Annotated in this window: 58 protein-coding genes and 1 tRNA gene (2 of these 59 running past the window's edge); 32 read left to right on the top strand and 27 right to left on the bottom strand. The window is 61.0% G+C overall.

Annotated elements, in window-relative coordinates:
• Positions 1 to 48: the 5' end (the start) of an EAL domain-containing protein gene (locus AC1D3C_RS11340; protein WP_477482938.1), read on the bottom strand. Its footprint begins 903 nt before the window's first position; 48 of the gene's 951 nt are visible here — the first part of the coding sequence; its start codon is at positions 46 to 48; its stop codon lies off the left edge, out of view.
• Positions 49 to 265: 217 nt separating this feature from the next.
• On the opposite strand from AC1D3C_RS11340, the gene AC1D3C_RS11335 reads away from it, so the two are divergent.
• The 3 genes from AC1D3C_RS11335 to AC1D3C_RS11325 all read left to right on the top strand — a co-directional run bounded on the left by AC1D3C_RS11335 (position 266) and on the right by AC1D3C_RS11325 (position 2,234).
• A complete protein-coding gene (locus AC1D3C_RS11335; protein ID WP_247138082.1) occupies positions 266 to 1,468 on the top strand; it encodes a pyridoxal phosphate-dependent aminotransferase in 1,203 nt (400 codons plus the stop codon).
• Positions 1,469 to 1,566: 98 nt separating this feature from the next.
• On the top strand, positions 1,567 to 1,845 hold the full coding sequence (locus tag AC1D3C_RS11330) for a type II toxin-antitoxin system Phd/YefM family antitoxin (RefSeq protein WP_038544178.1): 279 nt from the start codon (positions 1,567 to 1,569) through the stop codon (positions 1,843 to 1,845).
• A 2-nt stretch (positions 1,846 to 1,847) separates the two neighbouring features.
• Entirely contained in the window at positions 1,848 to 2,234 is a 387-nt protein-coding gene (locus AC1D3C_RS11325; RefSeq protein WP_477483017.1) for a type II toxin-antitoxin system VapC family toxin, read from the top strand.
• A 39-nt stretch (positions 2,235 to 2,273) separates the two neighbouring features.
• On the opposite strand, the gene AC1D3C_RS11320 is transcribed toward AC1D3C_RS11325, so the two are convergent.
• The 4 genes from AC1D3C_RS11320 to AC1D3C_RS11305 form a co-directional block, all read right to left on the bottom strand.
• Positions 2,274 to 3,500: a PQQ-dependent sugar dehydrogenase gene (locus AC1D3C_RS11320; RefSeq protein ID WP_477483016.1), complete on the bottom strand. Its 1,227-nt coding sequence runs from the start codon at positions 3,498 to 3,500 to the stop codon at positions 2,274 to 2,276.
• A 206-nt stretch (positions 3,501 to 3,706) separates the two neighbouring features.
• Positions 3,707 to 4,141, bottom strand: a complete 435-nt coding sequence (locus tag AC1D3C_RS11315) for a DUF3597 domain-containing protein (RefSeq protein ID WP_038544173.1) — start codon at positions 4,139 to 4,141, stop codon at positions 3,707 to 3,709.
• Between the two features lie 105 nt (positions 4,142 to 4,246).
• Complete coding sequence (locus tag AC1D3C_RS11310; protein ID WP_247036399.1) at positions 4,247 to 5,365, bottom strand: 5-methyltetrahydropteroyltriglutamate--homocysteine S-methyltransferase; 1,119 nt, start codon at positions 5,363 to 5,365, stop codon at positions 4,247 to 4,249.
• Positions 5,366 to 5,534: 169 nt separating this feature from the next.
• Positions 5,535 to 6,641, bottom strand: coding sequence for a calcium:cation antiporter (locus tag AC1D3C_RS11305; RefSeq protein ID WP_247036401.1), 1,107 nt, complete (start codon positions 6,639 to 6,641; stop codon positions 5,535 to 5,537).
• 232 nt (positions 6,642 to 6,873) lie between these two features.
• Here AC1D3C_RS11305 and AC1D3C_RS11300 point away from each other — a divergent pair, with 232 nt between their 5' ends.
• On the top strand, positions 6,874 to 7,137 hold the full coding sequence (locus AC1D3C_RS11300; RefSeq protein ID WP_038544166.1) for a DUF2188 domain-containing protein: 264 nt from the start codon (positions 6,874 to 6,876) through the stop codon (positions 7,135 to 7,137).
• Positions 7,138 to 7,142: 5 nt separating this feature from the next.
• Here the strand turns inward: AC1D3C_RS11300 and AC1D3C_RS11295 are convergent, their stop codons facing one another.
• Positions 7,143 to 8,051 (bottom strand): LysR family transcriptional regulator, encoded by a 909-nt coding sequence (locus AC1D3C_RS11295; protein WP_477482937.1) that lies wholly within the window; start codon positions 8,049 to 8,051, stop codon positions 7,143 to 7,145.
• A 99-nt stretch (positions 8,052 to 8,150) separates the two neighbouring features.
• On the opposite strand from AC1D3C_RS11295, the gene AC1D3C_RS11290 reads away from it, so the two are divergent.
• Positions 8,151 to 9,170 (top strand): NAD-dependent epimerase/dehydratase family protein, encoded by a 1,020-nt coding sequence (locus AC1D3C_RS11290; RefSeq protein ID WP_477482936.1) that lies wholly within the window; start codon positions 8,151 to 8,153, stop codon positions 9,168 to 9,170.
• 54 nt (positions 9,171 to 9,224) lie between these two features.
• Here the strand turns inward: AC1D3C_RS11290 and AC1D3C_RS11285 are convergent, their stop codons facing one another.
• From AC1D3C_RS11285 to trxB, 4 genes are all read right to left on the bottom strand, one after another.
• Positions 9,225 to 10,346, bottom strand: coding sequence for an alkene reductase (locus AC1D3C_RS11285; RefSeq protein WP_477482935.1), 1,122 nt, complete (start codon positions 10,344 to 10,346; stop codon positions 9,225 to 9,227).
• A 39-nt stretch (positions 10,347 to 10,385) separates the two neighbouring features.
• The gene (locus AC1D3C_RS11280; RefSeq protein ID WP_038588257.1) at positions 10,386 to 10,682 is read right to left on the bottom strand and encodes an ArsR/SmtB family transcription factor; all 297 of its coding nucleotides are present in this window, start codon (positions 10,680 to 10,682) and stop codon (positions 10,386 to 10,388) included.
• A 617-nt stretch (positions 10,683 to 11,299) separates the two neighbouring features.
• Entirely contained in the window at positions 11,300 to 12,196 is an 897-nt protein-coding gene (locus tag AC1D3C_RS11275; RefSeq protein ID WP_038549439.1) for a LysR family transcriptional regulator VtlR, read from the bottom strand.
• Between the two features lie 15 nt (positions 12,197 to 12,211).
• Positions 12,212 to 13,186, bottom strand: coding sequence for a thioredoxin-disulfide reductase (gene trxB / locus AC1D3C_RS11270; RefSeq protein ID WP_477482934.1), 975 nt, complete (start codon positions 13,184 to 13,186; stop codon positions 12,212 to 12,214).
• A 235-nt stretch (positions 13,187 to 13,421) separates the two neighbouring features.
• On the opposite strand from trxB, the gene AC1D3C_RS11265 reads away from it, so the two are divergent.
• Positions 13,422 to 13,889, top strand: a complete 468-nt coding sequence (locus tag AC1D3C_RS11265) for an Lrp/AsnC family transcriptional regulator (RefSeq protein ID WP_038544156.1) — start codon at positions 13,422 to 13,424, stop codon at positions 13,887 to 13,889.
• Positions 13,890 to 13,916: 27 nt separating this feature from the next.
• Here the strand turns inward: AC1D3C_RS11265 and AC1D3C_RS11260 are convergent, their stop codons facing one another.
• The gene (locus AC1D3C_RS11260; protein ID WP_477482933.1) at positions 13,917 to 14,696 is read right to left on the bottom strand and encodes a glycosyltransferase family 25 protein; all 780 of its coding nucleotides are present in this window, start codon (positions 14,694 to 14,696) and stop codon (positions 13,917 to 13,919) included.
• Positions 14,697 to 15,041: 345 nt separating this feature from the next.
• Between AC1D3C_RS11260 and AC1D3C_RS11255 the strand changes: the two genes are divergently transcribed.
• A complete protein-coding gene (locus AC1D3C_RS11255) occupies positions 15,042 to 16,067 on the top strand; it encodes a glycosyltransferase (RefSeq protein ID WP_477482932.1) in 1,026 nt (341 codons plus the stop codon).
• On the opposite strand, the gene AC1D3C_RS11250 is transcribed toward AC1D3C_RS11255, so the two are convergent.
• Positions 16,051 to 17,109 carry a glycosyltransferase family 4 protein gene (locus AC1D3C_RS11250; RefSeq protein ID WP_477483015.1) on the bottom strand — a complete coding sequence of 353 codons (1,059 nt, stop codon included), beginning with the start codon at positions 17,107 to 17,109 and terminating at the stop codon, positions 16,051 to 16,053. The two genes, AC1D3C_RS11255 and AC1D3C_RS11250, sit on opposite strands and share 17 nt — an antisense overlap.
• Positions 17,110 to 17,140: 31 nt before the next feature.
• Positions 17,141 to 17,617: a transcription elongation factor GreA gene (gene greA / locus AC1D3C_RS11245; protein ID WP_038544152.1), complete on the bottom strand. Its 477-nt coding sequence runs from the start codon at positions 17,615 to 17,617 to the stop codon at positions 17,141 to 17,143.
• A 318-nt stretch (positions 17,618 to 17,935) separates the two neighbouring features.
• Between greA and AC1D3C_RS11240 the strand changes: the two genes are divergently transcribed.
• Together AC1D3C_RS11240 and AC1D3C_RS11235 are read left to right on the top strand one after the other, a co-directional pair.
• A complete protein-coding gene (locus AC1D3C_RS11240; RefSeq protein ID WP_275452109.1) occupies positions 17,936 to 18,061 on the top strand; it encodes a hypothetical protein in 126 nt (41 codons plus the stop codon).
• A 148-nt stretch (positions 18,062 to 18,209) separates the two neighbouring features.
• Positions 18,210 to 19,244, top strand: coding sequence for an alpha/beta hydrolase (locus AC1D3C_RS11235; protein ID WP_477482931.1), 1,035 nt, complete (start codon positions 18,210 to 18,212; stop codon positions 19,242 to 19,244).
• A gap of 6 nt (positions 19,245 to 19,250) precedes the next feature.
• Here AC1D3C_RS11235 and carB read toward each other — a convergent pair whose 3' ends face one another.
• A complete protein-coding gene (gene carB / locus AC1D3C_RS11230; protein ID WP_477482930.1) occupies positions 19,251 to 22,736 on the bottom strand; it encodes a carbamoyl-phosphate synthase large subunit in 3,486 nt (1,161 codons plus the stop codon).
• A gap of 280 nt (positions 22,737 to 23,016) precedes the next feature.
• Between carB and AC1D3C_RS11225 the strand changes: the two genes are divergently transcribed.
• Positions 23,017 to 24,090: a phosphatase PAP2 family protein gene (locus AC1D3C_RS11225; RefSeq protein WP_477482929.1), complete on the top strand. Its 1,074-nt coding sequence runs from the start codon at positions 23,017 to 23,019 to the stop codon at positions 24,088 to 24,090.
• A 15-nt stretch (positions 24,091 to 24,105) separates the two neighbouring features.
• Here AC1D3C_RS11225 and AC1D3C_RS11220 read toward each other — a convergent pair whose 3' ends face one another.
• The gene (locus tag AC1D3C_RS11220; protein WP_477482928.1) at positions 24,106 to 24,906 is read right to left on the bottom strand and encodes a LytTR family transcriptional regulator DNA-binding domain-containing protein; all 801 of its coding nucleotides are present in this window, start codon (positions 24,904 to 24,906) and stop codon (positions 24,106 to 24,108) included.
• 111 nt (positions 24,907 to 25,017) lie between these two features.
• On the opposite strand from AC1D3C_RS11220, the gene AC1D3C_RS11215 reads away from it, so the two are divergent.
• The 3 genes from AC1D3C_RS11215 to ypfJ all read left to right on the top strand — a co-directional run bounded on the left by AC1D3C_RS11215 (position 25,018) and on the right by ypfJ (position 27,860).
• A complete protein-coding gene (locus tag AC1D3C_RS11215) occupies positions 25,018 to 25,500 on the top strand; it encodes a DUF2306 domain-containing protein (protein WP_477482927.1) in 483 nt (160 codons plus the stop codon).
• 145 nt (positions 25,501 to 25,645) lie between these two features.
• Positions 25,646 to 26,857 (top strand): MFS transporter, encoded by a 1,212-nt coding sequence (locus AC1D3C_RS11210; RefSeq protein WP_477482926.1) that lies wholly within the window; start codon positions 25,646 to 25,648, stop codon positions 26,855 to 26,857.
• Between the two features lie 94 nt (positions 26,858 to 26,951).
• Entirely contained in the window at positions 26,952 to 27,860 is a 909-nt protein-coding gene (gene ypfJ, locus AC1D3C_RS11205; RefSeq protein ID WP_247137123.1) for a KPN_02809 family neutral zinc metallopeptidase, read from the top strand.
• A gap of 131 nt (positions 27,861 to 27,991) precedes the next feature.
• Here the strand turns inward: ypfJ and AC1D3C_RS11200 are convergent, their stop codons facing one another.
• A complete protein-coding gene (locus tag AC1D3C_RS11200) occupies positions 27,992 to 28,474 on the bottom strand; it encodes an SRPBCC domain-containing protein (RefSeq protein ID WP_477482925.1) in 483 nt (160 codons plus the stop codon).
• A gap of 47 nt (positions 28,475 to 28,521) precedes the next feature.
• Here AC1D3C_RS11200 and AC1D3C_RS11195 point away from each other — a divergent pair, with 47 nt between their 5' ends.
• Entirely contained in the window at positions 28,522 to 28,845 is a 324-nt protein-coding gene (locus AC1D3C_RS11195) for an ArsR/SmtB family transcription factor (RefSeq protein ID WP_477482924.1), read from the top strand.
• Here AC1D3C_RS11195 and AC1D3C_RS11190 read toward each other — a convergent pair.
• Both AC1D3C_RS11190 and AC1D3C_RS11185 read right to left on the bottom strand, forming a co-directional pair.
• Positions 28,842 to 29,321, bottom strand: coding sequence for a DUF2938 domain-containing protein (locus tag AC1D3C_RS11190; protein WP_247036428.1), 480 nt, complete (start codon positions 29,319 to 29,321; stop codon positions 28,842 to 28,844). The genes AC1D3C_RS11195 and AC1D3C_RS11190 overlap by 4 nt on opposite strands.
• Positions 29,322 to 29,404: 83 nt before the next feature.
• The gene (locus AC1D3C_RS11185) at positions 29,405 to 29,776 is read right to left on the bottom strand and encodes a YbhB/YbcL family Raf kinase inhibitor-like protein (RefSeq protein ID WP_477482923.1); all 372 of its coding nucleotides are present in this window, start codon (positions 29,774 to 29,776) and stop codon (positions 29,405 to 29,407) included.
• Between the two features lie 281 nt (positions 29,777 to 30,057).
• On the opposite strand from AC1D3C_RS11185, the gene AC1D3C_RS11180 reads away from it, so the two are divergent.
• Positions 30,058 to 31,317, top strand: a complete 1,260-nt coding sequence (locus AC1D3C_RS11180) for a TCR/Tet family MFS transporter (protein ID WP_477482922.1) — start codon at positions 30,058 to 30,060, stop codon at positions 31,315 to 31,317.
• A gap of 128 nt (positions 31,318 to 31,445) precedes the next feature.
• On the top strand, positions 31,446 to 32,843 hold the full coding sequence (locus AC1D3C_RS11175; protein ID WP_477482921.1) for an MATE family efflux transporter: 1,398 nt from the start codon (positions 31,446 to 31,448) through the stop codon (positions 32,841 to 32,843).
• A 25-nt stretch (positions 32,844 to 32,868) separates the two neighbouring features.
• On the opposite strand, the gene AC1D3C_RS11170 is transcribed toward AC1D3C_RS11175, so the two are convergent.
• Both AC1D3C_RS11170 and carA read right to left on the bottom strand, forming a co-directional pair.
• Positions 32,869 to 33,219 carry an antibiotic biosynthesis monooxygenase gene (locus AC1D3C_RS11170; protein WP_247137129.1) on the bottom strand — a complete coding sequence of 117 codons (351 nt, stop codon included), beginning with the start codon at positions 33,217 to 33,219 and terminating at the stop codon, positions 32,869 to 32,871.
• A gap of 99 nt (positions 33,220 to 33,318) precedes the next feature.
• Complete coding sequence (carA, locus tag AC1D3C_RS11165) at positions 33,319 to 34,524, bottom strand: glutamine-hydrolyzing carbamoyl-phosphate synthase small subunit (RefSeq protein WP_038544128.1); 1,206 nt, start codon at positions 34,522 to 34,524, stop codon at positions 33,319 to 33,321.
• 324 nt (positions 34,525 to 34,848) lie between these two features.
• Here carA and AC1D3C_RS11160 point away from each other — a divergent pair, with 324 nt between their 5' ends.
• Positions 34,849 to 35,301 carry a GatB/YqeY domain-containing protein gene (locus AC1D3C_RS11160; protein ID WP_038544126.1) on the top strand — a complete coding sequence of 151 codons (453 nt, stop codon included), beginning with the start codon at positions 34,849 to 34,851 and terminating at the stop codon, positions 35,299 to 35,301.
• 331 nt (positions 35,302 to 35,632) lie between these two features.
• Here the strand turns inward: AC1D3C_RS11160 and AC1D3C_RS11155 are convergent, their stop codons facing one another.
• Together AC1D3C_RS11155 and AC1D3C_RS11150 are read right to left on the bottom strand one after the other, a co-directional pair.
• Positions 35,633 to 35,965, bottom strand: coding sequence for a BrnA antitoxin family protein (locus AC1D3C_RS11155; protein WP_477482920.1), 333 nt, complete (start codon positions 35,963 to 35,965; stop codon positions 35,633 to 35,635).
• A complete protein-coding gene (locus AC1D3C_RS11150) occupies positions 35,928 to 36,221 on the bottom strand; it encodes a BrnT family toxin (protein WP_477482919.1) in 294 nt (97 codons plus the stop codon). Before AC1D3C_RS11150 ends, AC1D3C_RS11155 begins: the two co-directional genes overlap by 38 nt.
• Before the next feature lie 188 nt (positions 36,222 to 36,409).
• Between AC1D3C_RS11150 and dnaG the strand changes: the two genes are divergently transcribed.
• From dnaG to rpoD, 3 genes are all read left to right on the top strand, one after another.
• Positions 36,410 to 38,416, top strand: coding sequence for a DNA primase (gene dnaG, locus AC1D3C_RS11145; RefSeq protein ID WP_477482918.1), 2,007 nt, complete (start codon positions 36,410 to 36,412; stop codon positions 38,414 to 38,416).
• Between the two features lie 89 nt (positions 38,417 to 38,505).
• Positions 38,506 to 38,853, top strand: coding sequence for a GFA family protein (locus tag AC1D3C_RS11140; RefSeq protein WP_038544123.1), 348 nt, complete (start codon positions 38,506 to 38,508; stop codon positions 38,851 to 38,853).
• A 415-nt stretch (positions 38,854 to 39,268) separates the two neighbouring features.
• On the top strand, positions 39,269 to 41,332 hold the full coding sequence (gene rpoD, locus AC1D3C_RS11135) for an RNA polymerase sigma factor RpoD (protein ID WP_038544121.1): 2,064 nt from the start codon (positions 39,269 to 39,271) through the stop codon (positions 41,330 to 41,332).
• Between the two features lie 60 nt (positions 41,333 to 41,392).
• Here the strand turns inward: rpoD and AC1D3C_RS11130 are convergent, their stop codons facing one another.
• From AC1D3C_RS11130 to AC1D3C_RS11115, 4 genes are read right to left on the bottom strand one after another with little or no spacing between them, the layout of a single operon-like run.
• Positions 41,393 to 41,815: a type II toxin-antitoxin system VapC family toxin gene (locus AC1D3C_RS11130; protein ID WP_477482917.1), complete on the bottom strand. Its 423-nt coding sequence runs from the start codon at positions 41,813 to 41,815 to the stop codon at positions 41,393 to 41,395.
• On the bottom strand, positions 41,815 to 42,057 hold the full coding sequence (locus tag AC1D3C_RS11125) for a type II toxin-antitoxin system Phd/YefM family antitoxin (RefSeq protein WP_477482916.1): 243 nt from the start codon (positions 42,055 to 42,057) through the stop codon (positions 41,815 to 41,817). Before AC1D3C_RS11125 ends, AC1D3C_RS11130 begins: the two co-directional genes overlap by 1 nt.
• A gap of 54 nt (positions 42,058 to 42,111) precedes the next feature.
• The gene (locus AC1D3C_RS11120) at positions 42,112 to 42,444 is read right to left on the bottom strand and encodes a DMT family transporter (RefSeq protein WP_408962431.1); all 333 of its coding nucleotides are present in this window, start codon (positions 42,442 to 42,444) and stop codon (positions 42,112 to 42,114) included.
• Between the two features lie 17 nt (positions 42,445 to 42,461).
• Entirely contained in the window at positions 42,462 to 42,947 is a 486-nt protein-coding gene (locus tag AC1D3C_RS11115) for a TetR/AcrR family transcriptional regulator (RefSeq protein ID WP_477482915.1), read from the bottom strand.
• A 243-nt stretch (positions 42,948 to 43,190) separates the two neighbouring features.
• Between AC1D3C_RS11115 and AC1D3C_RS11110 the strand changes: the two genes are divergently transcribed.
• The 6 genes from AC1D3C_RS11110 (at position 43,191) to AC1D3C_RS11085 (ending at position 47,533) form a co-directional block, all read left to right on the top strand.
• Positions 43,191 to 44,336 carry a DUF930 domain-containing protein gene (locus tag AC1D3C_RS11110; RefSeq protein WP_477482914.1) on the top strand — a complete coding sequence of 382 codons (1,146 nt, stop codon included), beginning with the start codon at positions 43,191 to 43,193 and terminating at the stop codon, positions 44,334 to 44,336.
• Positions 44,337 to 44,461: 125 nt separating this feature from the next.
• Entirely contained in the window at positions 44,462 to 45,502 is a 1,041-nt protein-coding gene (locus AC1D3C_RS11105; RefSeq protein WP_105400562.1) for a zinc-dependent alcohol dehydrogenase family protein, read from the top strand.
• Between the two features lie 116 nt (positions 45,503 to 45,618).
• Complete coding sequence (locus AC1D3C_RS11100) at positions 45,619 to 46,017, top strand: DUF427 domain-containing protein (protein ID WP_477482913.1); 399 nt, start codon at positions 45,619 to 45,621, stop codon at positions 46,015 to 46,017.
• Between the two features lie 148 nt (positions 46,018 to 46,165).
• Positions 46,166 to 46,519, top strand: a complete 354-nt coding sequence (locus AC1D3C_RS11095; protein ID WP_038544106.1) for a DUF1428 domain-containing protein — start codon at positions 46,166 to 46,168, stop codon at positions 46,517 to 46,519.
• An 81-nt stretch (positions 46,520 to 46,600) separates the two neighbouring features.
• The gene (locus AC1D3C_RS11090) at positions 46,601 to 47,023 is read left to right on the top strand and encodes a secondary thiamine-phosphate synthase enzyme YjbQ (protein ID WP_477482912.1); all 423 of its coding nucleotides are present in this window, start codon (positions 46,601 to 46,603) and stop codon (positions 47,021 to 47,023) included.
• A 153-nt stretch (positions 47,024 to 47,176) separates the two neighbouring features.
• A complete protein-coding gene (locus tag AC1D3C_RS11085; protein ID WP_477482911.1) occupies positions 47,177 to 47,533 on the top strand; it encodes a hypothetical protein in 357 nt (118 codons plus the stop codon).
• Positions 47,534 to 47,697: 164 nt separating this feature from the next.
• Here AC1D3C_RS11085 and AC1D3C_RS11080 read toward each other — a convergent pair whose 3' ends face one another.
• Positions 47,698 to 48,447: an SIMPL domain-containing protein gene (locus tag AC1D3C_RS11080; RefSeq protein WP_477482910.1), complete on the bottom strand. Its 750-nt coding sequence runs from the start codon at positions 48,445 to 48,447 to the stop codon at positions 47,698 to 47,700.
• Between the two features lie 242 nt (positions 48,448 to 48,689).
• Between AC1D3C_RS11080 and AC1D3C_RS11075 the strand changes: the two genes are divergently transcribed.
• The 6 genes from AC1D3C_RS11075 to AC1D3C_RS11050 form a co-directional block, all read left to right on the top strand.
• A tRNA-Ile gene (locus AC1D3C_RS11075) sits at positions 48,690 to 48,765 on the top strand.
• Positions 48,766 to 49,037: 272 nt separating this feature from the next.
• Positions 49,038 to 49,352, top strand: a complete 315-nt coding sequence (locus tag AC1D3C_RS11070) for a helix-turn-helix domain-containing protein (protein ID WP_477482909.1) — start codon at positions 49,038 to 49,040, stop codon at positions 49,350 to 49,352.
• Positions 49,349 to 51,364, top strand: a complete 2,016-nt coding sequence (gene hyfB, locus AC1D3C_RS11065) for a hydrogenase 4 subunit B (protein WP_477482908.1) — start codon at positions 49,349 to 49,351, stop codon at positions 51,362 to 51,364. Before AC1D3C_RS11070 ends, hyfB begins: the two co-directional genes overlap by 4 nt.
• On the top strand, positions 51,355 to 52,311 hold the full coding sequence (locus AC1D3C_RS11060; protein ID WP_477482907.1) for a respiratory chain complex I subunit 1 family protein: 957 nt from the start codon (positions 51,355 to 51,357) through the stop codon (positions 52,309 to 52,311). The genes hyfB and AC1D3C_RS11060 overlap by 10 nt, the downstream gene beginning before the upstream one ends.
• Positions 52,311 to 52,979, top strand: a complete 669-nt coding sequence (locus AC1D3C_RS11055) for a hydrogenase-4 component E (protein ID WP_038543976.1) — start codon at positions 52,311 to 52,313, stop codon at positions 52,977 to 52,979. Before AC1D3C_RS11060 ends, AC1D3C_RS11055 begins: the two co-directional genes overlap by 1 nt.
• On the top strand, positions 52,976 to 54,039 hold the 5' portion of the coding sequence (locus AC1D3C_RS11050; protein ID WP_247138223.1) for a hydrogenase 4 subunit F. It continues 397 nt past the right edge of the window; only the first 1,064 of its 1,461 coding nucleotides appear in the window; the start codon lies at positions 52,976 to 52,978; its stop codon lies beyond the right edge, outside the window. Before AC1D3C_RS11055 ends, AC1D3C_RS11050 begins: the two co-directional genes overlap by 4 nt.

The following is a 54,039-nucleotide window of genomic DNA, read 5'->3' as shown; positions in this document are numbered from 1 at the left end:
CCCGTTGTCGCTGCGAACCAGATTGGCGAAGATGCTTCTCGGCGTCATGCCCGTGCCCGTCGATTTCCGTTATCCATCCCTTCTGGTTGTAGCAGCCAAGGGTTACGCGGCTGTAAACAAGGTTTCGAAGGTTTTAATCAGCTTCTTTCATGGTTCTCATTCAAGCTTTGTGCTTGAAACGGCGTCATAGTTTAGACATAGAGCGTACGGGCGGTTTTCGGCGCGCGATGCCGCCTTGTTCCAACAGCTCTTCAGGACGAAGATTATGGCCTTTCTTGCCGACGCACTTTCCCGCGTAAAGCCCTCTGCCACCATCGCCGTTTCCCAGAAAGCCCGCGACCTGAAAGCAAAGGGCCGCGACGTAATCGGGCTCGGCGCAGGCGAGCCGGATTTCGATACGCCGGAAAACATCAAGAAAGCCGCCATCGACGCGATCAATCGCGGCGAGACCAAATATCCGCCGGTCTCCGGCATTCCGCAGCTTCGCGAGGCGATCGCCAAGAAGTTCAAGCGCGAAAACAATCTCGACTACACGCCGGCCCAGACGATCGTCGGCACTGGCGGAAAGCAGATTCTTTTCAACGCCTTCATGGCGACCTTGAACCCTGGCGATGAAGTCATCATCACCGCACCCTACTGGGTTTCCTATCCGGAGATGGTTGCCATCTGCGGTGGTACCTCGGTGATCATCAAGGCGAGCCAGGAAAACAACTTCAAGGTGACAGCCGCCGATCTTGAAAAGGCGATCACGCCGAAGACCAAGTGGTTCCTGTTCAATTCGCCGTCCAACCCGTCGGGCGCGGCCTACAGCCATGACGAACTCAAGGCGTTGACCGATGTGCTCCTCAAGCACGAGCATGTCTGGGTGCTGACCGACGACATGTACGAGCACCTGACCTACGGCGACTTCAAGTTCGTCTCGCCGGCGGAAGTGGAGCCGAAGCTCTACAACCGCACGCTGACGATGAACGGCGTTTCCAAGGCCTATGCGATGACCGGCTGGCGTATCGGTTATGCGGCCGGCCCGCTCGAACTGATCAAGGCGATGGATATGATCCAAGGCCAGCAGACGTCAGGCGCCTGCACGATCGCCCAGTGGGCTTCCGTCGAGGCGCTCAACGGTCCGCAGGATTTCATCCCGCAGAACAAGAAGATCTTCGAAGGCCGCCGCGACCTGGTGGTATCGATGCTGAACCAGGCGAAGGGCATCGTCTGCCCGTCTCCGGAAGGCGCCTTCTACGTCTACCCGTCCTGCGCCGGTCTGATCGGCAAGACTTCGCCGTCGGGCAAGGTCATGGAGACCGACGAGGATTTCGTCACCGAGCTTCTGGAAACCGAAGGCGTGGCCGTCGTCCACGGTTCGGCCTTCGGCCTCGGCCCCAATTTCCGCATTTCCTATGCGGCTTCGGAAGAACAGCTCGAAGAAGCCTGCAAGCGGATCCAGCGCTTCTGCGCAAACTGCAAGTAAGCTCTGGCGATTTCTGCACGAAGCCCGCCGGCGACGGCGGGCTTCGTTGCTTTCAGGCGTCCGTTGACCACGGGGGCGACCGGACATACATTTCGGTTATGAAAACCGTTTCTCTTCGCGAAGCTCAGGACCGTCTCGACGAACTTGCCCAGGATGTGGAGCAGGGCGAGACCGTGACGGTGACACGGGACGGCAAGCCGGTGTTCGATATCGTGCCGCATATCGAGGCAGTGGAACCGGAAAAGAAGGGCGGCATCAATCTTGAGGCGGCGCAAGCCTATCTGCGCGCCAGGGGTATTACCAATCCCTTCCCGTATATCGCCGACGACTTCGACGATCCGCTGCCGGAAGATTTCCTGCTGAGGCCGCTGCCTTAGTGATGCGATGTCTGCTCGACACACATATGGTCATTGCCGTTCTGCGGAACGACATCCATCAACGTTTTCCTGAAGCGGGCAGTCTGGTTATTTCGCAAGGCTTTTCTGGATTCGTCAGCGTCGCCAGCCTTTGGGAAATCGCAATTAAATCCCGATTGGGAAAGCTGGATCCCGGAATGGAGTTGGATGCCATGCCGGGAGCCGCGAATGATACGGGCCTCACCATCCTGCCCATCGACATCCCGCATGTTATCACCGCCGCCGAGCCGGAACCTGATACGCGCGATCCCTTCGACCGGCTTCTGTTGGCGCAATGCCAGGTCGAAGGGCTGCAGCTCGTGACGATCGACCGGGCGCTTGTCGGGCATCGTCTGGCATTCAAATTCTAGGTGAGGCGGCATCCGAGGGCGCCGCCTGCCGAATGCTCATCAGCTCTTGGTCAACTTCACGATCGTCGATTCCCCGCCGCCGCGCTGTTCGGTCACCGCATAAACGGCGCCGTCGGGGCCGACCTTGACGTCGCGGATGCGGGCGCCGAGCGGTACGCGTTCCTCATAGGCCACCTTGTCGCCGTCCATGTGGACCACTACGATGCCCTGGGCGACGAGGCCGCCGATCAGGAAGGAATTTTTCCATTCCGGGATGGCGTCGCCGTCATAATAGGCCATGCCGGACGGAGCGATCACCGGGTCCCAGAAATAGACCGGCTGTTCCGTCTCCTTCATGGCGGTGATGCCCTTGCCGATCGGCCTGCCGCTATAGTCGATGCCGTAGGTGACTTCCGGCCAGCCGTAATTCTTGCCGGCTTCCGGGCGGTTCAGTTCGTCGCCGCCGCGTGGACCGTGTTCTACTGTCCAGAGACGGCCCTGGCCGTCGAGGGTGGCGGACTGCAGGTTGCGGTGCCCGAGCGACCAGATTTCCGGCCGGGCGCCCTGGCGGTCGACGAACGGATTGTCGGGCAGCGCCTTGCCGTTCATGTCGATGCGAAAGATCTTGCCGAGGCCGCTCGCGATATCCTGGGCCTGTACGCGCGGTTGCGGATCGGAACGCTCGCCGACCGTCACGTAGAGCTCGTTCTTGGGCCCGAAGACGAGGCGTGAGCCGAAATGCTTGTTGCCGTCGTAGCTCGGCATCTGGCGGAAGATGACTTTGAGATTTTCCAGCCTGCCGCCGCCGCGATCGTCAGGAACGAGCTTGGCCGAGGCGACCGACGTGCCGTTGCCGTCGTCGCGCTGTTCGGAGAAGGAGAAGAAGATCATGCCCGAGGTCGCAAAATCCGGGACAAGCGCCACGTCGAGCAGGCCGCCCTGGCCGCCGGAAAGCACTTTCGGCACACCTTCGATCTTCGGTCCCGCTTCGCCTTCCTCCGAGATGATGTGCATGGCACCCTGCTTGGCGGTTACCAGCATGCGGCCGTCGGGCAGGAATTCCATCGCCCAGAGATGCGGCAGGCCGTCGGCGATCACTTCCTGGGTGATCTTCGGCATCCGGGCCGGCTGCGGAGCACGCGTCTGGTTGGCGAAGGCGGGTTTCTGGTCGCGAGCGTTTGGCGCTTTGGTTTCCGCGGGCTGGCCGGCGTTTTGGGCAAAAACGGGGCCGGCGACCAAGGCAAGCGAGAGGGCCGAACCGGTCAGGAGAAGACTGAGGCGTTTCATCATGGACTCCCTTTCAATGGGCGGATTACCGCCGAGGCCTGCAATGACACCCCGCACGCGGCGAAGGGGTATCGGGCAATGGCCTTCATCTAGGGCGTTCATCGGCAAGCGCCGAACACAGTTCGTTCAAGATTATTTTATTGACGTGCCGTGAACAAAAGCCCGCCGGTGAAAGCGGGCTCGATGCGTTCGGGGGAGGTCGAGGATCAGTCGGCGAGTTCAGCCGGGACCTTGCCACCGTTTTCGGCGAGTTTTTTCATCAGCGCCTTGTGGAGCCAGACGTTCATTGTCGCGGAGTCGTTGGTGTCGCCGGTATAGTGCAGCTCGGCGGCCAGTTCCTTGCGGGCGGTGAGGCTGGAGTCCAGATCGAGGGCCTTCATCAGGTCGACGATCGACTTGCGCCAATCGAGCTTCTGACCACTCTTCTTGACGGCGGCGTCGAGTATGGGCGTGATGTCGACCGGAGCCGACGAGGAGGGGGCTGCGGGCGCTGCCGATGGGATCGGCGTCGGATTGGCCATCGGTGCAGCGGATGCGGAAACCGGAGCGGCGGGTTTCAGAGGTTCGGCGGGCGTGGCGGACTGCGCCGCTTCGGCATGACCGCCCCAAATCGCGTTCTTGATCTTGTCGAATATACCCATTTTAAAAGTCTCCCTGAGTTTATTTGTCAGGAGAACGTCGGGCGGTGACGCGAATTCTCAAGAGCCGGCCGCAGTTAAATCGATACCTGCGGCCGGAGGAGTGGATCAGGCCGTGCCCCAGATGGCTTCGGCGGTCTGAACGACGAGTTCCAGCTTGCGCTTCTGGTCGTCCTCGGTGATCGAATTGCCTTCTTCGGTCGAGGCGAAACCGCATTGCGGCGCAATGCCGAGCTGGTCGATGTCGACGAACTTGGAGGCTTCGTCGAAGTGGCGGCGCAGCGAGTCGAGCGTTTCCAGTTCACCGGTCTTGGTGGTGATGAAGCCAGGATAGACGCGCTGCTTGGAACCCTTCTGGAGCAGGCTCAGCGGCTGCAGGCCGCCGGCGCGCTCGGTGTCGTATTCCATGAAGAACATGTCGACGCCGGTCTTGTTGAAGATCGCGTCGGCCGCTGCATCGTAGCCGCCTTCGGCAGCCCAGGTGGAGCGGAAGTTGCCGCGGCACATATGCATGCCGATCAGCATGTCCTTCGGGCGATCCTTGATCGCTTCATGCATGGTCAATGCGTATTTCTCGATCAGCCAGTCCGGATCATAGCCTTCCTCACGCTTCATGGCGCGCTGCTTCTCGTCGCCGAGATAGGCGAAGTAGATGTCGTCCATCTGCAGATAACGGCAGCCGGCGTCGTAGAACTTCTGCACGGCCTTGGCATAGGTGCGGGCGAGAGCTGCGAACAGCGCTTCCTGATCCTGGTATTCCGGATAGGTGACGTCAGCACGAGCGGTGCGGTAATGGGCGACGCTCGGGCCGGGGATGGAGATTTTCGGCGTCACCTTGGTGTTGGCGGCGAGGAACTTGAAGTGTTCCAGATGCGGGTGATCGTCCGGGAAGTCGAGCTTGCCGTTGATGGTCGGGAAGGTCGGCGGCAGTTTGACGCCGTGGAAGGTGACGCCTTTGTGGGCTTCGCGGGTGACGAATTCCATGCCGTCGAGCAGGCCGAGGAAGTCGTAGTGCCAGAAGTGGCGACGGGCTTCGCCGTCGGTCACGACCTTCAGGCCGACGCTTTCCTGCAGCTTGACGAGTTCCCGGATGCCTTCGTCTTCGACGGCCTTCAACTCGTCCGCGGAAATGCTCTTGTCTTCATAGAACTTCTTGCGGGCGTCCTTGACGGACGCGGGACGCAGCAGCGAACCGACGTGGTCGGCTCTGTAGGGAGGTGTAGACATTTGAAATCTCCTTCATGCGCAACATGGTGATCGCGCCCATTGCTGGACAACCGGCTGTGAAGCCGGCCTTCGCCGCGGCGGACACGACCATATTTCAGACATTGATTCAACCTCTTCACGACCCGATTCCGTTCCCGCGCGCAAGCCTTTGACGCGGAATCTTTTTCGCTTAGAGGCCCAGTGCCGTCAGCATCACGAATGTCGCAAAGAGAACGAAGTGGGTCATGCCCTCGATGGCGTTCGTCTGCCCGTCGTTGAGGTTGATCGCGGCGGCGATCAGGGTGACGGTGACCATGACGGTCTGGACCGGCGTCATCGCCATGACGAACGGCTGGCCACTGTAGAGCGCGATGCCCTCCATGACAGGCACGGTGAGGATGACGGTCGACAGCGACGCGCCCATGGCGATGTTGACGACGGACTGCATGCGGTTGCGCAGTGCCGCGCGCAGGGCGGTCAGGATTTCGGGCGCTGCGGAAATCGCCGCAACCACGACAGCCATCAATGTCAGCGGTGCCCCGCTGCCCTCCAACCCGGCATTCATGAGCGTAGACATGAATTCGGCAAGGAAGCCGATGATCAGGACGCCGACAAGAATGACGCCGATGGAGATCGCCGCGGATTCATGCTCGGCTTCCGCCTGCGGCGCCTGTGTGCCGGTTGGCGGCTTCGCAGCGCGCGGATAGGTGTAGCTGAAGAAATAGCTGTGCGGCCCGACCTGCATCTTCAGGAATACCGCATAGAGCGCGATCATCGCGCAGATCGTGAAGGCGGAATAATAGTGCCAGCGGTCGCCGGGGATGAATTCCGGGACGATCATGGAAATGCCCATGGCGGTCAGGATCATCACGCTGTAGGTGCGGCTGGAATCGTCGTTATAGGGCTGCTCGCCATGGCGCAGGCCGCCGAGCAGGGCGGCGAGGCCGAGGATGCCGTTGATGTCGAGCATGACGGCCGCATAGATCGTGTCGCGCACCAGGGTAGGGGAACTGGTGTTTCCCATCATGATGGCGAGGATCAGCACCTCGACCGCTACCGCCGACAGCGTCAGGATCATCGTGCCATAGGGATCGCCGACCTTGTGGGCGAGTATTTCGGCATGGTGGGCGACACGGGTGGAGGCGAGGATGATGATGCCGATCAGGACGGCCGCGGCGATCAGCGACGCCGTTTTGCCGGCCTCGAGCACGGAATGCTCAATGGAATAAGCGACGAAACCAGCCGCCAGCGCGACGATGAGAAACCTTTCCTGCTTCAGCAGGGACAACAAACCCACATTCTGCTCCTGACCTTGGCCGATGACAATCTAATGCGGCAACCTACGGCATCAAGCACGGTTCCGCTTTCGCCTCGAAGATTTGCGGTCGGCGGTCTTTGATGCCATAATTTATGACGTGATTTGCGATGTGGCTTGGAACTTCGTGGCACCTTTTCAATTTTTCACGCCGATGCCGCGACAGGACAAGGATCCGAATGGATCAAGGCAGCCATGAAAGACAGGAGGGAGTATGACCAAGGTTACCTATAAAGTCGTGCCGCATGATGGCGGCTGGGCCTATCGGCAAGGCGACGTCTATTCGGAAACCTTTCCTAGCCATTCAGACGCTTTGCAGGCGGCCCGCATCGTAGCGGCCGAACAGCAAGTCGGCGGAGAGCCGGAAGAAATCAGCTGGCAGGACGAAAAGGGCATCTGGCACACCGAATACAGCGAGGGTGGCGACCGGCCCGAGGCCGAGGTCATGGATGGCGACGAGGCGCCGACCACCCACTGAAAACGTCAGCCGCGGACATAGTCCAGCAAGCCTTTGGTCAGCGCGTCGAAGGTGACGCGCCAGCAGGGCGACGATTTCAGGTTTTCGTGCATGGCGACCCAGGTATCGAGCGGCAGTTCGAAGATGACGGGCAACACCCGGATCAGATCCGGGTCACGCCGGGCGATGCCGACCTGACAGATGCCGATGCCGACACCGCCGCGGATCGCCGCCAGTTGCGCGAGATTGTTGTCCGCCCGGTAGCTCCAGCGGATATTTTCTATATCGGGAAAGGCCGGGGAGGTCATGCGGATACGGTCCGCAGCGGCGCGAACGAAGGCGGTGGGGCGATCGAAGCCGACCAGCCGGTGGGTGGCCAGGTCTTCAGGGCTTTGCGGAACGCCATGTCGGTCCAGATAACGGCGATGAGCAAAAAGCCCGAGAGGGATTTCGCCGATATGGCGGGTGACGAGCGCGTCCTGGGCCGGGCTGGTCATACGCACGGCAATATCCGACTCGCGCCTTAAAAGGTCTTCCAGCTCGTCCGACAATGACAGTTCCAGCTCCAGCCCGGGATATCCGTCCTGGAGAGCCGCCAGGATTGGCGGGAGAACCTCAACGCCGATCACTTCGCTGGCGCTGATCCTCACCGTTCCCCTGACGGTTCCGATCTCGCCCGAGGCCAGCCGCTGCATGGCAGCGGCCGTGATGGCGAGGTTTTCCGCATAGGGTTTCATCGCCAGCGCCGGTTCGGTTGGCAGCAGGCCCCGCTGCGAACGGGTGAAGAGTTGGTAGCCCACCGCCTCTTCCAGCGCATCGATATGGCGACCGACAGTCGGCTGGGTCAGGCCGAGTTCGCGCGCGGCGGCAGACAGCGAGCCGAGCCGCAGGACGGCGAGGAAGGTGCGGTAAAAGTCCCAGCTGATGTCATTCATTTTTGTATGGATGCCAAAGAAATTCTGCCAATTCCGTATAGGTGCGAATGGCGCGATAGTCCAGCCAACGAAACGCATGCAGCTGGAAGGATTGCCGCCATGTCGGAACTATCGAACTCAAACCCCGTAAAGCCTATCGCACTGGTTCTCGGTGCCACCGGCGGGATCGGCGGCCATATGGCGCGCGGCCTTGCCGCGCGTGGCTGGACCGTCCGCGCCCTTAACCGCAAAGCCGGGGGAGCGGCGAAGCGCGAACCTCGCTTTCACTGGCTCCAGGGCGACGCGATGAATGCCGCCGATGTCCGCCGCGCCGCCCAGGATGCCAAGCTGATCGTCCACGCGGTCAATCCGCCCGGCTACAAGGATTGGGAAAAGCTGGTCCTGCCGATGCTAGACAACACGATCGCAGCGGCCCGCGCCGTCGGCGCCCGCATCCTGCTGCCCGGCACGGTCTATAATTACGGGCAGGATGCCTTTCCTGAGATCACCGAGGAGAGCCCGCAGAACCCGGTAACGCGCAAGGGCGCGATCCGGGTCGATCTGGAACGCCGGCTGGAGGTTGCGTCGAGCGAGGGTGTGCCGGTGCTGATCGTGCGGGCTGGTGATTATTTCGGTCCCGGTGCAGCAAACAGCTGGTTCGCCCAAGGCCTGGTGAAACCCGGCAAGCCGGTGACCTCGGTCAGCCGGCCGAATGCCCAGGGCATCGGGCATCAATGGGCCTATTTGCCGGATGTCGCCGAAACCATGCTGCGGCTGATCGACCGGGAGGGTGAACTACCGCGTTTCGCGCGTTTCCAGATGCGCGGCTTCTGGGACCGGGATGGGCGCGAGATGATCGCGGCGATCGGCCGGGTCGTTGGGCATCCGATTAAGGTGAGGGCGTTCCCGTGGTGGTTGTTGAAGCTCGGCTCGCCCTTCGTGCCGATCTTCCGCGAGCTGGGTGAGATGCGTTACCTCTGGAAGACGCCGGTGCGGATGGGCAACGACAAGCTGCGGGCTTTCCTCGGCGAGGAGCCTTCGACGCCGATCGACGAGGCCGTTCGGACGACGCTTGTCGATCTCGGCTGTATCGAGCCCAAGCCGACCAAGGCTGCAAGGCCGATGGCGCTTTTAGCCTGATCGGTATTCTCAAAAGGAAAGGGCCGCTTTTAGGCGGCCCCGTCTCTGTTTCAATCACGCAACGGCTTCGAGCACCGGGTAGTCGGTATAGCCCTTGGCGCCGCCGCCGTAGAAGGTGGACTTGTCTGCCTCGTTGAGCGGCGCATTGTCCTTGAAGCGCTGCACGAGGTCCGGGTTGGCGAGGAAGAGCTTGCCGAAGGCGACGGCGTCCGCATAACCGCTTTCGACGGCCTTGGAGGCGCTTTCGCGGTCATAGCCGTTGTTGACGAGCCAGCCGCCCTTGCCGCCGGTCTTGCGGTAGATATCCTTGAGTTCCCGGTAATCGAAGGGCTTGTCGCCCTGGAAGAAGGCGCGGTCGCCGCCGGTCGCCCCTTCGATCACGTGAATGAAGGAGAGGCCGCGAGGACCGAGCTGCTTGACGACATAGTTGAAGACGGCTTGCGGATCGGGGTCGCTGACGCCATTGGCCGGTGTCACCGGCGACAGGCGGATGCCGACGCGACCGGCGCCGATTTCCTTGGTGACCGCGTCGACGACTTCGAGCAGGAAGCGGGCGCGGTTCTCGATCGAGCCGCCGTAATCGTCCGTGCGCTGGTTGGCGCCCGACCTCAGGAACTGGTCGATCAGGTAGCCGTTGGCGCCGTGGATTTCGATGCCGTCGAAGCCGGCGTCGATCGCGGCGCGGGCGCCCTTGGCGAAATCAGCGACGATGCCGGCGATTTCCGCATGTTCCAGCGCGCGGGGAGCGGAGGTATCGACAAAGGCACCGTTGCCATCCGGATTGATGACGTAGGTCTTGCCGCCGGCGGGAATGGCCGAAGGTGCTACTGGAGCGCCGCCGTTCGGCTGCAGGGAGGTGTGCGAGACGCGGCCGACATGCCAGATCTGGGTGACGATCTTGCCGCCCCTGCGGTGGACGGCATCGGTCACCTTCTTCCAGCCTTCGATCGCCTGCGGCAGATAAAGGCCCGGCACGTCCGCATAACCCTGGCCCTGCTGGCTGACCGGAGTGCCTTCGGTGACGATCAGACCCGCGCTAGCGCGCTGTTCGTAATAGGTGACGTTGAGGTTGTTGGGGATCGCTTTCGGCGAACGGTTGCGCGTCAGGGGAGCCATGACGACGCGATTGGCGAGTTCGATATCGCCGAACCTGGTCGGATCAAAAATGCTTGTCATCGGAAATTCCTTATGCTGTTGGGAGGAGAGGCGGAGGGATCAGAGGGTCGATCTGAGATCGTCGAGGAAGGCCGCGATGGTTTTTTCGTCGCGGTGGTAGAATGCCCATTGGCCGACCCGGTCGATTTTCACCAGGCGAGCTTTCTCGAGCGTCGAAAGATGCGCCGAGACCGTAGATTGGGAGAGGCCGCAGCGTTTTTCGAACTGGCTGGCGCAGATGCCCATTTCGAGCGGATGCGCCTGATCGCAAAAATGGCGTTCCGGCTCCTTCATCCATTCCAGGAATTCGACCCGGGTCGGATGCGCCAGCGCTTTCAGAATTTCCGTCTTGTCCATCGTCAGGATCCAACATCGGAGTTTCCCGATATATAGATCGTCTTGAGCCGATTTAAAGGAAGCAATTTGCGGAGAAGCGGGAGATTGTAAAAAAAATGGGCCGCCGGATCGCTCCGAGGCCCAATAATTGTGAAGGTCAAAACCTCCAGAGGGGAACAGCCAGCACAGACAACCAAGAGGTCGTCAGAGCGCGCCGGCTCAACTCAATATGGGGAGCCGGGTTTCGCTCGACAAGGGTGCGGATGGGATATTGAACAGAAGTTTTTGGCAAGGACGGTTATGAGGAACCGGCGGGATGAGCCAATTTAGAATTTCGGGCAAAAAAAGAGGGCCACTGGATCACTCCAGGGCCCTATAAGTGTGAAGGTCAAAAAAAACCTCCAGAGGGGAACAGCTGCTGCGGCGGAACTGGGAGGAAAAGCCGCCATATGCATCAGCTATGTGCGATATGGTGGTTTTTTGTGCAGTGAACAATAGTCTTTTGTGCAGGCCAGCCATGCGCAAGCTGCAATGCTTTTATTTCACGCGCTCAATGGTTACATATCAGGCGGCCGCAGAAGCGTGAAACTCTCTGGATTTTAGGGATTTTTTCGCCGAACGCAGCCCACGCGCGAGCCTCAGAAATTCCAGTTGCGAGCCTTGCCAACCACGAAGTCGCGGAAGACTTTCAGCTTCGCGGCGTTCTTCATTTCATCCGGATAGCAGAAATAGGTATCGAAGGACGGGATGTCGGCGTTGATCGCCAGCTGAATCAGGCCCGGGTCGCGGCCGACGATATAATCGGGCAGGCAGGCGATTCCTATCCCCAACAGGCAGGCGCGCTTGATCGACGTCTGGCTGTTGATCTGCAGGTGCGGGGTGCGGGTATTGTCCGACGACCGGCCGGCATATTCCAGCCAGTTGACGTCGAGCAGGTAGTTCGGCGCCGGTTCCCCGAAGGTGATGATGCGATGGTGGTCGAGATCCTCGACGGATTGCGGCTCGCCATAACGGTTGATGTAGGAGGGCGCCGCATAGACGTGCATGTGCACGGTGAAGAGCTTTCGCTGGATCAGGTCGGACTGCACCGGCTGGCGAAGCCGGATGGCGCAATCCGCATGGCGCATGTTGACGTCCACCTCCTCGTTGTCGAGGATCAACTGGATCGACATTTCCGGATAGAGCTGCAGGAATTCCTGCACCTTGTCGGTGAGCCAGCCCTGGCCGAGACCGACGGTCGTCGTCACGCGCAGCTTGCCGGACGGCTTTTCCGTCGTCTCGGTGAGCTGCATCTTCACGGTTTCGAGCTTCAGCAGCACGTCGTGGGCGGTGCGGTAGAGCAGTTCGCCCTGCTCGGTGAGAATCAGGCCGCGCGCATGGCGGTGGAAGAGCTTTACGCCGACATCCTGTTCCAGCGCACTGACCTGGCGGCTGATTGCCGACTGGGAAAGATGCAGCTTGTCGGCCGCATGGGTGAAGGACCCTGCCTCCGCCGCCGCGTGGAAAATGCGCAGTTTATCCCAGTCGAGCGGCACACCCATCGTTCAACGTCACTCCGCGGCTATGGCGACCGGCTGGATGCCGGAGAGGTAGCGTTCGGCCTCGAGCGCTGCCATGCAGCCCATGCCGGCGGCGGTGATCGCCTGGCGGAAAGTGTCGTCCGTCACGTCGCCGGCGGCAAATACGCCGGGCACGTCGGTGGCGGTCGAATCGGGCGCCGTCCAGAGATAGCCGTTCGGCTTCATCTTCAATTTGCCCTTGAAGAGTTCGGTTGCCGGCGCATGGCCGATCGCCACGAAGACGCCGTGGATCGGGAAGTCCGTGATCGCGCCCGTCTGGGTATTGCGCAGCTTGACGCCTTCGACGGAGGGCGGCATCGGCGCCTTGGCCGGCTTGCCGGTGATTTCGGCAATTTCGGTGTTCCACAGCACGTTGACGTTGGCGCGCTGGGACAGGCGTTCAGCCAGGATTTTTTCCGAACGGAAACTGTCGCGGCGATGCACCACGGTGACCGACTTGGCGATATTCGACAGGTAGAGCGCTTCCTCGACGGCAGAATTGCCGCCGCCGACCACGATCACGTCCTTGTTGCGATAGAAGAAGCCGTCGCAGGTGGCGCAAGCGGAGACGCCAAAACCCTGGAACTGCTGTTCGGTTTCGATGCCGAGCCATTTTGCCTTGGCGCCGGTCGAGATGATGATCGTCTCGGCGGTCCAGACCTGGCCGGAATCGGTGCGCACCGTGAATGGGCGATGGTTGAGCTCGACTTCGGTGACGAGGTCGTTGACGATCTCGGCGCCCACATGGGTCGCCTGCTTTAGCATCTGCTCCATCAGCCAGGGGCCCTGGATCGGATCGCCGAAACCGGGATAGTTTTCGACATCCGTGGTGATCATCAGCTGGCCGCCCTGTTCCATGCCGGCGATCAGAACCGGTTTCAGCATGGCGCGTGCTGCATAGATGGCGGCCGTATAGCCAGCCGGGCCGGAGCCGATGATCAGGACCTCGGTATGACGGGAGGACATGGATTATTTCCTTTCAAAGACCGGTCGACGTTTCTTTGCCCCTCATATAGGTGGTCGATGTCCGGTCTGCCGCTATAGAAGCGCCATGTAAGATCGATCCATGCAGCAATGCAAGGGCAGCCTTGCACTAACAACAGATCAGTTGGCATGGAACACGAATGCCAGGCGCCTCGAGACATATTCTTGCGTAAAATTCGTCTTGCGATAAAAGCACTGCAGAACGAAGGGGACTTCTGTGCTTCGCGCCGATCTTGATGCCATCGACATAAAAATCCTACGGGAATTGCAACGCGACGGGCGTATGACCAATGTCGAGCTCGCCGAGCGCGTCGGCATTTCCGCGCCGCCCTGCCTGCGCCGTGTGCGCAAGCTCGAGGAAGCCGGCATCATCGAAGGCTATCACGCGCTGCTCAACGCCCCGAAACTCGGCGTCGATCTCGTCGCCTTCTGCATGGTCGGGCTGAAACGGCAGTCGGACGCGGACTTGAAGGCCTTCGCCGCGAAGGTGCAGCAATGGCCGATGGTGCGCGAGGCCTGGATGGTCAACGGCGACAGCGACTTCCTGCTGCGCTGCGCTGCCCAGAACCTCACCGTCTTCCAGGACTTCGTCATCGAAGTGCTGACCGCCGACCAGCATGTCGACACGGTGCGCACCATGTTGACCATTCGGCAGGTGAAGCATCTGGGCCTGGTCGAGATCTGAGGCGCACCGGCACGGCGAATCGCTTCGTCACTTGCACCCGGCTGACCGAAACCGCTTCTTGTGGATGAAGGCGATCAGCTTGTCTTCCATCAGGCGCCGCTGCTTGGCAAACGCGTAGAACCACTTCCGCTTGTTGGTTTTTCTGGCCCGGCCGGAGCTCGCCAGGATTTCGCTTGCGGCATCCGTGGTGGTGACGGGCGAGGGCCAGAAGGAGTAGCCGTGGCCGGTGCGGGTCAGCCAGTGGCGGAAATAATTGTCAACTGGGGCGAACATCTTGCCATGTTCCTCGATGAAGAGCCGGGCGCCTTCGCGCGACCAGACGATTGCACTCGTCGTCATCGGGAAGTAATGCGCCGCCACCAGTTCGCAGTCGTGGCCCCCGATGCCGTAGCGGGAAAGGGGAGTGGCGATCTTCAGCTTGTTGTTGCCGATATTGATCAGCCGCCAGTCGGGATCGACCTTTTCAAGATCCGGGAGCGCCGCTTCGAGCAGTTCGACCGGGTTGCAGAGCGGCAGCGCATCGTCTTCCAGCACCAGCGCATAACGGGCGTCCGATTTCAGGAAATGTTCGGCAACCTTCAGGTGGCTGCGGTAGCAGCCGATCTCGCCGCCGACGAGGGTGCGGCCCATATAGCTCTCAGCGCGTTCCGCGTCATAATCCGGGATCGTCGCCAGATCGAACTTGCGGCCGTCGACGGCGGAGATCCGTTCGAAGGCGATGCCGAAGGCTGAAAGACGGTCGCTGATGGTCTGCAGGCGGTCATTGCTGCCATCCAGATTGATGACATAGGTCTCAAGCGATTGCATTTTTCCCTTTTCCGCCAAGGAGGCGCAGCGGCTTTTGGGCCCGCCACTTCCGCTTCCGTCGCCGGTAGACTTGTGATGATGTAACGATGTGGTCAAAACTGTTCAGACGTTGCTATATCGCGGCCGTATCGTTTTTGGAACAGCGGCGCGTTTATGCCTGATAACATCGTCGGCGTGGGGGCTGAAGTCCTTCGGCAGCGCATACGCAGCAGGCCCAACATTTCAGGGACAACCATTCGCCTACCCCTTGCGCAGGTTTTTCAACCGTAACATATAGGCGGCGCTGCCTATAGATGCTGGTTTCCGGTACAAAGCGGCGGAAAACGGACAGGCGAGGCGACATCGATGCGGGTTCACCAGTATATTTTCGGCAAGGACGGCGGGGCGGAGAAATTCTTCGTGCATCTGGTCGGCGCGCTTGCGCGGCGTGGCGTAGAGCAGACGGCCGTAATGCGCTGGAACCGCCGCTGGAAGCCGGATGTCGAGGCCTATGCCCGCGTCATCGAAAGCAATTTCCGCAATCTTTCCATCGACCGTATCCTTCTGCCGATGAAGGTGTTGTCCATGGCCAAGCGGGACAAGGCCGACGCGATCATTTCCTGGTCCACCCGCGGCGCCCGGCTGATGCCGGACTATAAGGGCGGTATCAAGCTCTCCCGTCTTGGCGACTATCCCACCCACCTCGGCTATTTCAAGAATTCCGACATTCTCGTCTGCAACACGCCGGGCATTGCCGACCATGTGCGCAATAATCTCGGCTGGACCCGCGGCGTCGAGGTGATCTCGAACTTCACGGACACGTCGGTCGTGGCGCCGATCGCGAGGTCGGTTGCCGATACGCCGGACGGTGTGCCGCTGATCATGACGATGGGCCGTTTCGTCAAACGCAAGCGGTTCCACCTGCTGATCGAGGCGATGACGGCGGTGCCGGGCGCCTATCTGTGGATCGCTGGCGACGGCGAGGAGCGGGAAGCGCTGGAAGCGGTCATGCGCGAGCACAAGATGGAGAACCGGGTGCGGTTCCTCGGCTGGCACAAGGATACGCGGCCGTATCTGGCCGCCGCCGACATCTTTATCATGCCATCCAGCCATGAGCCGCTCGGCAATGTCATTTTCGAGGCATGGGCGCAGAGCAAGCCGGTGATTTCGTCGCGCTCGGAAGGTCCGTCCTGGTTCGTGCGCGATGGTGAAAACGGCCTGCTCGTCGATATCGATGACGTGGCCGGGTATTCGCGCGCCATCAACCAGGTGATCGCCGACCCGCAGTTGGCCGCGAGCCTTGGCGAACAGGGCAGGGCGACGCTGGTCGGGCAGTTTTCGGAAGAGGCTGTGGCGAACGCCTATATCGAGCTTTTCAAGCGGAAGCCGTGATCCGGTAGATATTGCCGAGCAGCTTTGCTTCGCCCTCGATGCTGAAATTTTCAAGCGCGTGGGCGCGGGAGCGGATCGAGGCAGCCTTGCGGCGGTGCTCGTCGTCCATGAGGGCGGCGGCCGCTTCGGCCATCGCATCGACGCTGTCGCGGGCGATGATCAGGCCGGTTTCTTCCTCGCCGGTCACCAGCAGTTCCGGGAAGGCGCCGACATCGGTGGCGATTACCGGGACCGCGGTCGCCATGGCTTCCAGTGGCGTCAGCCCGAAACCTTCCCAGCGCTGCGGCGCGATGAAGAGGTCGAGGGCGCGATACCATTCGTTGATATCGGTATGCTCGCCGACAAACAGGATGCGGTCGGCAAGGCCGGCGGCGGCGACCTTCTTCTTCAACCCATCCTCGAAATCCACATGCGGGCCGGTGGCGCGGCCGGCGACGATCGCCGACCAGTCCTTGCGCTCGGCAAGCACTTTGATCATCGAACCGACGAAAAGATCGGTGCCCTTCTGGCGGCGCACGCGGCCGAAACAGCCGACAATCTTCTGTGCGGGATCGAGACCGCGGGCGCGCTTGGCCTCGGCCTTGTCCGATGGTGGTGAGAAGCGGTTGGTGTCGATGCCGTGCAGCACGACGGTGTTCCTGACCGTCAGATAATCGGCCGTCTTGCCGCTGGTGGCGATCACGCCGTCCATTTTCGAGACCAGCCATTTCGTCCAGCCGGTATGGCGGCGTTGTGAGGCCGAGGTGAAGACGATCTTCATCGGCACGCGCAACACGTCGCGCATGAAAATCGCCGGCAGCATCTCGATATTACGACGCGCATGCCAGATCCGGCACCGCCTGCCGCGCGGCGGCGACCAGAGGCGGAAGAGGTCGCGGTAGCGGATATGAGGCAGATCGGCGGGCAGGCCGGGGCCAAGCGCCGCGACCTTCTGGCCGAGCGATCTCTGAACGGGGACGAGCTGGATGATCGTCGACGTGACGCCGGAGAGGCGCCGCTTGAAATTCGGCGCGATGACTTCGACGTCACGGATATCGATGATGGCGGGATCGCCGTTTTTGCCCACGGGCGTATCAGCCCCAGGAAATGGCGAGGATGGCGTAGGCCTTGGAGCCGCCGGGAGCGACCACTTCGATGGAATCACCCTTTTCCTTGCCGATCAGCGCGCGCGCAATCGGCGAAGAGATGGAGATGCGGCCGGCCTTCACGTCGGCTTCCTGGTCGCCGACGATCTGGTAGATCTTTTCCTCGTCGGTGTCCTCGTCGACCAGCTTGACGGTGGCGCCGAACTTGATCTTCGAACCGGACATTTTCGACAGGTCGATGACTTCCGCACGCGCGGTCAGGTCTTCAAGCTCGGTGACGCGGCCTTCGTTATGGCTCTGGGCCTCCTTGGCGGCATGGTATTCTGCATTTTCCGAAAGGTCGCCATGGGCGCGCGCTTCCGCGATTGCCTCGATGATACGGGGGCGCTCCTCCTGCTGACGCCAGCGCAGCTCCTCCTGCAGCTTGGAAAAGCCACTCTGCGTCATCGGTACCTTTTCAACCATTTCCTTGTCCTTCAGGCGTATGCCCGCGGATGCCGCGGACACAAAAAGAAACAGGTTCCGGAGCGAAACTTCGGAACCATCGTAAAATCAGAATGTAGGTCACTATAACAGGATTTCGACAGCGAGCGCTAGGAATTTCGAAACCTTGTCCGTGTGCCCCTACGTCGGCATGTGGGTACAAGCGGCACCATTTGTCAATGACTTGACGGGCGAAAAAGGAACATTTGGCGAACGCTCCAATGAAGAAGTCGCCGAAAGAACGAAGGTCTTTTCCTTTCCTCTGGCATCATCCGCTCTTCCGACCACACGATGGAGGAGATGGTTCGGATCTTCGTTACGGTGCATCCGTCCTATCTGCTGCGCATTCCCGACGAGGGCAGGAAGGCGGAGGAGCTTGCCCGATTCAGGCAGGACATGAGCGGGATCAAGCGCTTGGCGGCGTGAACGGAGAGACTGATTCAGGCGGGAATTCTGTGCAATCGAGGCATGGACCCGTGCGGGTGTTTTTTGGAAACATTAAATTAAAGGTTGTGTCTTTTGTGGATGTTGTTCTAACTTAACTGCGATGTGAGGGGCGGTTCCGGGGGCGACAATGACCAGCACATATATAATTTCTGCGAGAAAGCGTGAGGGCACCAACTTCACCGAAGAGCCAGGGCCGATAAGGTTTCTCAAGGTTCCGAGCGGCGTCAATCATTACGATGCCAGTCATGTCATTTCCAGCAGCAAGGATTGGGTCTCCGAAGTACAGGGGCTTGCGGATGGAGACGAGAATCCAAATTCGATTGGCCCGAGTGGCGACGTGCTCATATTCATTCATGGCTATAACAACGCCATTCCCAATGTGATCGAGCGTGTCAGGCAGCTAAAGGAAGATATGAAGGCTGAAGGTTGGCACGGTGAAATCGTCGCGTTCGACTGGCCTAGCGACAATCAGACACTGAACTATCTTGAGGACCGATGGGATGGTGCGGCCGTCGCTGCCGAGCTTGTCACCAAGGGCATCCTTTTGCTCAGCCAGGCACAGAAGGCCGGCTGTCAGACTAACGTGCACCTGATAGCCCATTCCGCAGGGTGCTATGTCACCCTTGAGGCTTTTGCGCAGGCCGAGAAGAAAGGTGAGCTCTTCAAGAGCGATTGGCGCATAGGTCAGGTAGCTTTTATCGCGGGTGACGTCTCCAGCGATAGTCTTGCTCTGTCAAGCGATTGGAGCCAGCCCATGTTTAGGCGGATCATGCGCTTTACTAATTATTCCAATCCGTTTGATTCAGTGCTCGCTGTCTCCAATGCGAAGAGGCTCGGCGTTGCTCCGCGCGCGGGGCGTGTTGGCTTGCCGGCCGTCGTCAATTCGAAAGCGGTGGACGTCGATTGTGGTGATTATTTCGAGGGTGTCGATCCGAAGTCGCAGCCGAGTCTCGGCTCCTGGACGCATTCCTGGCATATTGGCAATCGGCTGTTTGCCCGAGACCTCTCCATGACACTAGAAGGTGCAATTGACCGCCAGGCCATTCCAACCCGGAAAATGAAAAATGGCCGCTTGACCCTTCAAGAGGGAACACGGCCAAAGTTCCAGGGCGACTGGCATATCAAGGACGATGCGAAGACGGCGTCCGCTCGCATCGCCTGATATGGCTCAGAAATAGCTCTGCAGCGGCCGGACTTCCAGATTGCCGGCTTTCAGCGCCTTGATCGCGAGTGCCGCGGCTTCGGCGCCGGCCATGGTGGTGTAGTAAGGCACCTTCTGCATCAGCGTCGCGCGGCGCAGCGATTTGGAATCGGAGATCGCCTTGTTGCCGTCCGTGGTGTTGATGACGAGCTGGACCTGGCGGTTGCGGATCGCGTCCTCGATGTGCGGGCGGCCTTCCAGCACCTTGTTGATGCGGGTGGAGGCAATGCCCTGTTCGGCAAGGAAGCGGGCGGTGCCGCCGGTTGCAAGCACCTTGAAGCCGATGTCGGTCAGGATGCGGATCGCCGGGAGCACGCGGATCTTGTCCTCGTCGCGAACCGAGACGAACACCGTGCCGTCGCGCGGCAGTTCGACGCTGGCGCCGAGCTGCGACTTGGCGAAGGCCAGTGCGAAATCCGTGTCGAGGCCGATGACCTCGCCGGTCGAGCGCATTTCCGGGCCAAGCAGCGTATCGACGCCGGGGAAGCGGGCGAACGGGAAGACGGCTTCCTTGACCGCGATGTGCTTCAGCGCGCGCGGATCCGGCTTTGTGCCATAGGCCGCGAAGGTCGCGTCGAGCTTTTCGCCGGCCATGACGCGGGCAGCAATCTTGGCGATCGGCGCGCCGATGGTCTTGGCGACGAAAGGCACGGTGCGCGAGGCGCGCGGATTGACTTCCAGCACGTAGACCGTGCCGTCCTTGATGGCGAACTGGACGTTCATCAGGCCGACGACATGCAGCGCCTTGGCCATGGCTTTCGCCTGGCGTTCCAGTTCGTCGATCATCTCGTTGGAAAGCGTACGCGGCGGCAGCGAGCAGGCGCTATCACCCGAATGGATGCCGGCTTCCTCGATATGCTCCATGATGCCGGCGACATAAACGTCGGTGCCGTCGCAGACACAATCGACGTCGACTTCGATGGCGTTGCTCAGATAGCTGTCGAACAGAAGCGGGTTCTTGCCGAGCAGGGTGTTGATCTGGCCGGTCTTGTCGTTCGGATAGCGCTGCTTGATGTCTTCCGGCACCAGGCCCGGCACTGTGTCGAGCAGGTAGGTCTGCAGCATCGATTCCGAATGGATGATCTGCATGGCGCGGCCGCCGAGAACGTAGGACGGGCGCACGACCAGCGGGAAGCCGATTTCAGAGGCGACCAGGCGGGCCTGTTCGACGGAATAGGCGATGCCGTTGTTCGGCTGGTTCAAATCGAGCTTCATCAGAAGCTTCTGGAAACGGTCGCGGTCTTCGGCAAGGTCGATCATGTCGGGCGCGGTGCCTAGGATCGGGATGCCGTTCTTTTCGAGCGCTTCGGCGAGCTTCAGCGGCGTCTGTCCGCCGAACTGGACGATGACGCCGACCACTTCGCCCTTTTCCTGCTCGGCGCGCAAAATTTCGATCACGTCTTCAGCCGTCAGCGGCTCGAAATAGAGGCGGTCGGATGTGTCGTAGTCGGTCGACACGGTTTCCGGGTTGCAGTTGATCATGATCGCTTCGTAACCGGCATCCTTCAGCGCGAAGGCGGCGTGGCAGCAGCAATAATCGAACTCGATGCCCTGGCCGATGCGGTTCGGACCACCGCCGAGGATGACGACCTTCTTGGCAGTCGACACTTCTGCTTCCGAGCGCAGCTCGCCGACGAAAGGCGTTTCATAGGTCGAGTACATGTAGGCGGTCGGCGAGGCGAATTCGGCAGCGCAGGTGTCGATGCGCTTGAAGACGGGGCGGACATTCAGGCTGTTGCGCAGTTCCGCCACTTCCTTCGGCCGCTTTTTGGTAAGGCTTGCGAGGCGAGCATCGGAGAAGCCCATGGCCTTCAGCATGCGCAGGTTCTCGGCATCGTCCGGCAGGCCGTGTTCGCGGACGCGGGCTTCCATGTCGGTAATGCCCTTGAGCTGGGCGATGAACCACGGATCGATCTTGCAGGCCTCATGGACTTCGCCTTCGGTGAGGCCAAGGCGCAGCGCCTGGGCGACCATGCGCAGCCGGTCCGGGGTCGGCGTACCGATTGCGGCGCGGATGGCGTTCCTGGAGTTCTCACCGTCCTCGAAGCCGGGGATTTCGATCTCGTCGAGGCCGGTCAGGCCGGTTTCCAGGCCGCGCAGCGCCTTCTGCAGCGATTCGGCGAATGTGCGGCCGATCGCCATGACTTCGCCGACCGACTTCATCGCGGTGGTCAGGACCGGCGAGGCGCCCGGGAACTTTTCGAAGGCAAAACGAGGGATCTTGGTGACGACGTAGTCGATCGACGGTTCGAACGAGGCAGGGGTGGCGCCGCCGGTGATGTCGTTGTCGAGTTCGTCGAGCGTGTAGCCGATCGCGAGCTTGGCGGCGACCTTGGCGATCGGAAAGCCGGTGGCCTTGGATGCCAGAGCAGACGAGCGCGAGACGCGCGGGTTCATTTCGATGACGACGAGGCGGCCGTCCTTCGGGTTGACGGCGAACTGCACGTTCGAGCCGCCGGTCTCGACGCCGATCTCGCGCAGGACCGCGATCGAGGCGTTGCGCATCATCTGGTATTCCTTGTCGGTCAGCGTCAGCGCCGGCGCGACGGTGATGGAATCGCCCGTGTGGACACCCATCGGGTCGATGTTCTCGATCGAGCAGATGATGATGCAGTTGTCCGCCTTGTCGCGGATCACCTCCATCTCGTATTCCTTCCAGCCGAGCACCGACTCTTCGATCAGCACTTCGGTGGTCGGCGAAGCGTCGAGGCCGCCGCCGACGATCTCGAAAAATTCCGAGCGGTTATAGGCGATGCCGCCGCCGGTGCCGCCCATGGTGAAGGAGGGACGGATGATGGCGGGCAAGCCGACCACGTCGATCGCCTGGGCGGCGATCGCCATGGCGTGGCTGATATAACGCTGCTTGCGGTCGGTCTCGCCGAGGTTCCACTGGTTTTCGAGTTCGTCGAGTGCCTTGTCGAGTTCGGCACCCGTCAAGCTTTCCTTGACCCGATTGCGCTCGATTTCATGGGTCTTGCGGTCGGCATCCTTGATGTCTGTGGCGTTGGCCAGCATCGACTTCGGGGTTTCGAGGCCGATGCGGGACATGGCTTCGCGGAACAGGGCGCGGTCTTCGGCCATGTCGATGGCGGCCGGCTTGGCGCCGATCATCTCGACATTGTAGCGGTCGAGCACGCCCATGCGCTTCAGCGACAGCGCGGTATTCAGCGCGGTCTGACCGCCCATGGTCGGCAGCAGCGCGTCCGGGCGCTCCTTGGCGATGATCTTGGCGACAACTTCCGGGGTGATCGGCTCGACATAGGTCGCGTCGGCAAGGCCCGGATCGGTCATGATCGTCGCCGGATTGGAGTTGACCAGGATGACCCGGTAACCTTCTTCCTTCAGCGCCTTGCAGGCCTGGGTGCCTGAATAGTCGAACTCGCATGCCTGGCCGATGACGATCGGACCCGCGCCGATGATGAGGATCGATTTCAAATCTTGGCGCTTGGGCATGGCGTATCTTTCCGCTTTTTTCCTGCGCGGAAAACCGGCGCGGTGTGGAGAGGCACCGGTCGGGTCGCGCGCGCATGTCTTTTCAGGCTAGACGCGGCTTATAGGCAAATGTTCTGGCGAACGGAACCCCATAAATCGCCAAATCGACAGAAATCGAGGTCCGGTCTTGAGGTGTTCAGATAGCGAAACCTTAATCAGATTTGCATAGTGTCAAGAAATCGGGGGCCTCCTATCGAGACGTGAACAGATGCAGCAGCGCGTGGCATGCACAGAGCAGGCGGTGCGATTTTTGATATGTGTCGCCCGCGAATGCCGGGTTCGCCTGCGCAAGGATGCGCTGCTTTACGCACTTATCGGCTTCTATTCGCTCGGAGGCCTGATATTCCTCGGCCTTACCGGCACGACGGAGATGATTTCCTATCAATTTTACTTCGATCAATGGCCAGCAGTGTTTGCTGTTTTTCTGCCGCTGATGACAGTCATTATCGATCTGTCCATGCTGATACTGCGTTTCGACAGGCGGCGGCCGCTTGCCTATCGCCGCGTTTTTTCCGCCCGGCGTGTCGCCTCTCTGGTCTCCGGCGTGCTGTTGATGATGGGCCTGATGGTTTTCCAGGGCACGTTCACCTCGATCAAAAACGCCTTGCCGACGCTGGAAGGTGGTTTCCGTTACGACAAGATACAGGCGGATATCGACGCCTGGATATATTTCGGCTTGGATCCATGGCGGCTGCTGCATGCGGTGGCCGGTTACGACGTGGTTCTTGCCATCGTCGAATTCAACTACAGCGTGGCGTGGTTCATCATCTGCTTCGGCGCGCTCTTCTTCGTCCTGACGTCACCAGCCGCCGATGGTATTCGCCAACGTTACATGCTGCTTTTTCTGTTTGTCTGGGTCATATGCGGCAATGTGCTTGCGGGTATGTTCCTGTCGGCTGGTCCGGCCTTTTACGGTGCCGTGACCGGCGACCACGCCCGGTTTGCTGCGCTGACGGCGTTTCTTCCTTCGAGCCAGTGGGCGAATTCCGCGGCGCATTACCAGTCCTATCTCTGGAGCCTCTACGAACAGGGCACCCCTGGTTTGGCAAGCGGTATTTCCGCCTTTCCGAGCGTCCATGTCGGCCTGATCACCCTCAATGCCTACTTTATGGCCGAACGTTCCCGCAGCCTCGGCATCCTAGGCTTTACCTATGTAGGCTTTGTCCAACTGAGCTCCGTCTATCTCGGCTGGCACTATGCCATCGACGGATATGTCTCGTTCATGATCGTGACGCTGGCCTATTTCTTCGCATCGGTGTTCTGGCGAGCGCCTTTCGTGTTCATCCGGCGTTCGGACGCAGCCGCAGCGTCATAGCCAACGGGTGGTAATCTAGTCGAACCGCGACCGCACCGCGTCCATATAGGTGCGGCTCACGGGGATTTCCGTGCCGTCCTTCATGATCAGCACGAGCTTGCCGCCGTCGCGTCTCAGTGTTTCGACATGGGCATCCGCTACCCAGTGTGAGCGGTGCACCTGGAGGCCTCGCGTGAGCCCAAGTTCTTTCAGGGCGTCGGCAAAACGCAGGAGGATCAGTTCATGGCCGCGGCTGGTGACCACGTCGGTATAGTGGTCTTCGACGGAAAGCCGCAGGAGCGGACCGCGGTTCTGGGGTTTCAAGCGAGCGAGGATTTCGGGTTCTGATGTGGGCGAGGCCGTCGGCGCCGGTACAAGCGCGGGCGGGGCGGAGGCCTCGGCGATCTGCCGGTGCGTCGCCGTATAGGTCAGAAGACAGAAGAGGGCGCAGAGTGGCAGCGCGAACAGCGCCCGGTGAAAACCATCGCCCATCCCGGTCCAGTGGCCGACGAACGCGAAATCGATGGCGCCGAGTGCAAAGCCGATCGGCAGGGCTGCAACCAGCGAACCGATCATCATGCGGGCGAGCGTATGGTTGACGCGGTCGCGCAGCAGGATTTCCGCCATGATCGACAGACATATCGCGATCGTCCAGGTGACGGCATGGACGATCAGCCAGTAACCGAACCGGACGCCGAGCGTCATCCGCTCCAGCGTGCCGTAGGGGCCGGTGACGATAAAGATCAGGATGACGAGCGTAAAGGTCGTCCAGAAGCGCCAGGAGCGGGTGAAGATCTGCAATTCACGAAGCGTGGAGCTCAAAAACGGGTGATTCACGAAGTTTGTCCGTCGTCTGCGCCATTCCGATTGAGGGCAAGCCAGTCATGGCGGAAACAGGCGATCAATTCAATCGCCTCCCGTTCTCGCTGATTTCGACAGGGACCTCCCATGAACCTTCAACCGCTTCTTGACGCCCCGCTTGCCGTGCAGGTCCATGTCGCGGCCGTTCTGCCGGCATCGGTGCTCGGCGCCTATATCCTTCTCAATCGCAAGGGTACGCCGGTCCACCGTCTGCTCGGCAAGATCTGGATGGCGCTGATGGTCATCACCTCGCTCTCCAGCTTCTTCATCCACCAGATCAACCTCGTCTACGGCTTCAGCCCGATCCATCTCCTGTCAGTCTTCGTGCTGGTCGGGGCGTGGCGGTCGATCAGCGCGGCACGCGCTCATAATATAAGAGCGCACAAGGCGACCGTTATCGGCATGTATTTCGGCGGCATCGTCATCGCCGGCCTGTTCACGCTGATCCCGGGCCGGATCATGAACACCGTGGTGTTTTCCGGCGGACCGAGCTGGATTTTGCTTCTGACGCTCATCGCGATCGCCGGGACGCTTCTTCTTCAGCAGAGGCTGGCGTCGCGGCGAATTTAGGAGCTTGTATCAAGAATTTCCTCGAAGCGTACCGTTCGGCGCCTTCCTGTCATGGACAGGCCCGGCTTGCGGGATTAGAGCTGCAACCAAGACACTTGCAGCAACGGCCATCCGCGATGACGACCGCTTGCGCGGAGGAAATTCAATGGCCGATGCAACATCCAAACCCGTTTCCGCAACTGCCGCCGAAGTGACGATCCTGCCGATCATTCTGGCGGTCAGCTTCTGCCATATGATCAACGACATCATGCAGTCGATGATCTCAGCGATCTATCCGATGCTGAAGACGGATTATGCGCTCGATTTCTGGCAGATCGGCATATTGACGCTTGCCTTCCAATGCACGGCCTCGCTGCTGCAGCCGGTGATCGGCATCATCACCGACAAGAAGCCGTTCCCCTATTCTCTGCCGGTCGGCATGGGCTCGACCTTCATCGGCCTGTTCATGCTGGCGAACGCGCATTCCTATGGGGTGCTGGTGATCTCCGCCTCGCTGATCGGCATCGGCTCGGCCGTCTTCCATCCGGAATCCTCACGTGTGGCGCGGCTCGCTTCCGGCGGCCGTTACGGGATGGCGCAGTCGGTCTTCCAGGTCGGCGGTAATTTCGGCCAGTCGATCGGCCCGTTGCTCGCAGCCTTCATCATCGTGCCGAACGGTCAGGGCAGCGTTGCCTGGTTCTCGGGAATCGCGCTGCTCGGCATTGTCGTCCTGTCGTGGGTGGCGCGCTGGTACAAGGCGCATATGCTCGCCAACCACGGCCGCAAGCGGGTGCTGAAGGCCCATAACCTTTCAAAGCGGACGGTGACCGTCTCGCTCATCGTGCTGACCATCCTGACCTTCTCCAAGAACGCATACATGGCGTCGATCAGCAGTTATTATACATTCTTCGTCATCGAGCGCTTCCAGGTGACGGTGCAGCAGTCGCAGATCATGCTGTTCATCTTCCTCGGCGCCGTCGCGCTCGGCACGGTCATCGGCGGGCTGGTCGGCGACAAGTTCGGCTCCAAGGTGGTGATCTGGTTCTCGATCCTCGGCGTGCTGCCGTTCACGCTCGCTATGCCGTTTGCCAACCTGCCGGTGACGATCGCGCTTTCGGCGATCATCGGTTTTATCATGGCATCGTCCTTCCCGGCGATCGTGGTGATGGCGCAGGAACTGGTGCCGGGCCGGGTGGGGATGATCGCCGGCATCTTTTTCGGGATCGCCTTCGGGATCGGCGGCATCGCCGCGGCGGTGCTCGGCATCTTTGCCGACCGTTACGGCATCACCTTCGTCTACAATGTCTGCGCCTTCCTGCCGGTATTCGGATTACTGACGGTTTTCCTGCCGGGCAAAAAGGCGCTGCGGGTCGCCTGAAGACGAATCTTCGGCTATGTGATGCGGGGACGGATCGCTTTTGCGGCCGCCAGCGTTATATCGGCCAGGATTCGGTCGAACAGGAGAGCACGACATGGAATGGAGAGGGCGCCGGCAATCGGACAATGTCGAGGACCAGCGCGGCGCTTCCATGGACGGCAGTCCGCTTGGTCGCGGCGGCCTGCGCATCCCGATCGGTGGCGGTGGCCGCCGTGGCGGAGGGCTCGGCATCGGCGGGATCATCGTCATCCTGATCATCTGCTGGATCACCGGCATCAACCCGCTCTCGCTGCTATCAGGCGAGCTCGGCATGGACGGTTCGGGTTTCGAACAGCAGCAGACGACCGGCAACCGCACGCCGGCCAATGACGACACGACAGCGTTCGTGCGCACCGTGCTGGCGGAGACGGAAGATACCTGGAACGGCATTTTCCAGGCCAACGGTCAGCAGTATCAGGAGCCGACATTGGTGTTGTTTTCCGGCAAGGTGAACTCGGCTTGCGGATTTGCGTCTTCCGCGACAGGACCCTTCTATTGCCCCGGCGACCACAAGCTTTATCTCGACACCAATTTCTTCAGGGAGCTGGAACAGCGTTTCGATGCTGCGGGCGACTTTGCAGAGGCCTATGTGATCGCCCATGAGGTCGGCCACCACGTGCAGAACCTTCTCGGCATCCTGCCGAAATTCAACCAGGCCCGCCAGCGGATGAGCGAGGCCGATGCCAACCGCATGTCGGTGCGCGTCGAGCTGCAGGCCGACTGCTTTGCCGGCGTCTGGGGCAAGTTCACCCAGCAGAAGGGCATTCTCGATACCGGCGACCTCGAAGAGGCGCTGAACGCCGCCCAGCAGATCGGCGACGACACGCTGCAGAAGCGCAGCCAGGGCTATGTCGTGCCGGAAAGTTTCAACCACGGCACTTCGGCGCAGCGCGCACGCTGGTTCAAGCGCGGGTTCGACACGGGCGACATGAAGGCCTGCGATACGTTCTCGGGGAATGTTTAGCTTCCAGACCTGTAGGAGAGGGCGGAGCCAGATCGCCCCCCTCTGCCCTGCCGGGCATCTCCCCCTCAGGTGGGGAGATCACAAGAAGCACGATCCCCGCTTCCAAATAAGCGGCACCCTCAAGAGCCAAATCACTTATACATCCCCTCGCGCAGGTTGATGCCGTATTCCACATAGGCCTTCAAGGCGCAGAGCATCTGCGACCAGCCCTGACAGTTGCCGTAGGAGGCAGAAAGTCCGCCGGGTGTTTCGCGCCAGCCTTCCTCGGCGATCGTCACCAGCGTGCGGTCACCCTCCAGTGGCTCAAAGGTCATGGTGATGGTCGTTTTGTAGGTGTTTTTAGCCTCTGAAGGAACTGGATGGGTTGTGGGGTCGTCGTCATTGGCATCCCAGCGCAAGACAATCTTCCTGTTCTCCTCCACCTCGACGACCTCCACCGGAAACGCCCCGGGAAAATCGGCGAAATCCCACGTGACGATGGTGCCGGTCTCCAGCCGCCCCTTGGCGCCGCCAGTGGTGAAATAACCCGAAAGCTTTTTGGGATCGGCGACGGCCTCGAACACTTCCTTGACCGGTTTTGAAATCCGGCCGGATACCTTGAATTTCAGTTCCATGATCTTTCTCCCTTGTTTCTCCCTGCATTATGTTATAAAAATATAACATGTCAAGCAGTGAAAAAAACGACCGTATTTTCAAGGCTCTAGCGGCTCCGGTTCGCAGGGAGATTTTGGACGAGCTGAAGGATCGGCCGCAGACGACGGGCGATCTCTGTGCCCGGTTTCCGAAGCTCGACCGCTGCACCGTCATGCAGCATCTGAAAGTTCTGGAGGGGGCCGACCTGGTGCTGGTGAAGCGCGAGGGCCGGGAGCGCTGGAACCATCTGAACCCGCTGCCGATCAAGGCGATCCACGACCGCTGGATCGGCGCCTATGCGGCGCATGCCGTGGATATGCTCGACCGGATGAGACGGGATCTGGAAGACTAGCGGATCAACAGCGCCGTGCCGTAAAGCCCAAGCGCGAAAACGGTGTGGGCGGCGAAATTGAGAAAGCGAACCTTGTTCGGCCTCGGTGTCTTCGAGGCGGCCCAGCCGAGGCCGAGGCCCGGCTGCATCAGGAACCAGCCGGCGCCGATGGTGACGATGCCGAGGATCCAGGCGGGAATGAAGGTGGGCGCAGCGAACCAGTTCTGCCCCATGACCAGGGCGAGGATCAGACCGTAGAGAACACCGATGGCGTAATGGCCGGCCCAGCCGAGAGCCAGTTCATGTTCGTAGGGTTCGGCTGCCGCGATGCTGTCGTGAAACACCTTTCCGCGGTGCAGGTGCCAGAACCAGCGCCCGGCCGGAGCCCAGTTGGCCTTGGGCTGGCCGAAGACTCTGTTCAGCACGATCGCCCAGAGGTCCATCAGGATGGTGGCGCCGAGCCCGATGAGAATGCCGCGCCAGAGAAGTTCGATCATGAGAGGCCGCCGGAGAGAGGGAAGTTCAATTCCAATCTCTATGAGGTCCGGTTTGGGCTGTCGAGATCCTCCGGGCTCCGAGACTAGGGAAACATCTTGTCGGCGGTGGCGGTCGCCAGCGTCTTGCCGCCGGCGTCCAGAGCATTCACCGTGAATCGGTATTTGTGCTTACCGGACGGCGGGCAGGGGCCGGTATAGCTGAAGGCGCCGTAGGCGAGTGATTTCTGGCCGGAATAGTCCACCTTGCCGCCGCCGTGGTTATACTCCGGCGCGTTCATATCCTTCATGCGGATATCGAGCGCCTTGGTGCCGGCCGGCACGCCCGACAGCGAGATCGGCGGCGATTTCGAATCGAAACATTTTTTTGTCGGTCCCCAGTCGAAGGAGACCTTCATATCCGCCATCGCGGCGGTACACGATGCCAGGAGAAATGCGATCACCATCAATCCGCGCATGACAATCCCCAATCGATCACGGTCGAAGCAACAGGAGGTAGACTAGGCTTTCGCGTGCATCTGTCAACGGAGGTCGCGCATAAATGGTGGATGGCCGGGCTGAGGAACTAACGTTCTGGAAGCAGAGGAGCGCCGGGCTGCATGACCATGCATTGCGGTTGTGCCTTTCATCAAAAACTTTGAAATGTTCACGTATTGTTTCGGTTTTCCTTTACCGCTATGTAGGCAGCCCGGCGAATTGATCGTCTTTCAAGAAAACACCATTGCTAGAGAGACATTTAATGCTCGACCCGAAATTTGTCCGCCGAGGCCTTTTCCTCGTCTTCATGATCCTGTTTCTGGATATCATCGGGATCGCAATCATCATGCCGGTGCTGCCGACCTTCCTGCGCGAGCTGACCGGCGACGACATGAGTGCGGCGGCCGTCGACGGCGGCTGGCTGCTGCTTATCTACTCCGGCATGCAGTTTCTGTTTGCGCCGCTGCTCGGCAATCTCAGCGACCGTTTCGGCCGGCGGCCAATCCTGCTCGCCTCGGTCCTCACCTTCGCTCTCGACAACCTGATCTGCGCGGCCGCCACCAGTTTCTGGATGCTGTTCGTCGGTCGTGTGCTGGCCGGCATTTCCGGCGGCAGTTTTGCCACCTGCTCGGCCTATATTGCCGATATCAGCAATGAGAAAAATCGCGCCAAGAACTTTGGCCTGATCGGGATCGCCTTCGGCGTCGGGTTCACTGTCGGGCCGGTGATCGGAGGGGTGCTCGGCGAACTCGGGCCGCGTGTGCCGTTCCTTGGCGCCGGGCTCTTGTCGCTTGCCAATTTCGTCGCCTCCTGGTTCCTGCTGCCGGAGACGCTCGACAAGGCGAACCGCCGCAAGTTCGAGTTGAAGCGCGCCAATCCGCTCGGTGCGCTGCGCCAGATGCGCCATTATCCGGGCATCGGCTGGATCATGCTGGTGATGTTCCTCTATTGGTTGGCGCACGCGGTCTATCCGTCCGTCTGGTCCTTCGTGTCCACCTATCGTTACGGCTGGAGCGAGGGGCAGATCGGCCTGTCGCTCGGTCTGTTCGGTATCTGCGCCGCGTTTGTCATGGGCTTCATCCTGCCGAAACTGGTACCTGTGCTCGGCGAATGGAAGACTGCGGTGCTCGGGCTTTGTTTCTGCTGCCTCGGCCTTACCGGTTATGCCTTCGCGTGGCAGGGGTGGATGGTCTATGCCGTCATCCTTGTGACGACGATCGAGAACATCGCCGATCCGGCGCTGCGCAGCATTGCTTCGGCCAAGGTGCCGCCGTCGGCCCAAGGGGAGCTGCAGGGCGCGATGACGAGCCTCACCAGCCTGACCACGATCGTCGGTCCGGCGATCTTCACGCAGCTGTTCAGCGCCTTCACGGGGGAGCATGCGAAAATGGAGTTCGCGGGCGCGCCATACATGATGGCGGCGATTTTCATGGCTTGTGCCATTTTGGTGTTCCTGAGCCGGATTTCACGGAAAACACAGGTGATCGGGCGCGAAACCGAGCTCACGCATCAGATTTCTTGAAGAAACGTCCAAAAATACTGCTGAATCGCCTGTAAGTGTTGCCGCACGGATGATGCTCCTCTATAGGCTGTGTCATCCGCCGCTCGCCAGTTTCTGGAAGCGGCTTTTTTCGTCTGCGGAGGAGTGTCATGTCGAGCCTTTCCACCACCATGGCTGTGACGGTGACGGACAATTCCTGGTCCACGCATATGCGCGCGACCCTTGCCCTCGGCGTGCCGCTGGTCGGCGCGCAGCTGGCACAGATGGCGATCAATACGACCGACGTCATCCTGGTCGGCTGGCTCGGCACGACCGAACTCGCCTCCGTCGTGCTCGCCACGCAGATGTTCTTCCTGGTCTTCATCTTCGGCACCGGTTTCACCAGCGCCGTGGTGCCGATGGTGGCGCAGGCGCTCGGGCATGGCGATAGCCGCTCGGTGCGTCGGTCGGTTCGCATGGGGCTGTGGATCGTGCTTGCGTTCGGGGTGCTGACGGCGCCGATTCTGTGGTTCTCGGCACCCATCCTTCTGGCACTCGGGCAGCAGCCGGATGTCGCGGCAAATGCACAGAGCTATTTGCGCATCGCCCAATGGGGCATTTTCCCCGCGCTCGGGCTGATGGCGCTTCGAAGCTTCGTCACCGGGCTCGAGAAGGGCGGCATCGTGCTTTACGTCACGATCGTGATGTTCCTCATCAATGCCAGCCTTGCCTATCTGCTGATCTTCGGTCATTTCGGTGCACCGGAAATGGGCCTGCACGGGGCGGCAATCGCTTCCGTCGCCGCCAACCTGTTCGGTTTCGTGGCCGCTCTCCTTTATGTGGAAAGCCAGCCGAAGATGCGCGCTTACGAGATCTTCGTGCGCTTCTGGCGGCCGGACTGGAGCATGGTGCGCGAGATCGTCGTGCTCGGCCTGCCGATCAGCTTCACCATTCTGGCGGAAACCAGCCTGTTTTCGGCTGCCTCCCTGCTGATGGGCATCATCGGCAAGCTGGAACTCGCAGCCCACGGCATCGCGCTGCAGCTCGCAGCGATCGCCTTCATGATCCCGCTCGGCCTGTCGCAGGTGGCGACGGTGCGCGTCGGGCTGGCCAATGGCCGCGGTGATCTTCTAGGCGTCAAGCGGGCGGCGCTTGCCGTGCTTGCGGTCAGCGTCCTGTTCACCACAATCGGCAGCGTGCTGTATGCGACGATCCCGCACTTCTTCGGCAATCTGTTCCTGGATACACGCAAGGAGGACGCCGCGACCGTGCTGAAATTGGCGGTGCCGCTGATCGTCATCGCCGGGGCTTTCCAGCTGGTCGACGGGCTACAGGTGGTTGGGGCCAGCCTGTTGCGTGGCCTCAAGGACACCAGGGTGCCAATGGTGCTGGCGCTGATCGCCTATTGGCCGATCGGTTTCGCCTGCGCCTGGGTCTTCGCGTTCCCGCTCGGGTTTCGCGGCGAAGGCGTCTGGTTTGGCTTCGTCACCGGCCTCGCAGCGGCCGCGGTTCTGCTTTGCGGCCGCTTCTGGCTGCTGGTGAGACGCCAGGCCAGAACGACCCGCTGAAGAGCCAGCGGACCGTCTTTGTTGGTCAGGCCGGTTGGAGCTCTTGTAAAACCGCCCTGTGGTAGAAGCCGACATTGGTCTCTACGCCGAGGCGTCGGCTCAACGCCTGCCTATCGATGCCTGCCTCCTCATCGGATTTTGCGACTGCGGCAATGACCGGCTGAAGAGCGTGCTCGCCTTCGAACTGGAGGATGGTGATGACGTTGAATAGTCCGGCGCTGGAAGCCTGTTCCAGGATCAGATCGTCGACGAATCCCGGCTGGGCGCGGATAACCTTATGCGTCCTGTGAACCAACGCCATGAATTCTTCGCGCCCTTCGACCGGGACCGCAAACCTGTTGACGCGAAAAATGCGTCGATTCTGTATTTCGCTCATATGAAAAACCCCTGCTCGATCTTGAACAGGGGCGTTTATGGGACCTCAACCAATGTTGAGGTCAATAGGCGGCTGCGGATTTTTTAAGGGCGCCCGAATTCAGCGCTCGGCGAGGGCAGGTTCGCCCTTCTTCTCGCGCACCATGTTGATGAAGCGACGGAAGAGATAGTGGCTGTCCTGCGGGCCGGGCGAGGCTTCCGGATGATGCTGGACCGAGAACACCTGCTTGCCGGTGACGCGCAGGCCGCAATTGCTGCCGTCGAAGAGGGAAATGTGAGTCTCCTCAACGCCTTGCGGCAGAGACTTCGAATCCACCGCGAAGCCGTGATTCATCGAGACGATCTCGACCTTGCCGGTGGTGTGGTCCTTGACCGGATGGTTGGCGCCGTGATGGCCCTGATGCATCTTTTCGGTCTTGGCGCCGAGCGCCAGGCCGAGCATCTGGTGGCCAAGGCAGATGCCGAAGGTCGGGATATCCGTCTTGATGACGTCCCTGATGACCGGCACGGCATATTCGCCGGTCGCGGCCGGGTCGCCCGGGCCGTTCGACAGGAAGATGCCATCCGGCTTCAGAGCCATGATGTCTTCCGCAGAGGTCTGGGCGGGCACCACCGTCACCTTGCAGTCGAGGCCAGCGAAAAGGCGCAGGATGTTGCGCTTCACGCCGTAGTCGACGCAGACGATATGGTATTTTGCGTCTTCCGGCTTCAGGTCTTCATACCCTTCGTTCCAGACCCAGGGCTTCTGGTTCCATTGCGAGGACTGGCCGGAGGTGGCTTCCTTGGCGAGGTCGAGGCCTTCGAGCCCGCTCCAGGCGCGAGCTTCGGCCTTCAGAGCCTCGATATCGAAGACGCCGTTGGGGTCATGGGCGATGACGGCGTTCGGTGCGCCGTTCTGGCGGATCCAGGCGGTGAGCGCGCGGGTGTCGATGCCCGAAAGGCCGATGATGCCACGGGCTTTCAGCCAGCCGTCGAGATCCTTAGAGGCGCGGTAGTTGGAGGGTTCGGTGATGTCGGCCTTGAAGATGGTGCCGACCGCGCCGCGGCGAGCTGCCGGCGTCAGGTCCTCGACGTCTTCTTCGTTTGTGCCGATATTGCCGATATGCGGGAAGGTGAAGGTGACGATCTGGCCGAGATAGGAAGGGTCAGTCAGGATCTCCTGGTAACCGGTCAGCGCGGTGTTGAATACCACTTCGGCCGGCACCTTGCCGGTTGCGCCGATTCCGGTTCCTTCGATCACGGTGCCATCGGCCAGAACGAGCAATGCGGTGGGTTTCTTGGTGGTCCAGGGAGCGGTCGCGGTCATATCCATCCTTCTGCCTCACCGGTCCCGTCCCTTGAAGAGACAGGCTGCGAGGGCCATTTATGGTCGTGGGAGACGGGCGCGCGGAATCCCGGCGCAAGCCCTAACCTCTAAATCTCGTGCAGGTGCCGGAAAATAGACAAAGCAGGCGAGGTGGTCAATCTCGGCGCCGAAGAATTCCATGGGGATTATAAGCCATCGGATTCAAGGATTTGGGCGAATTGATTTGATCGCCTCCGGCCCGTCGTCTATGACAGCGGTGTGAATGCCAAGGAAAAGCCGCAATTCACGATGCCTGCGCCCAGGCTTTTCCCAAGGAGAAAAATGATGTTGCGCGACAAGCTTTCGGATGCGCTCAAGGACGCTATGAGGGCCAGGGAAACCCGCCGGCTTTCGACCGTGCGGCTGATCCAGACCGCGATCAAGGATCGCGATATCGCCAATCGCGGTCTCGGCAAGGACCCGGTCAGCGACGACGATATCCTGCAGATCCTGCAGAAGATGGTGAAGCAGCGCGAGGAATCAGCGAAGATCTACGAAGACGCCGGCCGTGCCGAACTTGCGACGCAAGAGCGCGAGGAAATCGACGTCATCAAGGGTTTCATGCCCGAGCAGCTTTCGGACGAGACGGTGCAGGAATTGATCAAGGCGGCGATTGCCGAGTCGGGCGCCCAAGGCCTGCGCGACATGGGCAAAGTCATGGCGGTGCTGAAGGAAAAGCATCCGGGCCAGATGGATTTCGCCAAGGCTTCCGGCGTGGTGAAAGAGCTTTTGAAGTAGGCGGCCCTTTTGAGGCCGGTAAACGAAAGGCGGGAATCCGGTGACCGGATTCCCGCCTTTTTGCTCTTTCGGATCTTGCCGGCCGACTGCGGACTTGCCGCCGGCGAGATGGTCCGGGGCGCTGCGATACACTGCGACACGTCCCGTCCGAAGAGCGAAGGAGCTGCACGGTCGAAAAGGCCGTGCCCGATGGCATTTTCGCTGGGGGCGTCGACGCTTTCGATTTTGAGGTGAGGCTAGATGCGCCAATCTGCGTTTGCAAATTACAAAAAAATAATCCGGATTGCTTGTTTCCGGCCTGAAATTTGCCGAATATCGAAGCATGGGAGCGTCATTTCTTGTGACTCTTCTGTTCGCGCATGTAGTGCCTGAGCACCGCGTTGATGCGGGTCTGGTAACCTTTGCCGGTGGACTTAAAGAAATCGATGACGTCCTCATCCACGCGAAGAGAGATTGACTTTTTGGGCTTCGGCACGACGAGCACGGCCTTGGACCAGTCGATATCCTTGAACTCCGCCCAATCGGGATCGTCCGCAATCGCGCGGTCGATATCCTCATCGGTCATGGCGTCGATACGCGCCCAGTCGGTCTGGCTTTTTTCGCCTTGGGCACGCTTCAAGCGAAGTTCATCGACGGTAACGGTCGTAATAGAGTCTTTGCTCATTCTGTCTGGCCGCCCGTGCTGAGATGATCCGGCATTTTTCGCCTCTCATGGTATAAACGACGGCTATGAGGCGATCCGTATCGGGACAAATTGCAAGGGTGCGGACTTCTCCATTTCGATCCGAGCGAAGTTCGAGACGGGGCTCTTGGAGGGCGAACACCACATCTTCGAAATCGATCTGATGCTTTTCAAGATTGGTTCTCCGCTTGCCTTCATTCCGCTCGAAGAGGGAGAGCGGTTCTTGCTCACGATTCATAACGATACCTAAAAGACTTCAGTTGCCTTCAGGCACGTAATGCGCCATGTGTATAGGCAATATGTATATACAGAGGCGCAAGTTAGTCAAGCCTTTGGACAGCTTGCCTGTGAATAGCGGGCAGCATTTCTCTTGTTGGTGGCGTTCCTTTCGAGCCGTGCTTATATGGACGCCAAGCAGAGGTGAAGATGCGCTTTTCCAACAGTTTTCTCGACGAGATTCGCGACCGCGTGCCGATATCTGGCGTGATCGGCCGGCGGGTGACGTGGGATCGCAAGAAAACCAACGTCTCGCGCGGCGACTACTGGGCCTGCTGCCCCTTCCATGGTGAGAAGAGCCCCAGCTTCCATTGCGAGGACCGCAAGGGCCGATACCACTGCTTCGGCTGCGGTGTCACAGGCGACCATTTCCGGTTCCTGACCGATCTGGAAGGGCAGAGTTTTCCCGAAGCGGTGCAGACTGTCGCAGACATGGCCGGCATCGCCATGCCGCAGCCGGACCCCCAGGCCGAAAAGCGCGAGAAGGAACGCACGACGCTGCTCGACGTCATGGAGCTGGCGACGCAATTTTTCCAGGATCAGCTCCAGAGCGCCGTCGGGGCGAAAGCGCGCGCCTATTTGCGCGATCGCGGGCTGACCGGCCGTACCATCGAGACCTTCCGCCTCGGCTATGCGCCGGAAAGCCGCAATGCGCTCAAAGAACATCTGGCCGCCAAAGGCGTGCCGAAGGACCAGATCGAGGCTTGCGGCCTTGTCGTGCATGGGGAGGGGATCGCCGTCTCCTACGACCGCTTTCGCGATCGTATAATGTTCCCGATCCTGTCGTCGCGGGAAAAGGTGATCGCGTTCGGCGGCCGTGCCATGGCGCCGGATGCGCCGGCGAAATATCTGAATTCCAACGAGACCGAACTCTTCCACAAGGGGCAGGTGCTCTACAATTTTTCACGGGCACGACGGGCTCAGGGTGTCGGCAAGCCCGGACAGGGCGAAGGCACGATCATCGCCGTCGAAGGTTATATGGACGTGATCGCGCTGCACCAGGCGGGCGTCGAAAATGCCGTGGCGCCGCTCGGCACGGCGCTTACCGAAAACCAGCTCGAGCTTCTCTGGCGGATGACCCCCCAGCCGGTGCTCTGCTTTGACGGCGACGGCGCCGGCCTCAGGGCAGCAAGCCGTGCCGCGGATCTGGCGCTACCGTTCCTGAAACCGGGAAAATCGGTGCGTTTCGCCCTGCTTCCCGATGGCAAGGATCCGGACGATCTCGTTCGCCATGAAGGCCGCGCGCCCTTCGACAAGGTGCTCAACGAAGCAAAGCCGCTGGTGGAGATGATCTGGCAGCGCGAGGCGGCTTCGGCAAGCTTCGATACGCCGGAAAAGCGTGCCGAACTCGAGGCGCGGCTGAAGCAGATCGTTTCCGTCATCGCCGACGAGAATGTGCGCCGCCATTACCAGCAGGCCATCCGCGACCGGCTGAACAGCTTCTTCGCGCCGGCTCAGCGCGGCGGCAACGACCGGCGCCAGAATTTTCAGCGCGGCGGCGGTGCTGGTGGCAGGCCGGGGCAGGGTGGCCCGCCGCAGGGGCCGCGTGCTGCGGGAAGGGCCGCCGGCGTTTCCGACCGGCTTGCGCGCTCTGGTCTCGTGCGTGGTTACCGCGACCTGCCAGCACTGCGGGAAAGCGTGCTGGCGCTCACCATCGTCAATCATCCCCAGTTGCTGCTGGAGGAATATGACGAGATCGCCGCGATCGATTTCGAGAACCGCGACCTGCAGCGCTTCTGGTCGGCGATGTTGCCGGCAGCCGCGACTGCGGGCGCCAACCTGTCACGCGAATACCTGATGCAGCGGCTTGCCGGCGAGGGGTTTGATGTCATCCTGAAGTCGCTGGACCAGCAGGTGCGCAACGCGCGGCTCTGGACTGCGACCGAGATCGCCGCGCTGGAGGATGCCCGCGAGGGGTATCGCCAGGCGCTCTCGTTGCACAAGCGCACCAAGGCGCTCAGGCTCCAGAAGATCGATCTGGAGCGAGAAATCGCCGAAACGACGGAAGCGGGCGATGCCGGCGAGATCGAGCCGCTGCTACGTGCGCTGTCGGAAGTCCAGCTCGAAATTCTCCGCATGGAAAACCAGGAAGCGATCATCGACGGGTTCGGCGTGCTTTCCGGCCGGGTAAAGGGGGCGGCCGTTAGCCACGGCTGAGGGACCTGCGGCTGGTGAAATCCTGCCCTTGCCGAATGATGACGCGGCTCTATCCTATGCGGCATCGAGTCGCTTGAGCGGGGAGCTTGATGCGGATTACCGGAAGCTGTCATTGCGGCAATATCGCCTTCGACGCGGAGGGCGAGTTCGATACGGCGATGGAGTGCAACTGTTCTTTCTGCCGGCGCAAAGGGGTGTTGCTGGCTTTCGTTCCGCGCAGTCAGTTCCAGCTCGCTACCTCGCAGGAGAAACTATCTTCCTACCAGTTCAACAAGCATGTGATCACGCATTACTTCTGCGCCTATTGCGGCATCGCGCCGTTCAGTGAGGCGACGATGCCGAATGGTACGGAGATGGCGGCGATCAATCTGAGATGCGTGCCGGAAATCGACATTGCTACACTGACGGTAACCCAGTATGACGGCGCTTCCCGCTAAGGAATATGCCGGACCAAAAGCATAAACCTTTATGTCTAGGCAAACCCTTGTCTTTCAGGGCCTGCCGCCTACATATCGGTTAAATCTGGTGAGCGTACCCCTATTAGACCCCCTCAAAGGGCATATTTTCGACTTTTCCTGGGTATGACCTATGGAAAAGCTTGACGGAACGTTAATTTGTGGGAATCACCATTTCAGGCAAAATAGGCGGAGTGGGTCAATAGCACCGAACATGACCGGTGATCCTCTAGTAGGACGGTCCTGAGTCAAAAACGGCCGCCGAATGGTAATCGGGAATTAAAGGTCATTCCGTTACGTGTTGGACAGTGATTCGCGGCAAAGGCGGTCAAACCCGTCTTCAGCCGGTGGCCACGAAGCGCGGCGAAAGTGGCGTTCAGGGAAAGTGACTAAATACATGGCAACAAAAGTCAAAGAAAACGAAGAAGCTGAGAACGAACGCGAAGGCTCGCACGACGGTCCGCTTCTCGACCTTTCTGACGACGCCGTCAAGAAGATGATCAAAGCCGCCAAGAAGCGCGGCTATGTGACCATGGACGAGCTGAATTCGGTCCTTCCGTCGGAGGAAGTCACCTCCGAGCAGATCGAAGACACGATGGCGATGCTGTCGGACATGGGCATCAACGTCGTCGAAGACGAAGAGGCAGAAGAAGCCACCGCCAGCGACGATGATGCTGACGGCGATAGCGACGATAACGAGAGCGAAGGCGGCGAAATCGCCACCACCTCCAGCACCGCGCTCGCGACTGCGAAGAAGAAAGAGCCGACCGACCGTACCGACGACCCGGTGCGCATGTATCTGCGCGAAATGGGTTCCGTCGAGCTTCTGTCGCGCGAAGGCGAAATTGCGATCGCCAAGCGCATCGAGGCCGGCCGCGAAACGATGATCGCCGGGCTCTGTGAGAGCCCGCTCACCTTCCAGGCGCTGATCATCTGGCGTGACGAACTCAATGAAGGCACGACCCTGCTTCGCGAGATCATCGATCTCGAAACGACCTATTCGGGTCCCGAAGCCAAGGCTGCGCCGCAGTTCCAGAGCCCGGAAAAGATCGAGGCCGACCGCAAGGCTGCCGAAGAAAAGGAAAAGACCCGCAAGGCCCGCTTCTCCGCGGCCAATGACGACGACATCACCGCCGTCGGCGGCGAAGGCATGAACCTCGAGGAAGAGGAAGAGGACGACGACGAGTCGAGCCTTTCTCTTGCCGCGATGGAAGCCGAGCTGCGTCCGCAGGTCATGGAGACGCTCGACACGATCGCCGACACCTACAAGAAGCTGCGCAAGCTGCAGGACCAGCAGGTAGAGCAGCGTCTGGCGGCAACCGGTACGCTGTCGTCCGCCCAGGAGCGCCGTTACAAGGAACTCAAGGACGAGCTGATCACCGCGGTGAAGTCGCTGTCGCTCAACCAGAATCGCGTCGATTCTCTGGTCGAGCAGCTTTACGACATCTCCAAGCGCCTGATGCAGAACGAGGGCCGCCTGTTGCGTCTCGCCGAATCCTACGGCGTCAAGCGTGATAGTTTCCTCGAACAGTACCAGGGTGCGGAACTCGATCCGAACTGGATGAAGTCGATCGCCAATCTGGCCGCCCGCGGCTGGAAGGAGTTCGCGCGCGCCGAGAACACGACGATCCGCGATATCCGCCAGGAGATCCAGAACCTTGCGACGGAAACCGGCATCTCGATCGCCGAATTCCGCCGGATCGTCTCGATGGTGCAGAAGGGCGAGCGCGAAGCGCGTATCGCCAAGAAGGAAATGGTCGAAGCGAACCTTCGCCTCGTCATCTCGATCGCCAAGAAGTACACGAACCGCGGTCTGCAGTTCCTCGACCTCATTCAGGAAGGCAATATCGGCCTGATGAAGGCGGTCGACAAGTTCGAATACCGTCGCGGTTACAAGTTCTCGACCTATGCGACGTGGTGGATCCGGCAGGCGATCACCCGTTCGATCGCCGACCAGGCCCGCACGATCCGCATTCCGGTGCACATGATCGAGACGATCAACAAGATCGTCCGCACATCGCGCCAGATGCTGCACGAGATCGGCCGCGAGCCGACCCCGGAAGAACTGGCCGAAAAGCTCGCCATGCCGCTCGAAAAGGTCCGCAAGGTCCTGAAGATCGCCAAGGAGCCGATCTCGCTCGAAACCCCCGTGGGCGACGAAGAGGATAGCCATCTCGGCGATTTCATCGAGGACAAGAACGCGCTTCTGCCGATCGACGCCGCCATCCAGGCGAACCTGCGCGAAACGACGACCCGTGTTCTCGCCTCGCTGACCCCGCGTGAAGAACGCGTGCTGCGCATGCGCTTCGGCATCGGCATGAACACCGACCACACGCTCGAAGAAGTCGGCCAGCAGTTCTCGGTCACCCGCGAACGTATCCGCCAGATCGAGGCGAAGGCGTTGCGCAAGCTGAAGCATCCGAGCCGCAGCCGCAAGCTGCGGAGCTTCCTGGATAGCTGAGCGGTTTCAGCGGTTGGAAAATCAGAGACCCGGTTTGCGAGAGCAGGCCGGGTTTTTCCGTTACAGGAGGATGCTGCGCCCGCCGAGGGCGTTTGCCGCGGAAGCGAACCGCTTGTCCAGCGTAATGATTTCCGCGCCGGCTTCCATTGCGACGGCGAGATGCAGTGCGTCGCCCGAGCGGAGGCCAACGTCGATATCGTCGGCGAGCCGCGCGGCCGCGACGAAATGGCGAGAGAATATCGGGAGTATTTCGAGGGATTGAGAGGCCATGCGATTGAATCCCGCCAGTGCCAGTTGCCGCAGTTCCTGGGGCATTCGTTCGYGTCTCGCTTTCACCGAGAGTGCGGACGAAAACTCGGTGATTGTCCACTCGCTGACGAGAGTTCGCCGGTCTCCGTTCTTCGCAAACCAGTCGAGCACCCTTTCGACGGATGTCTCTCCCACCAGCAAAGCAATCAGGGCTGATGTATCGATGTAGAACATCAGTAGCGCTCGTCGTCCCTGAAACGTCGCATGAATGTTCCGGCGTCTTCACTTTGCGGAGGCATTTTCTCTCGGATCGCCTTGAGCATCTCGAAGTCGATCGGCTGCTTTCTCAACCGCGGAGGCGCAAGCTGCGCGACAGGCTGACCATCGCGTGTAATCTCAACCGTCTCGCCCTGGGCGACGCGGTCAATCAATTCGCCGAGTTTTTCTTTCGCTTCCGCCAGAGTGATCGCAGTCATGGTGATCTCCTGATCAATCTCTGCAAATATACGTCTGAAGCGCCATTTCCGCAATCAATGCCCGACCGAACCGGAAAACACGTTGACCACCACGACGCCGGAGATGATCAGGCCGAGGCCGATGATGGCGGCGGTGTCGAGGGTCTGGCGGAACAGGATCAGGCCGACGGCCGAGATCAGCACGATGCCGAGGCCGCTCCAGATCGCGTAGGCGATGCCGACCGGCAGGGTGCGCAATGCGATCGACAGGAGATAGAAGGCAGTCGCATAACACATCCCCATCAGGATGGTCGGCAATGCGCGGGTGAACTGCTGGCTCTGCTGCAGGAAGGTCGTGCCGATGACTTCCAGCACGATTGCGCCGGCGAGCGAGCCGTAGGTGAGGATTGCCGGGTTCATTTTCGTTACTCTTGTTTCGTGAGGTTATGCAGCTGGTCGCGGAGTTCGGCGAGTTCTTTTGCCGGTAAACCGTCCGCCTCCATAAGATTGGCAAGCCAGATACCGTCGGCCGCGTAGCGCGCGAGTTTGAAGGCCGGATGACTGTCGGTCTGCGCATGTTGCGCGAGCCGATCGCGCATCCATTCCGACCAGATTTGCCTGAGCCGCGCGTCGGTCATGCAGGAGATCGACAGCGCAGCCCAGGGGCTTTCAGGTCCGTCGCGGGTCACCYGGAAAAAGGCGTCGACATAGGCGCGCGTGAACCGGCCCCGGCCGATTTCATCCTCGCTCATCAGCCGGTCGATCTCCATATCGAGCTTGCCGAGCAGGTCTTCGAAGACGGCTTCGATCAGCGCCTGTTTGCTCGGGAAATGGTGCAGCAACCCACCCTTGGTGACGGAGGCAGCGTCGGCGACCGCCTGCAGGGTCAGGCTGCCGAGACCTTCGTCCACGGCGCATCGGGCGGCATGATCCAGAAGAGATCGCCGCACTTGTTCGGGCTGTTTTTCGCGTCTGTGAGCTTTCGACATGAGTTAAACATACCGTATGGTCGGTTTATTTGCAACGGCAAATTCCTTCCAAATCCCATGGGGAGAGGGGCGGCGGCGCAACTCGCTCCCGGAAAGCTGGATTTTGCGCTGTTTTGATCGCTCGGGGACTCGATCCGGCCGGCTTTCCATCTTACATCCGCTGCCATGACGGATTTATCTGGAAAGCCGCGCGGCGACATAAGATGGGGCATTCCTGCCTCCATCCTGGTGCATGTCGTTTTCGTGGCGGCCCTGTTCTTGCACCTGCCGGCCGATTCCTCCGAGCCGCAGAAGGAGGAGACCGTCCAGGTCGAAATCGTGCCTCCGCCGGAAGAGCCCGAGAAGAAACCGGAAGAGAAGAAGAAGCCCGAGGAAAAGAAGGCCGAGGAGGCGAAACCGGAGGAGAAGAAACCTCCGGAACCTGCAAAACAGGAAGAGGCTAAGAAGGCGGAGCCTCCACCCCCGCCGCCCCCGCCGCCAAAGCAGGAGGAGGCGAAAAAGCAGGAGCCACCGCCGCCTCCGCCGGCGCCTGAGGAAAAGCCCGCCGAGCCCCCGCCGTCCGCCAAGGAGGCCAAGGCGCGGCCTTTGCCGATTCTGCGCCCCGTCGTTGAATTCGGTGAGAAGGATGCTGGGCCGAAGAAGTCTCTGACCGGTAATGCATCGAAGGAAACGACCAACCCGCCTGCCGAGAGCAAGGCGGAAGCGAAATCCGTCGAACCGGTAAAGCAGGCGAAGGAAGCGCCTACCGTCGTGGAGGCACCACCGGCCAATCCGGTGCCGGACGATATCCATCTGCCTGAGGTCGGCATTGCGGCAGCCAACGGATTGCAGAACGGTCCCATTGCCGGCACCTCGCCGGATGCGACCAAGACCGAGATCGTGACGGCGCCGCCAACCGCGTCGCCCAAGAGCGACCCGTCCAAGACGCCGACCCCCGGCAAGCCGGTCGAACTGACCGAGGCGAAGACGCTGTTTTCGCAGAGCGAAACGGGCGATGCTATTGCCACGACGGCGATGGGCGATGTGCCGCGAGGGGTGCGCGCCGGCCAGCTCTGCGCGACGGAACTTCGCGAGCAGCTGCGACATTCCGCTCAATCCTACAGACCGGAAATGCTGCCGGCCTATCGTCTACCGAGCGGCACTGTCCTCGAAGTCAGGCGGGGCGCATTCCGGGCCAATGCGCAGTGGTACGACCTGAGTTTCCGCTGCGAGGTCGACGACAACGCAACCAAGATCGTGTCCTTTGCATTCGATATCGGTGCGCCAGTGCCGCAAAGTGAGTGGCGCAAGCGTGGCTTTCCAGAATTGTAAGAAGTCTCCTCCGCACGCCTAGTCGTGACGTAGTCGACGCAGGTATCGCAAAAGGCGCCGCTTGGGTTGATTGACCCGCAAGCCGCGTCGACTATGCTGCGGCCACATTCAAGATGAGGCCTGCCATGAAAGCCATGTTCTACGATGCCTTTGAAAAGGCGCCGGAAATCCGCAATGTTCCCGATCCGGAGCCGACATTTGACGGTGTCGTGGTCAAGGTCGGCGCGAGCGGGCTCTGCCGCAGCGACTGGCATGGCTGGATGGGGCATGATCCGGATATAAAGCTGCCGCATGTGCCGGGCCATGAGCTGGCCGGCAAGGTGGTGGCGACCGGCAAGGGCGTCATGCGCTTCAAGATCGGCGATCGGGTGACGGTGCCGTTCGTGTCCGGCTGCGGCCATTGTTCGGAATGCCATTCCGGCAACCAGCAGGTCTGCCCCAACCAGTTCCAGCCGGGCTTTACCCATTGGGGCTCGTTCGCCGAATATGTGGCGATCGACTATGCCGACACCAATCTCGTGCACCTGCCCGAAGAAATCGACGATGCGACGGCGGCGAGCCTCGGCTGCCGGTTCGCCACCTCCTTCCGGGCGGTTGCCGACCAGGCCCGCACCGGGCCTGGCGACTGGGTCGCGGTGCATGGCTGCGGCGGCGTCGGCCTGTCGGCGATCATGATCGCCACGGCGCTTGGAGCGAACGCGATCGGCATCGATCTTTCCGAAGACAAGCTGGCGTTCGCCCGCCAATGCGGTGCGGTCGCAACCATCAATGCGAGCACGGTCGCCGATGTCGTTGAGGCGGTTCGCGAGATCACCGGGGGTGGCGCGCATGTGTCGATCGACGCGCTCGGCCATCCCGTCACCTGCTTCAATTCGATCAAGAATCTCCGCCGCCGCGGCAGGCATGTGCAGGTCGGGCTGATGCTCGGCGAGCACGCCACGCCCTCGATCCCGATGGCGCAGGTGATCGGCCACGAGTTGGAAATCTATGGCAGCCACGGCATGCAGGCCTGGCGTTACGACGCGATGCTCGCCATGCTGAAGGCTGGCAAGATGAAGCCGCAGCAGCTGATCGCCAAGCGGATCAGCCTGGAAGAGGCAGTGCCCGGCCTGATGACGTTGGACAGATCCGAAACGCCGGGCATCAGCGTGATCACCACGTTCTGACGGGCGACGCGGCGATTGTTCGCCGTCGATGGCCGGAGCATTCCGCTTCGGCCGCTTGGGCGGCGGTTTGGGGCGCCCTATATCGAACACATGCGTCGAACCCGAAAGGACGAACCATGAATGTCAGGGCACAGAAAATTCCAGGGCCGGATCACCCGATCACCGTCGAGCATAACCCCTCGCGGGTGGTCGTGAAGCTCGGCGGCAGGGTGATCGCCGACAGCGTCAATTCGCTGACCTTGCGCGAGTCCTCCTATCCGCCGGTCCACTATATCCCGCGGAAAGATGTGGATATGTCGCTCCTTGAGCGGGCCGACCACCAGAGCTATTGCCCGTATAAGGGAGAGGCTTCCTATTTCAGCATTCCGGCTGGCGGCGAACGTTCGAAGAATGCCATCTGGTCCTACGAAAACCCTTACGAAGCCGTCTCCGGGATCAAGGAACATGTCGCCTTCTATCCGGACCGGGTCGATTCCATCGAGGAGCTTGGCGCGCCTGAAGCAGGTCAGTTCTGACAGGCGGATGGGCGGTCGAGCGCGCGCTTGCCGCCCTTCGGAGCTTGTGCGGGAGAAAACCTGAAGGGTGAAGAAAAATCCTCTGCCCTTGTCGACTACGCTGTTATTCCCACGTCCTTGGGGTGTGACCCAACCAAGGAGGAAAACCATGCCTTATGTCGACGGGTTTATTCTTGCCGTGCCCAAGGCCAATCTCGAACGCTACAAGGACATGGCGCGCGTAGCCGGCGCCGTGTGGATGGAAAACGGCGCGTTGTCCTATGTGGAATGCTTAGCCGACGACGTGCCTTATGGGGAACTCACCTCGTTTCCGCGGGCGGTGCAGGCCAAGGAGGACGAGACGGTCATCTTCTCCTGGATCACCTATGAAAGCCGGGCCCGCCGGGACGAGATCAATGCCAGGGTGATGAAGGACGAGCGGTTCTCCGGAAACGAGTGGACGCAGGTCTTCGACGGCAAACGGATGATCTTCGGTGGCTTCGAGCCCTTCCTGACATTGTAGACCGCCGGTGATAGGAGTGCCGTCTCACTGTCGGCGCTTCTATTTCTGCTGCTGGCGCCTTCGCCGATAAAGGATCCCTCCATGTCCCAGACCGTGATTTCGATCTCCACAAGCGGCCAGGGGCTCTACGAATTCACCGACGCGGCGCAGGACTTTTTGCGCCGCATGCAGGTGGGCGAGGGGCTGCTTACGGTGTTCGTGCGTCATACGTCCTGCTCCCTGATCATTCAGGAAAATGCCGATCCGGATGTCCGTCGCGACCTGAAGACCTTCTTCTCCCGCCTGGTGCCGCCGACCACCGATCCCCAAATGCGCTGGGTCACCCACACGACCGAAGGGCCAGACGACATGCCGGCGCATATCAAGGCGGCGTTGACCGCCACTTCGCTCGGCATTCCCGTCCAGGACGGCCGGTTGATGCTTGGCACCTGGCAGGGCATCTACCTCTTCGAGCATCGCGACCAGCCGCATGTCCGCCAGGTCGTGCTGCATCTTTCACCATGATTCCGGCTTTAAGCAGGATATGAATACCGGCTGAATGACCGGTTAGGATGTTGTTCAGACCCCTTGGGCTAGGGTCGCGCCAATCGCTGGGGAAGGCGAGAACAATTACCTTGGGGGCCGCGAAACCCGGCCCGGATTTCGGAGAACTATTTTATGACCAGCATGATTGTCAAAGCCGGCGCGGCCGCTCTCATCGCCTTCACCGGCTTTTCCGCAACGGCCCGGGTGGCTGCTGCCGCCGGCCCGGACTTCGCCATCCAGGTGCAGTATCGCGACCGTGACCGCGATTGGCGCCCGGATCGTGGTGGCGATCGCGACTGGCGTCCGGATCGCGGTCCGCGCGGTTGCGCTCCGGGGCTGGCAGAAGAAAAGGCAAGCCGCATGGGCCTGCGCCGCGCCCGCGTCGTGGATGCCGGCCGCCGCGTCGTGGTCGTCGCCGGCTTCGGTTATCGGGGTCCGGAGCGCATCCTGTTCGCCAACGAGCGCGGCTGCCCGGTCATCCGCCGCTAGGCTTTAACCCAAAGAGCCCTTCCGTCTCCATCGCCCGTTGACGGAGGACAAGCGCCCCCACCAGGTCTGACGATCTGGTGGGGGCGTTTTATTTTTCGCCTTATCTGCCGGACGGGGGCGGGCGCCATTGGGAAGGGCGTCCGGCTCTGTTCGACAACCCGTCATTATTGCTCGAGGGCAAAGGTGACGTTGACGGTCACCGTATAGGTGTTTTCGCCGCCGGCGACCGGAACTGCCTCGGCGGCCATGTCCTTGGCCATCGCCATGCGCATCATCGGCTGGGGTGCGGGGCGCATGGAATTCTCGCTAATTTCCAGGATCCGTCCAAGCTTGACGCCGGCCGCTTCCGTCAGCGTCTTTGCCTTGGCAAGCGCCTCAGCGACCGCCTTCTTGCGGGCCTCCGTCATCGTGTCGTCCGGCTTGTCGTTGGTGAAGGTGATCTGACCGCCCTGGTTGACGCCGAGCTTCACCGAACGGTCGATCAGGCCGCCGAGCTTCTCGAGATCGCGGACCTTGAGGGTCAAGGTGTTGGAGACCTCATAACCGATGACCTGCGGCGGCTGCATGACGCCGTTCTTCGCCTCGGGCTGGCGGTATTGCGGGTAGATCGAGAGATTGCTGGTCTGGATATCGCGATCGGCGATGCCGTCGCTTTTCAGCGCCGACAGCACATCCTTCATGGCGGCGCTGCTGGCCGAAAGCGCGGCCTGCGCAGTCTGGCCATTGCGAACCACCGCAAGCGTCAGGATGGCCATGTCGGGCGCCACGGAGGCCTGGCCTTCGCCGAGCACATTGATGACCGGTTCGCGGGGACGGACATCCTGGGCAAAACCCTGACCCGCAGAAGAAATGGCGATCGCACCGGCAAATGTGGCTGCAAGGACGATACGTGACGACGAAAGCGCAGCGCGCATGGATGTTCTCCCCGATCTGTCCGGGCGGAAGGGACGTTTCTCCCTCGACCCGCCCGTCATGTTGCATCTACCCCGCGAACAAATCCAACCGGGAATCGGCTCGGCATATTCGCGCCAGACGAGCCTACCTGCCGGTTGATTGTGAAGCTATTGCGGCAACGGCTTGTGGCTTCCGATGAATTACGTTAGAGCGAACCTCCGGGTGAGGGCGGACCATTGCGCCCCACTTCTGCCGGATCGGCGGGCCTGTAGCTCAATGGTTAGAGCCGGCGGCTCATAACCGCTTGGTTGGGGGTTCGAGTCCCTCCGGGCCCACCAATTCTCTGTCTGTCTGACCGGAGACATAGGTAACAAAACGTACCTAAGACATGGGTGACAACCTCGTGCCGAACGGGTTGTCTATGGTTTGCAATGTCCTCTGCTCCAGGTCGATTTATCCCAGATCATGTCGTCGTCTGCCTGACGGGGCACATAACCGGTCAACCCTCAAAGATGCGTCGTCACCCATCGAAATATTGATCTGAGACATCAGTAGGTATATTATAAACATCGAATATCCGGGTCTGCATAATAAAAGCGATGGTTGAATCGTGATTACTGCTGCTCAGATGCGCGCCGCGAGGGCTCTTCTCGGCATCGACCAGCGGAAGCTGGCGGAGCTGGCAGGGATTTCGGTGCCGACGATCCAGCGCATGGAAGCGAGCGCCGACGTGGTGCGGGGAAACGTCGATTCCCTGATGCGCCTGCTGGCGGCGCTCGACAGAGCCGGGATCGAGCTGATCGGCGAGGGGGCGGCCAGCGAAAATGGGGGGCGGGGGGTCCGGCTGAAGGCCAGAGCGGGACCTTCCGGAAACGAGAAGCCGGAACCATCCGGACGCACGCATGGAGCGAGGAGGCGCCCATGACGTCGGTACTTGTCATGCTGCTATGCGTTGCCGCGCTTCTGGCGACAGCGGCGCTCGCCGTTTTCATGGCCCGATCGAAGCAGGCAACGCCTGTCATCTACGGACTGAGCCTTTCCATTGCGGCTGTCGCCTTTGCAACCGCGTTGGTGCAACTCGTCTCGCCGCCCGCCGAGGTTCCGATCCTCATGCTTCCCTTCAGCCTGCCCTGGCTCGGGGCGCATTTCAGGCTCGACCCGCTGGCCGCCTTCTTTCTTCTCGTCGTCGATCTGGGTGGTGCCTTCGCCAGTCTCTACGGCCTCGGCTACGGACGTCACGAACATGCGCCCCACAGGGTCCTGCCTTTCTTCCCCGCGTTCCTTGCCGGCATGAACCTTGTGATCCTGGCGGACGACGCATTCACGTTCCTGCTGTCCTGGGAATTCATGTCACTGGCCTCGTGGGCGCTGGTGATGGCGCATCACCGCGACGCCGAAAACCGCCGGGCGGGCTATCTCTACATCGTCATGGCGAGCTTCGGTACACTCGCCCTGCTGCTCGCCTTCGGCCTCATGGCCGGGCCTGACGGCGCCTATGGCTTCGCCGCCATGCGGGGCATGGACCACACTCCACTCGCGACCGGCCTCGTCCTTGTCCTGCTGCTGGTCGGCGCCGGTTCGAAGGCCGGTCTTGTGCCTCTGCATGTCTGGTTGCCGCTGGCACATCCGGCCGCACCCAGCCATGTCTCGGCCTTGATGAGCGGCGTCATGACCAAGGTTGCCGTCTACTGCTTCATCCGCGTCCTCTTCGACCTCGTCGGCACGCCGGCCTGGTGGTCGGGCCTCCTCGTCCTGCTGATCGGCAGCGGCACCGCCGTGCTCGGCATCCTGCATGCCCTGATGGAGCGGGATCTCAAGCGCATGCTCGCCTACAGCACGATCGAGAATATCGGCGTGGTCTTCGTCGGCCTCGGACTGGCGCTCGCGTTCAAGGACGCCGGCATGGAACTGGCGGCGGCGCTTGCCATGACCGCCGCGCTCTTCCACGTCCTCAACCATTCCTTCTTCAAGAGCCTCCTCTTCTTCGGCGCCGGTGCCGTCCTGACCCGGACGGGCGAGCGCGACATGGAAAAGCTGGGCGGCCTGATCCATCGCATGCCGGTCACCGCCTTTACTTTCCTGGTCGGCTGCATGGCGATTTCGGCGCTGCCGCCGTTCAACGGCTTTGCGTCGGAATGGCTGGCCTTCCAGGCGATCCTGCAAAGCCCCGACCTGCCCCAATGGGCGCTGACCATTCTCGTGCCGGCCGTCGGCGGATTGCTGGCCCTGTCGGCGGCGCTGGCGGCGGCCTGTTTCGTCAGGGCGTTCGGCATCGCTTTCCTCGGTCGGCCGAGAACCGACCCGGCCGCGAATGCCTCGGAAGCGGACCGCTTCTCGCTGGCGGCCATGTCCATTCTGGCAGCTCTGTGCCTGCTGGCCGGCATCCTGCCCGGGATCGTCATCGACGCCCTCGCGCCGGTCACGCAGCTTCTCGTCGGCGGCCGGATGCCGGTACAAACCGACATGCCGTGGCTGTCGATCGTGCCGGTCACGGAAAGCCGCAGTTCCTATAACGGCCTGCTCGTGTTCCTGTTCATCGGGTTCTCGGCCTGGCTCGCCGCCGGTCTCGTCCACCGTTTCGCTTCGCGTGCCCTTCGCCGGGCGCCGGCCTGGGACTGCGGCTTTCCGCAGATCGACGCCACGATGCAATATTCGGCCGGCAGCTTCGCCCAACCGGTCCGGCGGGTCTTCGGGACGCTGGTCTTCCGCGCCCGCGAGCGGGTCGACATGCCTCCGCCCGGTACGCTGAGCCCGGCACGCTTTGCATTGGAAACCCATGATCTCGTCTGGGAAGGTCTCTATCTGCCGATCGCCGGCGCCGTGGGTTACGTGGCCGAGAAGCTCAACTATCTGCAATTCCTCACCATCCGGCGCTATCTGAGCCTCGTCTTCCTCGCGCTCGTCCTCCTGCTTCTGGTGCTGGCGTTATGGTCCTGATCCACGACCTTCTCGTCCAGATCGTCCAGATGGCGTTCGTCGTGGCGCTTGCGCCGCTGCTGACCGGCTTCGTCCGCAAGGCGAAGGCGCGGCTCCTGCGCCGGCGGGGAGCATCGGTCATTCAGCCCTATCGCGACCTGTCGAGACTTCTGCGCAAGGAGGCGGTGGTGGCGGAAAACGCATCCTGGCTGTTCAGGATGGCGCCCTACCTTATCTTCGCGGCGACCTGGGTTGCAGCCTCGGTTATTCCCACCTTCGCGACAGGCCTCATTTTCAGCTGGACGGTCGATCTGATCGCCATCGTCGGCCTGCTCGGCAGCGCCCGTTTTTTCCTGGCGCTCGCGGGCATGGATGTCGGCACCAGTTTCGGCGGGATAGGATCGAGCCGCGAAATGCTGATCGCCACGCTCGCCGAACCGGCGATGCTGCTGATCATCTTCGCGGTGGCGCTTATTGCCGGTTCCACCCAGCTTTCGACGATCGCCGCCTTCATGACGTCCCCGCAGGTGGGATTGCGCGTTTCGCTGGCCGTGGCGCTGATCGCCATCATCATGGTCGCGATCGCCGAGAACGCGCGCATCCCGATTGACAATCCGGCGACCCACCTCGAACTCACCATGGTGCACGAGGCCATGGTGCTCGAATATTCCGGCCGGCATCTGGCGATGATCGAGCTCGCGGCCATGCTCAAGCTGCTGCTCTATCTCTCCATGATCGTCTGCATCTTCGTGCCCTGGAACATCAAGGGCCCGGAGGCGGGGTATCCGGCCTACCTCGTCGGCTTTGCATCCTACGTCGTCAAGCTTGCGGCCGGCGGCGCGATGCTTGCGCTGTTCGAGACTGCGACGGCCAAGATGCGAGTCTTCCGGGTGCCGCAGTTCCTCGGCGCAGCGCTGATGCTCGGCCTGCTTGCCACGCTGCTCAGATTCGTATCGAGGAGCCTGTGATGCAGGGACCGGTCTATTTCGACATCGCCCACATGCTCGCTGGCGGCCTCGTCCTGGTCAGCATGATGATGCTCTACCAGGACCGGCTCTATGCGCTGCTCAACGTGTTCGCCCTGCATTCGCTGCTGCTCACCCTTTCGGTCGCCTGGCAGGCCTTCATCCAAGGCGCCCCGCATCTCTATGTCACGGCGGCGATCGCGCTCGTCTTTAAGGTCGTCGTCATCCCGGTCGCGCTCCATCATATGATCCGCAAGCTCGGCATCCACCGGGAGATCGAGACAGTGGTTGGCATAGGCCTCACCATGCTGGCCGGCATCGGCCTCGTGGCGCTGTCGATCGTGGTGATGCTGCGGGTGACGCCCGAAGCCGACCCGCTGACCCGCGAGGACCTCGCCTTCGCGCTCTCCGTCCTGCTGCTCGGGCTGCTGATCATGGTGACGCGGCGCAATGCCGTCAGCCAGGTCGTCGGCTTCATGTCGCTCGAAAACGGACTGGTGCTCGCCGCGACCGGCGCCAAGGGCATGCCGCTGGTGGTGGAGATCAGCGTCGCCTTCTCGATCCTGATCGCCTTCATCGTCATCGGCGTCTTCCTGTTCCGGATCCGCGAGCGGTTCGACACCGTCGACGTCAGGGCGCTCGACGACGTCAGGGGAAGGCGGCGGAAATGAACGCATCCTCCCTCTTCACCTTCGATGCGGTCGCGGCCATTTTGGCGATCCCGGTCGTCGCGGCGGCGCTGCTCGCTCTCATGCCTGGCTACAAGGTGACGGCGCGCGTCAACGTGGCGGCCAGCCTGCTGACGCTCGTCGCCGCCCTTTGCCTGTTCGTCACCGAGCGGCCGGAGCCGGGTCGGTACCTGCTGGTCGACGACCTCAACATCGTCTTTATCGTTCTCAACACCTTCGTCGGCTTCACGACCAGCCTGTTCAGCGCCAGCTATATCGCCCACGAACTGGAGACCGGCCGGCTGACGCCGGCGAACCTGCGCTTCTACCACGCCATGTATCAGATCATGATGTTCGGCATGAACCTGGCGTTCGTCTCGAACAATATCGGCCTGATGTGGGTGGCCGTGGAACTGGCGACGCTGACCACCGTGCTGATGGTCGGCATCTATCGCACCCATGAGGCGCTGGAAGCGGCCTGGAAATACTTCATTCTGGGCAGCGTCGGTATCGCCTTCGCGCTGTTCGGCACTATTCTCGTCTATCTGGCAGCACAGCCGGTGGTCGGAGAAGGGTACGACGCCATGGTCTGGACCCTTCTCGTCGAGCGGGTTGCTGACTTCGACCCGGCGCTGCTCAACGTCGCCTTCATCTTTCTGCTGCTCGGTTACGGCACCAAGGTCGGCCTCGCGCCGCTGCATGCCTGGCTGCCGGACGCGCATGCCGAGGGGCCGACGCCAATTTCCGCCGTGCTGTCGGGACTGCTCCTGAATGTCGCGCTTTATGCCGTGCTGCGCTTCAAGATCCTGCTCGCCGCCAGTCCGGAAGCGATCAGCCCCGGGCCGCTGATGATGACCATGGGGCTGGCGTCGCTGATCTTCGCGGCGTTCATGCTTTACCGGCGCCGCGATATTAAGCGTATGTTCGCCTATTCCTCGATCGAGCATATGGGCATCATCGTTTTCGCCTTCGGCCTCGGCGGCCCGCTCGCCAATTTCGCCGGGCTGCTGCATATGGTCATGCATTCGCTGACCAAATCGGCGATCTTCTTCGCCGTCGGCCA

The sequence above is a fragment of the Neorhizobium sp. P1_A6 genome, from assembly GCF_056406795.1.
This window is presented reverse-complemented; position numbering and strand designations above follow the sequence as displayed.

What these genes read in the sequence shown, in the direction of transcription:
- AC1D3C_RS11175 (WP_477482921.1), top strand. Translation starts at nt 31,446, where the DNA reads ATGTCGAGCCTTTCCACCACCATGGCTGTGACGGTGACGGACAATTCC.
- AC1D3C_RS11055 (WP_038543976.1), top strand. Translation starts at nt 52,311, where the DNA reads ATGCAGGGACCGGTCTATTTCGACATCGCCCACATGCTCGCTGGCGGC.
- AC1D3C_RS11185 (WP_477482923.1), bottom strand. Translation starts at nt 29,776, where the DNA reads ATGCGCGGATTGATGGTGATCGCATTTCTCCTGGCATCGTGTACCGCC.
- AC1D3C_RS11215 (WP_477482927.1), top strand. Translation starts at nt 25,018, where the DNA reads ATGAACCTTCAACCGCTTCTTGACGCCCCGCTTGCCGTGCAGGTCCAT.
- ypfJ (WP_247137123.1), top strand. Translation starts at nt 26,952, where the DNA reads ATGGAATGGAGAGGGCGCCGGCAATCGGACAATGTCGAGGACCAGCGC.
- AC1D3C_RS11150 (WP_477482919.1), bottom strand. Translation starts at nt 36,221, where the DNA reads ATGAATCGTGAGCAAGAACCGCTCTCCCTCTTCGAGCGGAATGAAGGC.
- greA (WP_038544152.1), bottom strand. Translation starts at nt 17,617, where the DNA reads ATGGTTGAAAAGGTACCGATGACGCAGAGTGGCTTTTCCAAGCTGCAG.
- AC1D3C_RS11325 (WP_477483017.1), top strand. Translation starts at nt 1,848, where the DNA reads ATGCGATGTCTGCTCGACACACATATGGTCATTGCCGTTCTGCGGAAC.
- AC1D3C_RS11160 (WP_038544126.1), top strand. Translation starts at nt 34,849, where the DNA reads ATGTTGCGCGACAAGCTTTCGGATGCGCTCAAGGACGCTATGAGGGCC.
- AC1D3C_RS11195 (WP_477482924.1), top strand. Translation starts at nt 28,522, where the DNA reads ATGTCAAGCAGTGAAAAAAACGACCGTATTTTCAAGGCTCTAGCGGCT.
- AC1D3C_RS11315 (WP_038544173.1), bottom strand. Translation starts at nt 4,141, where the DNA reads ATGGGTATATTCGACAAGATCAAGAACGCGATTTGGGGCGGTCATGCC.
- AC1D3C_RS11255 (WP_477482932.1), top strand. Translation starts at nt 15,042, where the DNA reads ATGCGGGTTCACCAGTATATTTTCGGCAAGGACGGCGGGGCGGAGAAA.
- AC1D3C_RS11260 (WP_477482933.1), bottom strand. Translation starts at nt 14,696, where the DNA reads ATGCAATCGCTTGAGACCTATGTCATCAATCTGGATGGCAGCAATGAC.
- AC1D3C_RS11190 (WP_247036428.1), bottom strand. Translation starts at nt 29,321, where the DNA reads ATGATCGAACTTCTCTGGCGCGGCATTCTCATCGGGCTCGGCGCCACC.
- AC1D3C_RS11330 (WP_038544178.1), top strand. Translation starts at nt 1,567, where the DNA reads ATGAAAACCGTTTCTCTTCGCGAAGCTCAGGACCGTCTCGACGAACTT.
- AC1D3C_RS11080 (WP_477482910.1), bottom strand. Translation starts at nt 48,447, where the DNA reads ATGCGCGCTGCGCTTTCGTCGTCACGTATCGTCCTTGCAGCCACATTT.
- AC1D3C_RS11060 (WP_477482907.1), top strand. Translation starts at nt 51,355, where the DNA reads ATGGTCCTGATCCACGACCTTCTCGTCCAGATCGTCCAGATGGCGTTC.
- trxB (WP_477482934.1), bottom strand. Translation starts at nt 13,186, where the DNA reads ATGTCCTCCCGTCATACCGAGGTCCTGATCATCGGCTCCGGCCCGGCT.
- AC1D3C_RS11200 (WP_477482925.1), bottom strand. Translation starts at nt 28,474, where the DNA reads ATGGAACTGAAATTCAAGGTATCCGGCCGGATTTCAAAACCGGTCAAG.
- AC1D3C_RS11110 (WP_477482914.1), top strand. Translation starts at nt 43,191, where the DNA reads ATGACGGATTTATCTGGAAAGCCGCGCGGCGACATAAGATGGGGCATT.
- rpoD (WP_038544121.1), top strand. Translation starts at nt 39,269, where the DNA reads ATGGCAACAAAAGTCAAAGAAAACGAAGAAGCTGAGAACGAACGCGAA.
- AC1D3C_RS11090 (WP_477482912.1), top strand. Translation starts at nt 46,601, where the DNA reads ATGTCCCAGACCGTGATTTCGATCTCCACAAGCGGCCAGGGGCTCTAC.
- AC1D3C_RS11285 (WP_477482935.1), bottom strand. Translation starts at nt 10,346, where the DNA reads ATGACAAGCATTTTTGATCCGACCAGGTTCGGCGATATCGAACTCGCC.
- hyfB (WP_477482908.1), top strand. Translation starts at nt 49,349, where the DNA reads ATGACGTCGGTACTTGTCATGCTGCTATGCGTTGCCGCGCTTCTGGCG.
- AC1D3C_RS11140 (WP_038544123.1), top strand. Translation starts at nt 38,506, where the DNA reads ATGCGGATTACCGGAAGCTGTCATTGCGGCAATATCGCCTTCGACGCG.
- AC1D3C_RS11335 (WP_247138082.1), top strand. Translation starts at nt 266, where the DNA reads ATGGCCTTTCTTGCCGACGCACTTTCCCGCGTAAAGCCCTCTGCCACC.
- AC1D3C_RS11095 (WP_038544106.1), top strand. Translation starts at nt 46,166, where the DNA reads ATGCCTTATGTCGACGGGTTTATTCTTGCCGTGCCCAAGGCCAATCTC.
- AC1D3C_RS11100 (WP_477482913.1), top strand. Translation starts at nt 45,619, where the DNA reads ATGAATGTCAGGGCACAGAAAATTCCAGGGCCGGATCACCCGATCACC.
- dnaG (WP_477482918.1), top strand. Translation starts at nt 36,410, where the DNA reads ATGCGCTTTTCCAACAGTTTTCTCGACGAGATTCGCGACCGCGTGCCG.
- carB (WP_477482930.1), bottom strand. Translation starts at nt 22,736, where the DNA reads ATGCCCAAGCGCCAAGATTTGAAATCGATCCTCATCATCGGCGCGGGT.
- AC1D3C_RS11300 (WP_038544166.1), top strand. Translation starts at nt 6,874, where the DNA reads ATGACCAAGGTTACCTATAAAGTCGTGCCGCATGATGGCGGCTGGGCC.
- AC1D3C_RS11105 (WP_105400562.1), top strand. Translation starts at nt 44,462, where the DNA reads ATGAAAGCCATGTTCTACGATGCCTTTGAAAAGGCGCCGGAAATCCGC.
- AC1D3C_RS11155 (WP_477482920.1), bottom strand. Translation starts at nt 35,965, where the DNA reads ATGAGCAAAGACTCTATTACGACCGTTACCGTCGATGAACTTCGCTTG.
- AC1D3C_RS11240 (WP_275452109.1), top strand. Translation starts at nt 17,936, where the DNA reads ATGGTTCGGATCTTCGTTACGGTGCATCCGTCCTATCTGCTGCGCATT.
- AC1D3C_RS11125 (WP_477482916.1), bottom strand. Translation starts at nt 42,057, where the DNA reads ATGACTGCGATCACTCTGGCGGAAGCGAAAGAAAAACTCGGCGAATTG.
- AC1D3C_RS11085 (WP_477482911.1), top strand. Translation starts at nt 47,177, where the DNA reads ATGACCAGCATGATTGTCAAAGCCGGCGCGGCCGCTCTCATCGCCTTC.
- AC1D3C_RS11295 (WP_477482937.1), bottom strand. Translation starts at nt 8,051, where the DNA reads ATGAATGACATCAGCTGGGACTTTTACCGCACCTTCCTCGCCGTCCTG.
- carA (WP_038544128.1), bottom strand. Translation starts at nt 34,524, where the DNA reads ATGACCGCGACCGCTCCCTGGACCACCAAGAAACCCACCGCATTGCTC.
- AC1D3C_RS11320 (WP_477483016.1), bottom strand. Translation starts at nt 3,500, where the DNA reads ATGAAACGCCTCAGTCTTCTCCTGACCGGTTCGGCCCTCTCGCTTGCC.
- AC1D3C_RS11210 (WP_477482926.1), top strand. Translation starts at nt 25,646, where the DNA reads ATGGCCGATGCAACATCCAAACCCGTTTCCGCAACTGCCGCCGAAGTG.
- AC1D3C_RS11280 (WP_038588257.1), bottom strand. Translation starts at nt 10,682, where the DNA reads ATGGACAAGACGGAAATTCTGAAAGCGCTGGCGCATCCGACCCGGGTC.
- AC1D3C_RS11235 (WP_477482931.1), top strand. Translation starts at nt 18,210, where the DNA reads ATGACCAGCACATATATAATTTCTGCGAGAAAGCGTGAGGGCACCAAC.
- AC1D3C_RS11180 (WP_477482922.1), top strand. Translation starts at nt 30,058, where the DNA reads ATGCTCGACCCGAAATTTGTCCGCCGAGGCCTTTTCCTCGTCTTCATG.
- AC1D3C_RS11290 (WP_477482936.1), top strand. Translation starts at nt 8,151, where the DNA reads ATGTCGGAACTATCGAACTCAAACCCCGTAAAGCCTATCGCACTGGTT.
- AC1D3C_RS11310 (WP_247036399.1), bottom strand. Translation starts at nt 5,365, where the DNA reads ATGTCTACACCTCCCTACAGAGCCGACCACGTCGGTTCGCTGCTGCGT.
- AC1D3C_RS11170 (WP_247137129.1), bottom strand. Translation starts at nt 33,219, where the DNA reads ATGAGCGAAATACAGAATCGACGCATTTTTCGCGTCAACAGGTTTGCG.